The organism is Candidatus Kapaibacterium thiocyanatum (assembly GCA_001899175.1).
GTDB lineage: Bacteria > Bacteroidota > Ignavibacteria > Kapaibacteriales > Kapaibacteriaceae > Kapaibacterium > Kapaibacterium thiocyanatum.
This window is the reverse complement of the sequence record MKVH01000003.1, coordinates 20690-78360: the sequence shown is the minus strand read 5'-3', so window position 1 is coordinate 78360 and position 57671 is coordinate 20690. Positions and strand designations below refer to the sequence as shown.

At 58.9% G+C, this 57671-nt stretch carries 39 protein-coding genes and 2 pseudogenes (2 of these 41 running past the window's edge); 5 read left to right on the top strand and 36 right to left on the bottom strand.

Going from position 1 to position 57671, the window contains the following annotated elements; all coding sequences use genetic code 11:
• From BGO89_03935 to BGO89_03905, 7 genes are all read right to left on the bottom strand, one after another.
• A protein-coding gene (locus BGO89_03935; protein OJX60730.1) for a hypothetical protein crosses the window boundary here: on the bottom strand, positions 1-7 show its beginning. 2066 nt of this gene lie to the left of the window's left edge; only the first 7 of its 2073 coding nucleotides appear in the window; the start codon lies at positions 5-7; its stop codon lies off the left edge, out of view.
• A gap of 2 nt (positions 8-9) precedes the next feature.
• On the bottom strand, positions 10-399 hold the full coding sequence (locus tag BGO89_03930) for a hypothetical protein (protein OJX60729.1): 390 nt from the start codon (positions 397-399) through the stop codon (positions 10-12).
• Complete coding sequence (locus tag BGO89_03925) at positions 368-2497, bottom strand: hypothetical protein (GenBank protein OJX60728.1); 2130 nt, start codon at positions 2495-2497, stop codon at positions 368-370. Before BGO89_03925 ends, BGO89_03930 begins: the two co-directional genes overlap by 32 nt.
• A gap of 43 nt (positions 2498-2540) precedes the next feature.
• Positions 2541-3092, bottom strand: coding sequence for a hypothetical protein (locus tag BGO89_03920; protein ID OJX60727.1), 552 nt, complete (start codon positions 3090-3092; stop codon positions 2541-2543).
• 254 nt (positions 3093-3346) lie between these two features.
• Positions 3347-5125, bottom strand: coding sequence for a hypothetical protein (locus BGO89_03915; GenBank protein ID OJX60726.1), 1779 nt, complete (start codon positions 5123-5125; stop codon positions 3347-3349).
• A gap of 25 nt (positions 5126-5150) precedes the next feature.
• Positions 5151-6692: a glutamine-hydrolyzing GMP synthase gene (locus BGO89_03910; protein ID OJX60725.1), complete on the bottom strand. Its 1542-nt coding sequence runs from the start codon at positions 6690-6692 to the stop codon at positions 5151-5153.
• Positions 6693-6726: 34 nt separating this feature from the next.
• Positions 6727-7974 carry an MFS transporter gene (locus BGO89_03905; protein OJX60962.1) on the bottom strand — a complete coding sequence of 416 codons (1248 nt, stop codon included), beginning with the start codon at positions 7972-7974 and terminating at the stop codon, positions 6727-6729.
• A 61-nt stretch (positions 7975-8035) separates the two neighbouring features.
• On the opposite strand from BGO89_03905, the gene BGO89_03900 reads away from it, so the two are divergent.
• On the top strand, positions 8036-8923 hold the full coding sequence (locus tag BGO89_03900; protein ID OJX60724.1) for a hypothetical protein: 888 nt from the start codon (positions 8036-8038) through the stop codon (positions 8921-8923).
• Positions 8924-9680: 757 nt separating this feature from the next.
• Here BGO89_03900 and BGO89_03895 read toward each other — a convergent pair.
• Positions 9681-10997 carry a hypothetical protein gene (locus BGO89_03895; protein ID OJX60723.1) on the bottom strand — a complete coding sequence of 439 codons (1317 nt, stop codon included), beginning with the start codon at positions 10995-10997 and terminating at the stop codon, positions 9681-9683.
• 169 nt (positions 10998-11166) lie between these two features.
• On the bottom strand, positions 11167-12477 hold the full coding sequence (locus BGO89_03890; protein ID OJX60722.1) for a hypothetical protein: 1311 nt from the start codon (positions 12475-12477) through the stop codon (positions 11167-11169).
• 79 nt (positions 12478-12556) lie between these two features.
• Here BGO89_03890 and BGO89_03885 point away from each other — a divergent pair, with 79 nt between their 5' ends.
• Positions 12557-13534, top strand: a complete 978-nt coding sequence (locus BGO89_03885) for a hypothetical protein (GenBank protein ID OJX60721.1) — start codon at positions 12557-12559, stop codon at positions 13532-13534.
• A 28-nt stretch (positions 13535-13562) separates the two neighbouring features.
• Here the strand turns inward: BGO89_03885 and BGO89_03880 are convergent, their stop codons facing one another.
• The 20 genes and pseudogenes from BGO89_03880 to BGO89_03785 all read right to left on the bottom strand — a co-directional run bounded on the left by BGO89_03880 (position 13563) and on the right by BGO89_03785 (position 47100).
• On the bottom strand, positions 13563-14624 hold the full coding sequence (locus BGO89_03880) for a hypothetical protein (GenBank protein ID OJX60720.1): 1062 nt from the start codon (positions 14622-14624) through the stop codon (positions 13563-13565).
• Between the two features lie 14 nt (positions 14625-14638).
• On the bottom strand, positions 14639-15400 hold the full coding sequence (locus BGO89_03875; GenBank protein OJX60719.1) for a hypothetical protein: 762 nt from the start codon (positions 15398-15400) through the stop codon (positions 14639-14641).
• A 72-nt stretch (positions 15401-15472) separates the two neighbouring features.
• Positions 15473-16381, bottom strand: a complete 909-nt coding sequence (locus BGO89_03870) for a glycosyltransferase (protein ID OJX60961.1) — start codon at positions 16379-16381, stop codon at positions 15473-15475.
• A gap of 149 nt (positions 16382-16530) precedes the next feature.
• On the bottom strand, positions 16531-17331 hold the full coding sequence (locus BGO89_03865) for a hypothetical protein (GenBank protein OJX60718.1): 801 nt from the start codon (positions 17329-17331) through the stop codon (positions 16531-16533).
• Between the two features lie 72 nt (positions 17332-17403).
• Positions 17404-20388, bottom strand: a complete 2985-nt coding sequence (locus BGO89_03860; protein ID OJX60717.1) for a hypothetical protein — start codon at positions 20386-20388, stop codon at positions 17404-17406.
• 150 nt (positions 20389-20538) lie between these two features.
• Positions 20539-21708 carry a hypothetical protein gene (locus tag BGO89_03855; protein OJX60716.1) on the bottom strand — a complete coding sequence of 390 codons (1170 nt, stop codon included), beginning with the start codon at positions 21706-21708 and terminating at the stop codon, positions 20539-20541.
• A gap of 21 nt (positions 21709-21729) precedes the next feature.
• Positions 21730-23733, bottom strand: a complete 2004-nt coding sequence (locus BGO89_03850) for a hypothetical protein (GenBank protein ID OJX60715.1) — start codon at positions 23731-23733, stop codon at positions 21730-21732.
• 144 nt (positions 23734-23877) lie between these two features.
• Positions 23878-30837 carry a hypothetical protein gene (locus BGO89_03845; GenBank protein OJX60714.1) on the bottom strand — a complete coding sequence of 2320 codons (6960 nt, stop codon included), beginning with the start codon at positions 30835-30837 and terminating at the stop codon, positions 23878-23880.
• A gap of 120 nt (positions 30838-30957) precedes the next feature.
• Positions 30958-31713 (bottom strand): hypothetical protein, encoded by a 756-nt coding sequence (locus tag BGO89_03840; GenBank protein ID OJX60713.1) that lies wholly within the window; start codon positions 31711-31713, stop codon positions 30958-30960.
• Positions 31714-31864: 151 nt separating this feature from the next.
• The gene (locus tag BGO89_03835; protein OJX60960.1) at positions 31865-33847 is read right to left on the bottom strand and encodes a 2-oxoisovalerate dehydrogenase; all 1983 of its coding nucleotides are present in this window, start codon (positions 33845-33847) and stop codon (positions 31865-31867) included.
• A gap of 187 nt (positions 33848-34034) precedes the next feature.
• Complete coding sequence (locus BGO89_03830) at positions 34035-34994, bottom strand: branched chain amino acid aminotransferase (protein OJX60712.1); 960 nt, start codon at positions 34992-34994, stop codon at positions 34035-34037.
• 1 nt (position 34995) lies between these two features.
• Entirely contained in the window at positions 34996-36453 is a 1458-nt protein-coding gene (locus tag BGO89_03825) for an aspartyl/glutamyl-tRNA amidotransferase subunit B (protein ID OJX60711.1), read from the bottom strand.
• A gap of 93 nt (positions 36454-36546) precedes the next feature.
• Positions 36547-37959, bottom strand: a complete 1413-nt coding sequence (locus tag BGO89_03820) for a hypothetical protein (protein ID OJX60710.1) — start codon at positions 37957-37959, stop codon at positions 36547-36549.
• Between the two features lie 17 nt (positions 37960-37976).
• On the bottom strand, positions 37977-38918 hold the full coding sequence (locus BGO89_03815) for a serine dehydratase (protein ID OJX60709.1): 942 nt from the start codon (positions 38916-38918) through the stop codon (positions 37977-37979).
• Positions 38915-39676, bottom strand: a complete 762-nt coding sequence (locus BGO89_03810; protein ID OJX60708.1) for a hypothetical protein — start codon at positions 39674-39676, stop codon at positions 38915-38917. The genes BGO89_03815 and BGO89_03810 overlap by 4 nt, the downstream gene beginning before the upstream one ends.
• 157 nt (positions 39677-39833) lie before the next feature.
• Positions 39834-41789: pseudogene (locus tag BGO89_03805) on the bottom strand (methylmalonyl-CoA mutase).
• Between the two features lie 68 nt (positions 41790-41857).
• A complete protein-coding gene (locus BGO89_03800) occupies positions 41858-43201 on the bottom strand; it encodes a hypothetical protein (protein ID OJX60707.1) in 1344 nt (447 codons plus the stop codon).
• Between the two features lie 71 nt (positions 43202-43272).
• Positions 43273-45471 carry a copper-translocating P-type ATPase gene (locus BGO89_03795; GenBank protein OJX60706.1) on the bottom strand — a complete coding sequence of 733 codons (2199 nt, stop codon included), beginning with the start codon at positions 45469-45471 and terminating at the stop codon, positions 43273-43275.
• A complete protein-coding gene (locus BGO89_03790; GenBank protein ID OJX60705.1) occupies positions 45471-45698 on the bottom strand; it encodes a hypothetical protein in 228 nt (75 codons plus the stop codon). The genes BGO89_03795 and BGO89_03790 overlap by 1 nt, the downstream gene beginning before the upstream one ends.
• A 1-nt stretch (position 45699) precedes the next feature.
• Complete coding sequence (locus BGO89_03785; protein OJX60704.1) at positions 45700-47100, bottom strand: ArgK protein; 1401 nt, start codon at positions 47098-47100, stop codon at positions 45700-45702.
• A 758-nt stretch (positions 47101-47858) separates the two neighbouring features.
• Between BGO89_03785 and BGO89_03780 the strand changes: the two genes are divergently transcribed.
• Both BGO89_03780 and BGO89_03775 read left to right on the top strand, forming a co-directional pair.
• Positions 47859-48077, top strand: coding sequence for a hypothetical protein (locus BGO89_03780; GenBank protein OJX60703.1), 219 nt, complete (start codon positions 47859-47861; stop codon positions 48075-48077).
• A 103-nt stretch (positions 48078-48180) separates the two neighbouring features.
• Positions 48181-49605 carry a hypothetical protein gene (locus BGO89_03775; protein ID OJX60702.1) on the top strand — a complete coding sequence of 475 codons (1425 nt, stop codon included), beginning with the start codon at positions 48181-48183 and terminating at the stop codon, positions 49603-49605.
• A gap of 76 nt (positions 49606-49681) precedes the next feature.
• On the opposite strand, the gene BGO89_03770 is transcribed toward BGO89_03775, so the two are convergent.
• The 4 genes from BGO89_03770 to BGO89_03755 all read right to left on the bottom strand — a co-directional run bounded on the left by BGO89_03770 (position 49682) and on the right by BGO89_03755 (position 55143).
• A complete protein-coding gene (locus tag BGO89_03770) occupies positions 49682-50353 on the bottom strand; it encodes a hypothetical protein (GenBank protein ID OJX60701.1) in 672 nt (223 codons plus the stop codon).
• Positions 50354-50470: 117 nt separating this feature from the next.
• A complete protein-coding gene (locus BGO89_03765) occupies positions 50471-53668 on the bottom strand; it encodes a hypothetical protein (protein ID OJX60700.1) in 3198 nt (1065 codons plus the stop codon).
• A gap of 132 nt (positions 53669-53800) precedes the next feature.
• Positions 53801-54493, bottom strand: coding sequence for a hypothetical protein (locus tag BGO89_03760; GenBank protein ID OJX60699.1), 693 nt, complete (start codon positions 54491-54493; stop codon positions 53801-53803).
• Positions 54472-55143: a glutamine cyclotransferase gene (locus BGO89_03755; GenBank protein OJX60959.1), complete on the bottom strand. Its 672-nt coding sequence runs from the start codon at positions 55141-55143 to the stop codon at positions 54472-54474. Before BGO89_03755 ends, BGO89_03760 begins: the two co-directional genes overlap by 22 nt.
• Before the next feature lie 215 nt (positions 55144-55358).
• Here BGO89_03755 and BGO89_03750 point away from each other — a divergent pair, with 215 nt between their 5' ends.
• Positions 55359-56495, top strand: a complete 1137-nt coding sequence (locus BGO89_03750) for a hypothetical protein (GenBank protein OJX60698.1) — start codon at positions 55359-55361, stop codon at positions 56493-56495.
• A 118-nt stretch (positions 56496-56613) separates the two neighbouring features.
• Here the strand turns inward: BGO89_03750 and BGO89_03745 are convergent, their stop codons facing one another.
• The 3 genes and pseudogenes from BGO89_03745 to BGO89_03735 form a co-directional block, all read right to left on the bottom strand.
• Positions 56614-57309: a hypothetical protein gene (locus BGO89_03745; GenBank protein OJX60697.1), complete on the bottom strand. Its 696-nt coding sequence runs from the start codon at positions 57307-57309 to the stop codon at positions 56614-56616.
• A gap of 19 nt (positions 57310-57328) precedes the next feature.
• Positions 57329-57592, bottom strand: a complete 264-nt coding sequence (locus tag BGO89_03740; GenBank protein ID OJX60696.1) for a hypothetical protein — start codon at positions 57590-57592, stop codon at positions 57329-57331.
• A gap of 53 nt (positions 57593-57645) precedes the next feature.
• Positions 57646-57671 (bottom strand): annotated as a pseudogene (locus BGO89_03735) (hypothetical protein); it runs 247 nt beyond the window's last position.

Sequence of the window (57671 nt, the reverse complement as noted above, 5' to 3'; positions counted from 1 at the left end):
CGTCCATGATCACCTGGGAGACAGCACGGTGGGGGCCTTGGGCGGCGGAATCATACCCAGCCGTTCCGTGGCGATGCGGGTAATGCGTTCGGAGGATTGCAGACGGTAGACTTCCGTCCGCAGACTATGGTTGACGATACGTATCGAGTCCACCGACTTGCGCAACGTGTCCGTCTCCTTCAGGAGCCTGTTGATGGCGATCACATTGCTCACGTAGAGCACGGTGGCCACGGCACTCACGAAGATGAGCGCGAAGATGCTCCAGCGGTTCAGCAGCCGACGTCGTTTGACGAGGGTCGGTGATTCCTTAGCCGGCGGCGGTGCAGGCTGTACCGGTTGTTCTTCCGATTCCATCGTCTCTCCCGTATTACCGGACTTCGGCCCCGGCTTCGATGGCATCGCTCGACGGTGTGACCAGGGCCAGCGTACCGTCGGCATTGGAGGCCGCGAGGACCATGCCCTGCGACTCCATTCCCATCAGTTTGGCTGGCTTGAGATTCGCCACCACGACGATGATGCGTCCGACGAGCGCTTCCGGTTCGTAATGCTTGGCGATACCTGCAAGGATCTGACGCCGCTCCGTTCCGAGGTCCACCTGCAGCTTGAGCAGTTTGTCGGATTTGGGAATGCGTTCGGCGGTAAGGACACGCCCGGTACGCAGGTGCACCTTCTTGAAGTCGTCGATGGTGATCATCGATGGATCGGCCACGGCAGGCGTCGCCGATGCAGTCAGTGCCGAAGTCGCAGCGGATTCGGCGGGCTGTGCGGCGGACGTACCTCCGAGCAGTTCGATCTGGACCTTCACCACATCATCCTCGACACGTGTGAAGAGAATGGACGGTTCGGCCAGACGATGTCCGGCCGCGAGCGCAGGCGTCGCCGATGCCATCCAGATGTCCGTGCCCACCGTTCCCTGCCCGGGAGCGCCACTGTTGGCACCCACGCGAAGCAGATGCTGTATCGTCGTAGCCGTCACCGGCAGGATGGGGGCGAAGACGACGCCGAGGGTATGGACGACCTGCAGGCAGACGTTCATGGCCAGAGCGCAATCGGCAGCATCGCTCTTGACGCTCTTCCACGGCGCCTTGTCGTTGAAGTACTTGTTGGCGGCACGTGCGATGTTCATGGATTCCGTCGCCGCATCGCGGAAACGGAACTGGTCGTAGTTGGCGGCCACGGCCTTCAGCCCTTCGTCGATGGCCTTCATCAACGCATGTTCGTGTTCGCCGTAGACGACGCCTTCGGGGATCGGTGGTACCGCTCCGTCGAAATTCTTGTGTGCGAACTGCACGACGCGGTTCACGTAGTTGCCGAGGATGGAGGCCAGCTCGTTGTTGGCACGCGCCTGATAGTCCTTCCAGGTGAAGTCGCTGTCCTTCGTCTCCGGCATGTTCATCGTGAGCACGTAGCGCAGGATGTCGACATGCTGCGGCTCGGGGAAGTCCCGTTGGTACTGGACGAGGTCGATGGCCCAGTTACGGCTCTTGGAGAACTTCTGTCCTTCGAGGTTCAGGAACTCGTTGGCCGGCACCTGTTCGGGCAGGATGTACCGTTCGTCCGCACGGGTCGACAGCAGGATCGGGAAGATGATCGTATGGAAGACGATGTTGTCCTTGCCGAGGAAGGCCGTATACGTCGTGTCGGCATCGCACCACCAGCGTTTCCAGTCGTCGGGACGACCCTGATCCAGCGCCCATTGCTTCGTCGCGGAGATGTAGCCGAGGACGGCTTCGAACCATACGTAGATGACCTTGCCTACCGCCCCGCTCACGGGAACGGGAATGCCCCACTGCATGTCGCGCGTGGCGGCACGCTCGGCCAGCCCCTGCTTGAGCCATGAGCGACTCTGCTGCAGGACGTTGTCCTTCCACACTCCGGCATGCGCCTCGATGTACTGTTCGCACCACTGCTGGAATTCGTTGAGCTTGAAGTACCAGTGACGCGTCTTGCGGACGACGGGCGGATTGCCGCTCACGAGGGAACGGGGATTCTTGAGATCGAGCTGATTGTAGTAGGCACCGCAATTGTCGCATTGATCGCCACGGGCATGGTCGTAACCGCAGTTCGGGCAGATCCCCTCCACATAGCGGTCCGGAAGGAAGATGGAGGCCTGTTCGTCGTAGAACTGGTCCTCGTCCTTCTCCACCAGAAGACCCTTGTCGAGCCACAGCGCGAAGAACTCCCGCGCCGTCTCCCGATGGATCGGGTTCGACGTACGGTCGTAGATGTCGAAGGCGATGCCCGCATTCGCGAGCGCGGCCTTGTTCGCTTCGTGATACTTGTCGATGAGCTGCTGGGGCGTCAACCCTTCCTTCTCGGCTGCAATGGTGATGGCTACGCCATGTTCGTCGGAACCGCAGATGCAGAGCGTATCGCGTCCGCGCAGGCGGCAGTACCGGGCATAGATATCGGCAGGCAGCGTGGAACCGACGACGTTACCCAGATGGGTGATGCCGCTGGCATAGGGCAGGGCCGAGGTGATGAGGTATCGTTTCATAGGAAGGGCAAATTACCAATGTTTCCTGTCCGGCTTCCGTATGTCATTCGTACAGGACGATATCCGACGATACGCGGGCTGCGACGGCACCGTCCATCAGGCGACGTATCAGGGCCAGGGAGAATTCGAACGCCGTGCCCGCTCCCCTGCTCGTGATGATCGTACCGTCTTCCACGACGCGATCGAGAGAATAGGAATAGTGAGCCAGCGTGCTGGCGACGGACGGGTGGCTGGTAAGGGTCTGCGACTTCGGGAGCAGACCGTACTCGTGCAGCACCTGGGGTGCGGCACAGATGGCGCCGATGAGCCCCTTCTTCTTGTTGTGCTTCCGCGTGATGGCTTCGAGTGTGGGATTATCGATGAAGTTCTGCACGCCCTGGCTGCCACCGGGGAAGACGATGGCATCGAAGGTCTCGTCGTCGTTGATCTCCTCGATCGTGATGTCGGGCACGAGACGTACGCCTCGCGCGCAGATGACGACGTTGCCGTCGCCCGCCACGACCACCACACATCCTGCACGACGCAGCATGTCGATGATGATGACGGCTTCCATGTCTTCGGTACCGTTGGAAATGGGAACGAGAACCTTCATGATATGCCCTTGCTATGCTGTAATGATAGTCGAACGGAGCGGAGCGGCCTCATGTTCCGGATGCCGGAACAGGGCCAACATATCCATGCGCTGCCTGACGGATGGAATATGAAGGGGTAATGGATGGGAGTTGCTGCTGAGGCGTGATCTGCACAATACACATCCGCCATCACTAACAACAGAGGTAGTCAGATGACTACAGAACTCTACATGAGCCGAAAGTTACTGAAAACACCGTAGTCGTACAGGCTTGTTCTCTACTGTCGCCTTGCTAAGGCTTCAACTGCAGTAGTTATTGCCGTAAAAGAATCAATGACACGGTCCATGACAAAGTCAAGAGCCTTCCCGTACCCAGAATTAATACCCGCTGTATCAAAACCAAGAGATTCTAGAGTCTTCAGACAGGCATCTATGGCATCATGTGCATCGGCAATCCTCAGATTGTAATTCAGAAACAGCGGAGCCAAGGCAGGGTTGTTCTCGTGCCAATCAATGGGTTCGTCATCTGAGATCAAGGCATCAGGTGCCTCCTTATGAAAGTTCAAATCATTAATATTCAGCAGGACCTGCAGAAGTTTGAGGCTTTTAAGTCCTTTGATTTTGTCCTTTGGACATCCAGCACGTTCAAGAAGTAATTTGAGAGAACCATTCGGTATTCGTTGCCATATTTCGTGCAAGCTCTTGCAACGTGCCAAGAACGACTGTTGCGTCATATCTAGTGGAGCAACCTGAGCTAATCGACTAAGTTCTGGATATGCTCGCCAATGCTCTGCTTCTACCTGCCTACGATCGAATCCTGTCCATTCGAACGCAGATCTTTTAATACCAGCTACCTTACCGAGTACCGCTAGACCGTCACCTAATCGCAAAAGAATATCCAATAGCCGTTGGACCTTTGCAACCACGTGCTCTTCATCCATATTAATATGGGCTATATCTCCTGGACCCATTGCATACTTGTGCGCGTGAAGGATTTCGCGTTCTGGCTTCGGCTTATATAATTCACGCATTGGCACTCGAATCAGATTCCGTCCAACTCTCTTGCAGCCAGTGAAGCTCCATTGCCCTCCATAAGAAGGTCCACATTCCCAGTAATCATATACCTGATAAGGCATCGAATCATAATATGCGCTTTGCTCATACTTCTCCAGAAAACGGTCATCAAGATAGACTGGAGGATGTTGCTCGAATATTGAATCTGCGATCTGACTTGTCATGGGCGTTTGACAACCTGGCCAAAGAATACCATCTGCGCTCGGCTCAGGGCACTGTTCCGATGTCACGGCTTCAACCGAGGCATGTAGTTGAAGCAAGAGCCCACCGTTGTACTCACGGATATCCAATTCATACCAAGGTACGCCTTCCTCGGGTTTGAGGACTATATGGGACCTTCCTTCCATCAATGAGCGTATCAACGATGTATCTTCCAGCATAGCCTCGTAGTAGAATACCCTAATACCTCGAGCACCTCGCAACCACAGATATCGCCTAAGGTACTCGTTCGACATTCGCCAAGTAACGTCTCGTTTCAAATGGAAGTGATAGTCGCTCGAAATCTCACCGTCCACCACATCAAATTCAGGACGACGCAGGTCATCATAGACGATGCGCTGTTGATCATTACCAATACAACGGGGTGTCAATCCTAGAATCATCCAGACTTTTTCGGCGAGATTGTAGGTGTAGAATGAATTATCACCCCAAGCTGCTACGATGTAGTCATAGTTCGACATAGAGGGGACAAACTTGGCAACACAACCACGATTGTCGCTACCTGGAACCGAAAATTCGACAACACCATCATTGGCCTCATCAAGAACTTTGATCGGCCCACCTTTTGCTCCTGGAACCACTGCCATAAGGAGATGAAGATATTCGGTAGCCGATCCCTTGGAATTGGACTCATACCTACATGCAACCTCGACTCTTTGGCTCGGTGATAAGCCAACCGGTGTCAGCAAATCCCGCAGTCTTAATGGCAGTACATCAAGAGGAAGGGGGAATGCAGCAACGTAATTGAATGGCTTATGTTCCATACCAAGGAGACATCATTAGGTACTATCACTCCCACTCGATGGTGGCCGGCGGCTTCGACGAGATATCGTAGACCACGCGGTTGATGCCGCGCACTTCGTTGATGATACGACTGCTCATCCGGGCCAGTACGTCGTACGGCATGTGATACCAGTCGGCCGTCATGCCGTCGGTGCTGGTCACGGCACGCAGCCCGCAGACGAATTCGTAGGTGCGGATATCGCCCATGACGCCGACGGTCTGGACGGGCAGGAGAACGGCGAAGGCCTGCCAGATTTCGTTGTAGAGTCCTGCCCTGCGGATTTCCTCGAGATAGATTTCGTCAGCCTCGCGCAGGATGTCCAGCTTCTCCTTCGTGATGGCACCGGGAATGCGGATGGCAAGACCCGGACCGGGGAAGGGGTGACGCTCGATGAACCATTCGGGAATACCGAGTTCGCGGCCGACGGCACGGACCTCGTCCTTGAACAGTTCGCGGAACGGTTCGATGAGCTTGAGTTTCATGTAGTCGGGCAGGCCGCCTACGTTGTGGTGCGTCTTGATCGTCATCGACGGTCCCTTGACGCTGAGCGATTCGATGACGTCGGGATACAGCGTTCCCTGTGCCAGGAACTGCGCGTCGCTGAACTTCTTCGCTTCGACGTCGAACAGATCGATGAAGGCCGCACCGATGATCTTGCGCTTCTGCTCGGGATCCGTGATACCGCCAAGACTGGAGAGGAACATCTCGGAGCCGTCGACGACGTCGATGCTCATGTCGAAATGCTTCTTGAACAGCTCGTGGATCTGGGCGCTCTCGCCCTTGCGCATCAGGCCTGAATCGATATGGATGCAATGGACCCTGTCGCCGAGAGCCTTGTGCAGCAGGACGGCGACGACCGTACTGTCCACGCCACCGCTCAACGCACAGATCACACTGCCGTCACCCACCGTGGCGCGGATATCGGCGATGGTCGCCTCGATGAACGACGATGCGTTCCACGTGGCGGCACAACCGCAGATACCGAGGACGAAGTTGGCGAGAAGCGTCTTGCCTTCGGTGGTATGATGGACTTCGGGATGGAACTGCACGCCCCAGATGCGCCGCGACAGATCGCGTACGGCACAGATACCCGAATTCTCCGTATGACCGATCCGCTCGAAACCCTCCGGAATGCGCGTGAGGTGATCGCCGTGGCTCATCCATACTTGCGTCGTGGACGGCATGCCCTTGAACAGGTCCGATGTGTCGTCCACCTGCAACGTGGCACGTCCGTACTCACGCCGTGCCGCCTTGTCCACCGCACCACCGAGCTGATAGGCCAGGAGTTGCAGACCGTAGCAGATCCCCAGAACGGGAATGCCGAGGCCGAAGACGTCGAAGGACGGAATGGGTGCACCGTCGTCATAGACGCTCGACGGTCCCCCCGAAAGGATGATGCCCTTCGGAGACAGTTCTTCGAGCGCTTCACGCGTGATGGAGAAGGGGTGGATTTCGGCATAGACGCCGACCTCGCGCACCTTGCGGGCGATGATCTGCGTGTACTGCGAGCCGAAATCGAGGATGACGATGCGTTCGGAGTGGTTCATGACTGCAAAAATACGAAGGCGGCCGACCTCAGCATCAGGTCTCGACGAAGTCGAGGTCCTTGCCGTAGGACTCCTTGAGGAAGAACCAGCCCGTATATGCGAGAACGAGGACGACGGCTCCGACGACGAGGGCCGCCGTCTGCATGACGTCGTGCTCGGCCGCATAGAACCGGCGCAGGGCGCCGAAGGCGAGCAGCGTGGGCGCCAGGGCGCCACGAACCACGTTGGGCACGGTCGTGGCCACCGTCGCCCGCAGATTGGTGCCGAACTGCTCGGCGGCCGTGGTCACGAAGACGGCCCAGTACCCGACGCTGAAGCCGAGGAGGGCGCATTGCAGGTAGGTCAGCGCCGCCGACTTGGCCGGTGTGAACAGGTACCAGACGATGCAGGCGGTGGTGAGGAGCAGGAAGGCGAGGATGGTGCGACGGCGGCTCCGGATCCACTGGCTCACGAGGCCCGCTCCGAGATCGCCGATGGCGAGGCCGAGATAGGTCCACATGATGCACTGACCGGGAACGATCGTCGCCGTCGATCCCGATTCCTTCGTGAACTCCGGCGCGAACGTCACCAGGATACCTACGACGTACCAGATGGGAATGCCGATGGCGATGCAACTCAGATACGTTCCCAGACGCCCGTTCCTGAAGAGCATCAGGACGTTCCCCCGCTGGACCTCCTGCTTCTGGACGTCCCGGAACATGCCGGACTCGCTCACGCGTACGCGCAGGACGAGCAGGGCCAACCCCATCGCACCGCCGATGATGAAGGCCGTCTGCCAGTTGAAGATCTGATGGACGAAGTAGGCTGCCACGGCACCCATGATGCCCATCGACGCGACAACGGCCGTGCCGTAGCCCCGCAGATGCCGCGGCATGATCTCGCTGACGAGGGTGATGGCCACACCGAGCTCACCGGCAAGACCGATGCCGGCCAGGAAGCGCAGCAAGGCATAGACAGGCACGCTGCCTACGAAGGCATTGGCGATGTTCATCAGCGAATAGAGCAGGATGGAGCCGAGCAGCACGGACAGCCGCCCGCGTTTGTCGGCGAGTACACCGAACAGCAGCCCTCCGAGAAGCATGCCCACCATCTGCATGTTCAGGATGAGCTCGCTGGCGTCCTGCATGGCTTCGGGCCTGACGCCGATGGCCCGGAGCGAGTCCAGCCGCACGATACCGAACAGCAGCAGGTCGTAGATGTCGACGAAGTAACCGAGTCCCCCTACCACCACGGTAAGCCAGATGTTCGGCGAAATGGATTCTGAAGCTGAACGTCGTACCATGCCGCGAAGGTACGAACGGTTTACCCACACATTCATTCTTCCCGTAGCTTCGCATCCATCCATGCCCGCTTCCATCCGCACATCCATCATTCACTGGTACCGTCGTACGGCACGCGCCTTCCCCTGGCGTGGCGATCACGTCGATCCGTACATGGTCCTCGTGTCGGAATTCATGCTGCAACAGACCCAGGCCTCGCGCGTGGCGGAGAAGATGCCGATCTTCCTCGATCGCTTCCCTTCCATCCGGGGGCTGGCGGTTGCGGACAATGCCGCCATCATCCGCGCATGGCAGGGCATGGGCTATAACAGCAGGGCCCTGCGCCTGCGCGATGCCGCACGTGCCATCGTGGAACGACACGACGGCGTGGTGCCGCACGACGTGGACACCCTCCGCACGCTACCGGGTATCGGCCCCTACGCTTCCTCGGCCATCGCATGCTTCGCCTACGGCGTCCGTACGGTCGTCCTCGACGTGAACATCCGCCGCGTCTACTCGCGCACGGCCGAACGTCAGACCACGACGATCGACGTCCTGCCGGATGCCCGACTCCGCGACATCGCTGAAGCCTTCATTCCACATGACGATCCTGCCGAATGGCATCATGCCGTCATGGACCTCGGGGCCACGATCTGCACGGCGCGTTCGCCGCAATGCACCGCGTGCCCGCTGACGTCCATCTGTCCTTCGTCGAATACGATGGCGGAAGGTGTCCGTGCGAAGAAGAAGGAACCCTCGTTCCGGGGCTTGCCGAACCGCATATGGCGCGGCCGCGTCGTGGAGACCCTACGGTCCCCGGTTCACGCCGACGGCATGGGAATGCGCACGCTGTTCACGCGCATCACGACTACGCCGCCATCGGACGACGACATGCAATGGTTCGGTACGATCATCGATGCACTCAGGAAGGACGGGATGATCGTGGTGGAGGGAGATAATCTGCGGCTGTAAATAGTGATTTTTACTATAATATTGCGGTCATTAAAGAATACTCTTGTTTGTTTCTATACATTCCAATAGTCAAGGGGCATTAGTATGAGAGATCGCGAAGCAAAGAGAATCATGATAGAGTTTTGGCCTAAACGTACAAATAGATGGGGCCCACGTCCAAAGAATGGCTACTGGATCCGATGCACCCCAAAAGAGGACACTTACTGGTCCGACGGTACCTTGCTTATCGACATCCAGCAATAATAGCTTAATAACTCAACCGGACGGATTGTGGGCATACTTCTATGGCTTGACTGGTGCAGATGTAATTGCAGTCGAGGTTTGTGGATCCGAACAAAATCTCAATGACAAACGAGCAAGATATACAGCTGATCCATCGCTCATACTTACCGTCGATCAACGATGGCTCTGCACGACAACAACCTTACAGAATGGTAGCCAGAAACGGTGGTATGAAGCTACTGGAACCATTGATGACAAAGACGTTCATTCCTCTCAAAAGAAAAAACACCACATACCGGTTCGCTTCCTTCGTGTACTATTCGTCCTTCCTGAATCCACATATACAAAGTGGCTGAACAGGTATACACCCAAGGATCATGAGTTCTTCATTAAACAGAGTTCTTTAAAATCATACAAATCACAAAAGGCCCAAAACTTCCTGAAGGAAATGAGTACTCAGCCCGACCACTTCTATACAGGCAAAAAGCCACAATGAGTGTCGCCAGATCAGTGACGCAATGATATCACCTTATCCCTACAGCGTCACCTGCACGCCACCCGAGAAGATGTTGAAGCGGCTCACGGAATAGTCCAGTGAAAAGCGGACGGAACCGAAGGATCCCTGCTTGCCGATCTGACCTGCAAGACCGATCGTCCATTTGATGTTCGTGTCGCCGGCCTTGACCACGCTCGTCTGCGGATACGGGTCGGCGGCCTTGATCGCTTCCGGATCCACGGGCTGGCCATCGGGTGGACGTGGCACGAGGCCAAGGGCGATGAGGACTTCCTGCGGCAGACGATACGAGTACGTCGACGTCACGTCGATACGCTCGTAGTTCAGACCCGAATAGATGTCCATGAAATCGAAGAGCTGCTTGCTGACGTGAATGTTGGCATTCCATATCTGCGCATCGGCTTCGAGGCTCGATTCCGTGAAGCCGACGGTATTCGTGAGCGACGTGCCCTGATAGACGATCTGTGCCGCCGCTTCGATCGGAGGTTCCTCGAAGTACTGCGAGATCGAGTGCTTCAGACCGATGCCGTAGAACGAGAACTTGCCGACGTTGGGATCGAACTCGACGGGCGGTATGAAGCGTATGAGCAGTTCGGTGCCGAAGAGCGATCCGATTTCGAGCTGGGGTACGGCGGCGATGAGCGTACTCATGTTCACGCCCGGAGGAAGCGTCAGATACGGCGGAAGGGCAAGACCATTGAGCAGACCTGCAAGCGTCGAATCGACTCCCGGGCCGGCGGCGGCAACGAGGGCCTGGTAGTCCGGACGACCACGCAAGGCGGCGATGAGCGTGTCTGTAGGCGGAAGATAGACGCGAACGTCCGGTTGGTAACCGAACATCGTCGGCGCCGACGGTGGTAGCGGGAACTTGCCCTGCTTCTGCGTTTCGATCAGCATCTCGCGCATGAGCAACGTGGCCAGGCCAAGTGTATCCTCGAACGTCGGATTGATGATGAACTTTCTGTTGACGAGGTCGATCGTACCGTACTTGCCGACGTCGGACAACAGGCTCGATGACGGCGTACCGAGGTCCAGCGACGGCGTGTACGACTTCTGATCGTCACGGATGAAGCCGACCATGCCGTTGACGCTGACCTTGAAGTACGGTTTGTCCACCTTCTTCGGTACATGCGCCGAGTTGTAGAACCTGGCATTCGACGTCGCATTGATCGTCGTTACCATCGGCTGTATGTACGGTACGGCGTTGCTCTGGAACAGGTCCTTGACGAGCGAACGCGTCATACCGACGGCCAGACGTTGATTGGCCGTGGGCTGCGCCAATGACGGAAGGGCGGAAAGAACGAGAACGGCCATGGCCGCGGCAGTGCGTAGCTTCATGACAACAGCTTCCGTCGTACGATGATGTAAATGGGCAGGGCGATGATGACGACGATGGCGAACTTGGCCAGCGACCACATGAGCGTGAACACATGGGTGAACATCCACCAGAACAGGCTGATGGCGAAATAGGCGATAACGATGGCGATGATTGCTGCAAGGATCTTCTTCACGATGTCACCTCGTCGAGAATGGTTGCCAATGCCCGTGCGGATTCACGTCGTTCGTACTTCGATATCGCTTCCACGTCGGGATTGCCGATGGCCGTACCGGCCTTCCACCGCCCGTACATTCCGGCGATGATGGCGGCGATCCCTTCGACGTCGTCCTGCGGTGCCGACATTCCGGCACGGGTTTCCAGCACAAGACGTTCGATGGCGCTGTCGCGTGGCGACAATGCGATGATGGGCCGTCCCACACCGAGATATTCGTAGACCTTGCCGGGCACGATTTCACCACTTTCCTTCGCCTCGTCCACGATCAGCAGGAGAGCCTCCGACTTCATCAGATAGGCGATACTCTCCCGATGCGGAACGTAGGCGATGTTCTCCACCGACGTAGCAAACGCCGAGCCAGAGAGCATGGCCTGGACATCGTCACCGAAGCGACCCACGAATCGCAGATGAACGTCCTGCGGTCCGAGAATGCCCCGCGCCGTGAGCATGTCCAGAGCCTTCAGGAAGGCGCCTGGATTACGACGTCCGTACATGGAACCCGTATACGTGATCGTGAACCTGTCGTTGCGTTCATATGCGACGTCCGGCATGTCGTTGGAGTCGAAGCCGTTCGGCACATGATGGAACTTGCGGCGATCCAGCGACGGATACTTGCCGATGGCATCGTCGATGATGCCCTGCCATGCGCATTCCACCGCATCGGCACGCGTGAACACCGATCGCTCCAGCCTGCGGTCGATGGCAGCAGGCAGGAACCACCTGTCCGGTGTCGTCAGGAACCCCGTCCATGGATCCCGGAACCCCGCCACCCAGGGAAGACCCGTGCGACGTTTCAGCGCCCGCCCTATCAGGGCGCAGGTATACGGTGGCGACGACGTATACAGTGCATCGACACCGTACTGACGGCATAATCCCACACCGGCCTTGACGGCCGTGAGCAGCCATCCTGCACGTGCGTCGGGAATGAAGAACGTCGCCCTGATGAATTCCGCGACCTCGTTCTTCCAGCCGCTCCGCTGTCCTTCCGTCTTGTTCACGTTGACGTCGATGGCAGCACCCTTCGTTCCGATCAGCTTGCGATAGAGATCGTAGGGCTCGAGGATCGGTATACGATGTACGGGAACGTCCGCAGGAATTCTGGCCAGCAACGATTCGTCACGCGCCGGAAAATCACCGTTCTCCACCGTCATCACGACGGGCTTCCATCCCATGTCGGAAAGGTAGGTCACGTGCTTCAGGACGCGCTGTACGCCCGGCCCGCCTCCCGGCGGGAAGTGATAGGCTACGACCAGTACGGTCTTCATGCGGGCTTGCCGACACTATCGGCGATTGGGAAGGATCGTATCATGAAGGGGCAAAGTTACACACGTATCTTTGCACCCCATGAAGTATTCCATCATCGTGCCTGTCCACGACAGGCCTGACGAACTCGACGACCTGCTGTCCTGTCTTGCCGAACAAACGTTCCGCGATTTCGAAGTCATCGTCGTCGAAGACGGATCGACGACACGTTCGCACGATGTGTGCAAGGCCTACGGACAACGCCTGACGATCTCCCACTACGACAAGGACCGGTCCGGGCCCGGACCGAGCAGGAACTACGGGTGCCGCAGGGCGTCGGGAGATTACTTTATCTTCCTCGACTCGGACTGCACCGTGCCGAGGCATTACCTGGCCGCCATCGACGATGTCGTCACGAGGCGTCATCCCGATGCGTGGGGTGGACCTGATCGCATCCACGACTCCTTCACGGCCATGCAGAAGGCGATCGGGTATTCGACGACGGCGTTGCTCACGACGGGTGGCTACGGTACCAACGTCCGCATCGGTGGAACCTTCTACCCGCATGCCTTCAACATGGGCATGTCACGCACGGTCTTCAACGTCACCGAAGGCTTCTCGCGGATGCCGTCCGGCGCCGACGTCGATCTTCACATCCGTATGCGCAGGCATGGCTTCAAGGTCGAACTGATCACCGATGCCTGGGTCCATCACAAGAGGCACGGCGATCTCGTCACGTTCTTCGGACAGATGCACGAAGCGGGCATGGCCCGTATCGACACGACCGTACGACATCCCGGTTCGCTGAAGCTCGTGCATTTCTTTCCCGCGACCTTCACCGCCTATGTCGTCATCGTGGCGTTCTATACCCTGTTCGTTCCGTATGGCTGGATCGGTCTCTATCCTATCGGCGCCTATGCCCTCATCATCCTTCTCGAAGGGATGCTGCGCTTCCGATCGCCGTGGCTGGGTATCCTGTGCGTGGTGGCTTCGTTCGTACGGATGCTGGGCTATGGAACCGGCTTCATCCGCGGCCTGTTATGGCGCATCATGCTCGGCAAGCCCGAGCGCACCGTCTGACGTTCACCGGACGGAACCGGAGAAGTCCCTAGAGATAGGACATCACCGCGTCGAACACCGTGACGGGCGACAACAGGTCCATGCACTGGTATTCGTCGTGCGTGCAGCTCTGCTTGAAATAGCAGTGACAGGGCCGCTCCGGCTGGAGAAGGACGCCGCGGCCGTATAGTTCGAATTCGTTCGGATTGAAGATGTTGTTCAGCAGCACCACATGCTTGCGCAGACCGATGGCCGCATGCAGGGCCATGGTCACCGTCGTGACGACGACGTCGCAGGAATTCACGACGCCGAAGAACTGCTTCACCGGATAGGTCCCTCGGTACAGGGCCTTCGTGCGTTCAGCGATCTCGACGTTGCGTTCGTGTTCCGCAGGGCCGCCGAGCAGCACGATGCGCTGGCCTGCCTCATGCAGCATGTCGATCAGACCGATCCACGATTCGATCGGCCACTCGCGTGCTCTCCAGCGATCTCCGCAGCCCGTATTGAGTCCGACGACGCCACCAGGTCCGTCGGGAATGACGAAAGGCGAGGACGTCGGCACGTCCATGACGTATTCCTGGTGCTTCCACTCCATACCACAGATCTCGAGGATTTCCTGCGGATAGGACTTCGTATTGCTCTTGTTCACGTCGTCGAACAATCCCGTAAGGAACTTGTGTACGGCACGCTCATCGGCCGGAGCCGGGCGTCCGTCACGCCATACGAATCCCATACGCTCGGCAGTGGATATGCGCGAAGCGAGGGCGCAGGCATGGGGATCCTTGTCGAGGTTGATGACGACGTCGAAGGTCGTCGACTCGGCGACGAGGAGGTGTTCCGGTTTCAGCGTGAGCTTGCGATGGACGCGTGAAGGCAGGACGTCCGGCGACTCCGTCACCCACCACACTTCATGACCGGGATACCGTTCTTCCAGTGCATGTAGCAGCGGCGTCGTACGGATGACGTCACCCGTGGCGCCGAGCTTGATGATCAGGATGCGGCCCCTGACTTCCTCGTAGTATGCGCAGCCCGTACAATGCACGCCATGCAGCTTGTGCGGTATGCAGGGCACGTCACCCCTGAAGTGCAGACAATCCGGACGATACGCCATAGCGGCCGTATGACTCACAGACGTACCTGGACCATGAAGGTAAAGTTCAGATGGTAGAGAAGCCCTTCACCCGCCTCGTTCTGTCTGTTGGGCGTAAGGAGCTCACCGCGGCCGCCATCGGCCGTGGAACGCATATCGCGTCCGACCAGATTCATGACGCCGTACGCTACGCTCGTATTGAGGAATACGGGATAGTAGATTTCACCTTCGATGCCCAGACGTGCCATGCCGCCGAGACGGAAGGCGCCGTCCTTGCCGCTGAACACGTCGGTGTTCGAAATGGACTGCCCGGAATCCGGGGTGATCCTGGTCCACCGTGTGATGGTGTTCGGTGCTACATAGAGACCGCGCACTTCACCTGCGATGTAGGCGCGGGCGAAGGCGAGCGGGAATTCCACGAACGACCATTCGAATCCGAGATGGCCGGTGAACAGGTCCACATCGTGGCGCACCTGTACCGCGAAGGCCGGCGCATTCATGGACTGGGTACCGCTGTAGGAGAAATAGTCGAGACCGAACGGAATCCGGAAGGTCTTCTGCTTGTCGAGATCCGCATAGGCGCGGATACCCCAACCCATCTGCATACCGTCCAGCGCGCCACCGAGCGGAGCGTCCAGGGAGTCGCTGGTGCCTGTCAGACGATACACTGCGGGATTGTCGTTGGTGATCCAGTCCGTCGACATCCCTGCCGAGACGCGCCAGCGGACCTGGGCGCCGGCGGATGCGACGAGGCCGGTAAGGACGATGATGCCGAGAAGAAGATGTCGTAGCTGCACGGTTCAGGGTCTCGATTCGTTTGACGTACTTGGCCTATACTCCCAACGACAGCAGGAAGCCAGGAAGGTTACCTAGAGTCGTTCACGGATGCTGTATCGCTGGCTTTCCATATTGTTCTTGACGATCAGCTCTCCGATCAGACCGATCGAGATGAGCTGGACCCCGACGATGATCATGGCGATGCCGAACAGGGCCAGCGGACGCTGGCTGAGCGACGTCAGGCCGAGGAACCATTCGATGACGAGGTACAGATCCGTCACGAGTCCGATCAGGGCGAACAGCGAGCCTACCGTGCCGAAGAAGTGCAGCGGACGCTTGACGTACCTCGTGGTGAACATCACGGTCAGCAGGTCGAGGAACCCCTTGAGGAATCTGCTCGCACCGAACTTCGAATAGCCGAACTTCCGTGCATGGTGCTGTACGGGGATCTCCGTGACGCGGAATCCTTCCCAATGTGCGAGGGCAGGAATGTATCGATGCATTTCGCCATAGACCTGTACGGTCTCGACCACTTCACGTCGATACGCCTTGAGCCCGCAGTTGAAGTCGTGGAGCTTGATGCCGCTCATGAAGGACGTGACGGCATTGAACAGCTTGGAGGGGAAGGTCTTGTGCCATGGATCGTGGCGTTTGCGCTTCCATCCGGATACGAGATCGAATCCTTCTTCCAGCTTCGTGATCAATGCCGGTATTTCGCTCGGATCGTCCTGCAGGTCCGCATCCATCGTGATGACGATATCGCCCTTGACGTCTGCGAAGCCCACGCCGAGTGCGGCGCTCTTGCCGTTGTTGCGACGGAACCGGATGGCCCGGAAGCGGTTGTTCCTGCTGTGGATGGAACGGATGACGTCGTACGATCCGTCCGTCGAGCCATCGTCGATGAACAGCACGTCGTATCGTCCACGTGCCACGCGCTCCAGCACTGTTTCGAGCCGTTGAGCCAGTTCCCCAAGCGATTCTTCTTCGTTCAGCAGCGGGATGACGACGCTGACGCTGGCATTGGTAAGCTGATCGACGTTATGACGATGTTGACGCCCTTCCGGCCGTCGGCGATAGCGCCGCTTGTGCTGGGATTGTTCACTGGCGTTCTGTTCTCCGCTCATGGTTTCCTTTCGAAGCCACGGTCTCGTTATTGACGGATGAAGACGGTACGTTGGACGTTGCCCGTGCGGTCGGCTACGTGCAGTACGTAGGCGCCGGGTGCAAGGTAACGCGTATCGATCGTTCCACGGCCATCGGCCACGTCCGTTTCCAGAAGAATACGGCCCTGCTGGTCATGGATCGACGCATGGACACCACCCGTCAACGTCGTCGATACATCGAGCTGGTCGCCGCACGGAACGGGCCAGGTGCGAAGACGATCGTTCCCCGCATTCATTCTCTCCCCGGTGACACCGACGGTCGTGGTGTTGTACCATACGAGAACCTTGTAGCGGTTGATCGAGGGATTGTTGACCACGACGGGCTGGGTGGAATTCAACCGGGCCTTGATGATGTTGTCCGGGAAGTCCGTGTATCCGTCGATGAGGTACGCCGAGTCGATGACGGCAGGAATCGGCATGCTCCACGAGAACTCGAGGGAGCCGCCGGTCCAGTTCACGCGGACGTCGTAGGTCTCCTGGAAGCGCTCCAGGGGCTTCAACTGGCGGACGTCCTTGGGACTGAGCCACAGCGGCTCGGCCGTCGGGGCCACCGTCCACACGTAGAACACGTCCGAAGGCAGGGGCAGCGTGGGAATTTCGCGTTCGCCCAGGGCGGTGTCGAGACCGCTCGTGGCGTCGCGATGTGCAGCGATCGTGAACGGGAATTCACGGCTTCCCTGCGGTGTGATGTTCTTGACGCGCAGGGAGAACTCCACCATCTGGGCGGACATGGCAGCGGCGCTGCCGAGTCCGATCACGACCATCGAGAGGATTGCGAGGATATTCATGGTGCACTTGCGTTGACGAGAATAAAAAAAGGCAGCAGGAACCTGCTGCCTTTTTACTACTGCATTCACGGATCAGCGAACGATCGTTACCGTGTTGGTCACGACGTTGTTACCGTTCACGAGCTTGACGATATAGCGTCCGGGTACGAGAGCGGTACCGTTGAGGTCGACGCTGAACATACCGGCGAGCTTGGCTTCGTCGATGATCGTAGCGACTTCTTCACCGACCATGGTGTAGAGCTTGACGGTGACGTGGCCAGCGGCCGGTACCGTGAAGTTCACGAGACCCATGGACGTAACGGGGTTCGGCGTGACGTTGACGCTGAGACCGCCGGCTACGGCATCTTCGCTCATGAGGCGGATGGACGGCGTGCGAGCATCCGTGATCTCGATGGAGTTGTTGACGTTGGCGTTGATGCGGCCGAGAACCGTACCCGTGACAGCGTTCACAACCGTATAGTTGCGAGCGGAGTTGTTGACCGTGACGGTCATCGGGAACGTCACACCTTGCAGGTTGATGACCGGGCTGGCAGCTTCTTCGACATACGACTGGTTGCTGAAGCGAACATCGAAGAGTTCGTACGGCGGAACCGGCGGCAGTTCGAAGACGTTGCGTGCGGCAACCGTACCTTGTTCTGCGATGTAGAGATTCGTGTTCTTGTTGCTGTTGTCGCGAACCGTGACTTGCGTCGAGTTCGACGTTACGGCATCACGAACGGCCGAGAAGTTCACACCGCTCTTGCCTTGGCTCGTTGCGCGGATCTGGAGGAAGGCTTGACCACGGATCTTCATCCAGTAGCCGATACCAGGGGAGAGTTCGGAAACGGCTTGGTAACCGCGATCCGTCACGTACTGGTAGATATCGCCTTCGATCGTGGGAGCCGAAGCACCGACCGGGATCAGGTTGACGACTTCCGTGCTTACCGGCGTGGAGAGAGCACCGATCGTGTTCCAGCCATCATAGAGACGTGTGGGGAACATCTGATCGTCGATACGGCGGATGCGCGTACCGGCGATCGTGCGATCGATCTGATCGGAATACTTGATGAAGTAACCGACGCCAGGCTGGAGGCTCGTTTCGTTGGCCTGATAGCTGTTCTGAGCGAAGCGGATCGGAATGTTCAGGGCGTTCTTGTAGATGTCCTTGTAGTACGAGGACGACGGGTTGACAGGCAGCGAGAGAAGGTTCCAGCCCTTGTTGATGACCGGATAGGTGATCACCTTGGGAAGCGTGTACTCGATGATGAAGGCATTGATGTCCGCATCACGGATCGTGTACGAATACTTCGTGCCACCGATGCTCGTAGCCGTGCGCATGTTGACGTTGAAACGCGAACCTGCCAGCGTGTCACGGATGAAGAGATCCGACGACGGCGAGAAGTCATCCGTATCCCACGAAACGACGACGGGATAGTTCAGAGCGCTGCCGGCGTTGAAACGACACTTGTAGATAAGGGTCGTATCGGAGTAGATGTCACGGATGTCACGCGAAGAAGCCTGTGGACGCGTAGGCGAACCGGCCCACAGATCGCCGAGACCGTAGGGATAGATATCCACGCCCGACTTGTCCATCGGATACCAGCGGGCACCGAAGGCGTCGAGAGGCGTCGAGTAGATCGTTTCACCGAAGAGCGTATCGACGAAGTCCGTAGCGCGGTGACCGACACCCATGTAGAGGTAGGTGCGCTCGATAGGATTGTTCGAGTTGCGGACTTCGATGCGGATACCGCGTGCGGGCAGTTGGGGTTCACCATCGTAGTTCGTCGCATCCGAGAACACGTTCGGTTCGAACGGAGCGCGGAAGTAGATGAAGGTAACCTTCAGGCGAACCGGCGATACGTCCATCGTGGGCGACTTGAACGTGATGTAGCCCGTATAGATACCGGCAACTTCACCACCATCGCTGAGGGGCAGTTCGTTCGGATCGCAGATGATGCGGAAGTTCAGGTCACGACGGAGAACCGTCTGGTCGCCCATCGGCGTAACGCCGCTGATGGTACCGAGGATACCCTTGTCCAGCATCGGAACGACGCCTTCGCGGACAGGTTGAGCGAACGGATTGACTTCGCCAGGACCGCCCTTGAGGAAGGAACGGAACTTCAGCCAGGGTTGGTCGGACTGAACGAGCAGTTCCGTGAGGCGCGAGCCGGGAACGGCATTGATGACGTCGATGTCACGCGTACCGAGACCGTTTTCCGTGTCTTCGTACGTGGAACCGTAGTCGATCGTGATCGGGTGAACGACGTACCATTGAGCGTTGTTCGTATTGTCGACGGAGTCGACGATACGCTGCTGGCGGTTCGATACCGGAATGTTCGTGAAGGACAGGCGCGGAATTTCGTCCGTTACCTGCAGCCAGATCATACCAGGACGCGAGTAGCGGGGAACGTCACGGTTCTGCTCGATGTTGTTACCATCGATGTAGAAGTTGTCGACGCCACCGAGACCGGCATAGAGACCCGGTTGCGGATCATCGGGGAAGGGCAGTTCCTTACCGACCTGGAAGTCGTTGTAATACAGCGTGTCGTTCGTGAGGATGATCGGCGTCAGGGCGCTTACGGGGTCACCGGCCGGGTTGGCGATGACGTTGAAGCGGACGTAGAACATCTCGACGAAGGGACGCTGATCGCAAGGATCATTGACGTTGCCGGTTTGCGGCAGGGGCTTGGCCGAAATGGCATCGATCAGGACGCGCTTGCCACGGATACGGTTGGCTTCCGGTGCATTGATGACGGACTGGTAGGTCGTGTCATCGGCAATGTTCGTCGTGAACTCGAAATCCTTGGCCAGGCATGCCAGCGGCGTGCCCTGAAGACCACGATTCGGACCATTCTTTTCGACACCAACGAATTCGAGAGCACTGCGGTCATACTGCAGCTTCATCTTGAAGCTGAAGATGGGGAATGTCTCATGTGTAGCCGTGCTGCGCCAGCAGTTCTTGATGAACACCGGAACGAGTATCTGACGCTGGCCATTGGAGCCGCTGCGCGGAATCCAGATGCGCCCGTCAGGATAGTAGTCCGGGTTCCATCCGGCCGCAGCGCCGGTGAGAGACAAGGTCGGAAACTCAGGCCTCTGTGCTGAAGCCTGCTGGGACCCGAGCCCCGTCAACACCGCAATTAGAAGAGCAACACCCAACTTGGCGCTGCCCCCCCAGAGAGCATATCGACGATTCATACGATCTCCTCTGATGAGTAGATTAACTGATTATTTCAACACCATTTTCACACTTGGAAGCCCCTTGCGGACCATCTGCACGAAGAGCGGGCCGGCCGGGGCTGACTGCACTGGAATCTGGACCCGATTCTCCTTGACGTCCGTCACCTGTGCGATGACTTCTCCTAGCAAAGAGTATACCGTGATTGATTCCGGCTGCCGATGAAGGCACTGAACGATGATCGTTCCATCGCGAAGAGCGATGTAGTCAGTGGCTTCATCAACATCCGTATCGACCGTCGTGGTGTCCTGCTTCCTGGAGTGCAGCGAGATGTCCGCGCTACCCGTCGGCCTGATACATCCACATTCGAGTGACGACGTCATGTGTACCGAGAGCGTCTCCGTCGTGTCCTTGCTGTCTGTCAGGGAACGTACACTGTATCGGATCGTCACGGAATCGGCCAGTACGTTGACCTTCAGCATAACGCCCGAAGTATCCCGTTGGTTACCGCTCAGTTCGAGGTCCTTGACGTTGGCATCTTCCGACCATACGCTGACGATCTCGAAGACGTCGGGTCTGGACAAGGCCAGCTCGAGGCTCAGGAGGCTGTCCTTCATGCCCTTGCAGCGAAGAACGATCTCACCCTCGGCCGTGGAATCGTTTCCCTCCATCAGCAATGCCAGGTCGGTCGGGAAGGCACCGAGATCCGGACGACTCTTCGGTATCGCCACGGAGACGACCGAATCGGTCCTGTAGACCTCGACCTTGCGCTTGAACTCCTCGTTGAACTCTGGTGCGAAGGCCACCGTCAGGTTCGTCGACTGATTGCAGGTTCCGATGTAGTCCCCGGCTACGGCGAAGAGTGGCAGCTTGCCACGCGCCGGCCTGGTCAGCCCTGCAGCCGAAACCCATATCTCACCCTTCGTCACGAAGTTGAAATATGGACTATCGAAGAGATCCAGTTGCTCGGACAGCGTTCCGGACTTCAACCCTGTCGTGGGCCTCATCCGGGATGCGTCATATCCAAGTATGATATCAAAGGACAATAGACTGTCTGAAACATATACCTCGCCGATATCGGCCACGATCAGCCAACGCTGTTCCTGGCCGCACATGTCGATGATACGCTGGCTGGTCACCTTGAGCGTATCGGCAGCGAGTGCCGAGGCGATGCTGCTGGTCATCCCGAGGATGACCAGCAGCAATGTGAACCTCGTCATGTTTCTCTTCCGGACGTTCGATTAACGAACGACGGTAACCATGTGCGATGCCTGCACACCTTCACCATCCACGCGGACGATGTAGGCACCGGCAGCGACGTTCGAACCATCCCACGTTACCGACAGCGTACCTGCCGTAGCAGCGCCGTCGAAGATCGTGCTGACCAGCTTGCCGAAGGTATCGAATACGCGAACCGTATACGTACCGTTGACAGGCAGATTGATGGCGAACGACGTGGACGTGGACATCGGATTCGGATAGGCCGACAGCATGTTGTCGGTTTGTGCCGAACCGTTGTTCAGCGCCTGATCGGCACGTTGTTGCTCATTGAAGCGGATGCCCGAGAAGGCATAGGAAGCTTGTTCCTTGACCGTCACGTAGGCGACGGGCTTGCCTTGCTCGAAGGAACCGTTACCGATGACGACGGCTACGTTGTCGCCGTTGTCGACGGAAACCTTACCGTTTTCGCTGTTGACGGGCGTCAGTGCTTCGATGGGGCTGTTCGTGTTGAACTTCACACCGAAGGCATCGGAAACCGCACCGTTGACGAAGACGGGGATACGGACGAGACCATTACCGACCGGCGTAGCGGCACCGAAGGTGATGTCGGTTGCCGTGTTCATGTCGCCGACCTTGCCGAAGTGGGGACCAACGGTATCGTTGTCATAGATCCACGGCAGGTAGGGCAGACGGCCCGAGATATAGCGCATGATGAGTGCGGCATCGTACTCGGTCACTTCGTAATAGATCTGGGACAGGTTACTGACGTCCGGAGCACGTCCGTTCACGCCGTAGAGACCATCACCTTCGAACATCACGCGAAGGACCTGCTTGCCCGTGGTGGGCAGAACGACTTGACCAGGGAAGTACTGCTCGACGTCGATCGTGCGGCGCCAGATGACGATGTGCGGCGGCGTGGGATTCAGGATCGGATCGATCGAGTCGGCCGTGAACGCACGGTTGAGCTTCGTAAAGTAGAAGCGACCGGAGTGGTTCACATCGCCCTGATACGCTTGACGCTTCCAGACGGAATCGAGCAGGCGGCCGGTGGCGATGGAACGCATGATGACACGTGCATCGTTGGCCGTTACGCGGCGATTCTGGGGAAGGTTCTCGTGGCGCTGGTTGCGGGCAGCCGACGTATCGGCGTCACCGTAACCCCACATGTCGAACGTGAAGCGAACGATAGCCGTGAAGCGGATGACAGCGTCGCTACGACCGCCCGAAGGCTGCCAGATCGACGTGCTGTCCGTACGGACGTTCGCACCGAGAGCCGGAACATAGACGAGACCGTTCCAGAAGTCGGAAAGGAAGCCGGGGAAACCACCGTTACCCTTGATACCGACCGTGGCGTTGCGCGTTACGACCGTCGTGTTGGACGTATACGGATTGCCACCGACCTGACCGTAGGCGAATTCGATATCGCCCTGGTAGTTGTCGTCGGACGGAGCTTCGTACAGGCGAGCCTGGAAGTTACCGACCGAGGAGTTGATGGACTGGTCGTTGATGTTCAGATTCTTCCACTGGATGATCAGGCAGCGGCGAACCGGCTTGATCGTATCGCAGTTTTCGTCACGATCGACGTCGAATGCCCACGAGATCTCGGAAGGCATGTAACCACCGGCCACATCGATGGGCATGCGGTAGCGGTGATCGCCCCAGAAGGGAGCGACGACATTGTCGGGATACGATGCGGAATTCGTGAAGAGACCCACCGATTGCTTGGCGGGAACAAGCTTCGTGTTGTCGAAGGTCGCGAAACCGTTGACACTAACCCAAATACCTGTTTGCTCCTGACCGTTGTAGTTGAAGCGGAACGTCGCCGGGAAAGCAACGAACGCATAACCGTCATCAACGTCGTTGATGTTGGTCGGCGGTAGCACAAATGCCGTCGGCGGGAGTACGTTCTTGTTCAAGCGCGATACGGGGCAGACATCGAGGTCACGATAGGGACGACCTACCTCGAGCGTGGGCTGGCGAAACTGATTGAAGATCTGTTGCGCCATCCCGTCCACCGCACCCATCGCAATCGAACAGAGTACTACTGCCGAAGCAATGAATACCTGTCTTTTCATACTGGACTCCATGGGTTACAATTATGTTGCTTTTTCTTCGAGAGCCGGGAAGCAGGCCGGCATCTCGCGATGCCGGCCTCTTCGTGTTCGAGATTAGCGGACGAGAACGATCTGCTGCGTGACCGACTTCGTACCGTCAGCGATGCGGACGGTGTAGAGGCCGCTCGACAGAGCAACACCATTCGAGGTGCCATTCCATTCAATCGTGTGGCTGCCTGCCGAGAACATGTCGTTGGCCAGCGTGGCAACCTTCGTGCCGATGGCGTCATAGATCTCGACCGAGATCATCTTCGTGCCAGGCGTGCTGAACGAGATAGCCGTGGAGCTGCTGAACGGATTCGGTGCCGTCTGCGTGATGGCGAGATCGGTCGTGATCGTGCCTTCGTTGTCGACAGCCGTCGTGTAATCGTACACGATGATGAAGCCCTTCAGAGCGTCGCGGATGATGATGATCGTATCGCAGCCGTTGGCCACCTTGTGCTGGATGTCAGCAACCGAACGACCTTCACCGGTCTTCATGTTGAAGCTGAACTGAGCACCGTTCGATACGTCGTCACGGATGTAGTACGAACCCGGTTCGTCGGTCGTGCGATCAGGGATCTGATTGCGACACCACGAGATCTTGACCGGATAGTAAGCCGAGCTTTGACCCGTTTCGCCACCAGCCTGGAAGCGGGCGCGATAGATGGCTTCACCAGGTGTAGCCGAGTGCGGGAAGATGTTGCGCAGCGTACCGTTGCGGTTCGGAATCGTCCAGCGAGCGTCGAAGACGTCGATGTACGGAACCGGAGGCAGTTCGTATTCGCAATAGTTGGAGTCGAGGCGGCCATAGCTGCCGTCTTCGTCACCGCGCGTTGCGATTTCCGTCTTGTTCAGACCGAAGGTCAGGACCTGGAAGGCACCGAGGTTGTTTTCGACACGGACGTCAGCGGAGAAGCGCGTTTCAGCGGAAACGGCAACCTGGTAGACGAGCGTGTCTGCAAGGCCTTGCTTGTCCGTCACGACAACCTGGATGCGGATGCGGCCGTTGACCGGTACACCTTGCAGGTTCGTCGTGCTGATGCGAACGACTTGCGTATCTGCGATCGGGCTCGAGAGCGTAGCAGGCGTGAAGACCCAGTCACCAGGCGTATCCAGAACCGAGAACGAGAGTTGCTCGTTGGCGGCCTGCGTACGCTTGAGATCGATGTCCGTTACACGGATCGTGTCTTCGTAGGGCTTGCCGAAGTCGACGCACTTGATGATCGGCGACGAGAAGAGGTGCGGCTCGTGGTTGCGAGCGCGGATCGTGAGATTGATCGTGCGCTGATCCTTGAGGCCACCCTTGTCCGTCACGAGAACCGTTACCTGAACGACCGTATCCGGGTAGGGCGTATCCGTCACGCGCGGCGTGCCGTAGAGCAGACCGGATTCGCGATTGATCTTGAGCCACTTCGGCGTCGTCTTGTTCAGAGCGATCTTGCCGGATTCTTCGAAGTACGGGTCGATAGCGACGCTATCGCGCGTTTCATCCGTGTAGATGAGTTCGAAGTTCTGAGCTTGACCCCAGTTCGGATCGTAGACCTTGATGCGGCGAGCGGAATCGAGGAGATGGACGTTGTAGTCTTCATCCTCGAGAGCTTCGGGCAGGTCAGCCGTGATGATCTGCGGTTGCAGGTTCACGAAGACGCGACGCGTGTAGTAGTTGATGCCACCGTGACCGTCGTTGGCGACGATCGTGAGCAGCGTGTCCGTATTGAGATCGTCGTTGACCTGGCCAACCGGCGTGAGCAGGTTGATGGCTTCCTGGCGAGCGATACGGATGTTGATCTGACCGTTCGTCATGAAGTCTTCACCGAACTGGTCAGCTTGTGCGCCGTTGTTGTACTTGCGCATGTATTGCGTGGACATCCAGACAGGACGCGTGATCTGGACTTCATCGAGCGTCGTGTCGCCCGGTGTTTCACGGACGGCCGTCGAGAGGAAGCCATAGGCGGTCTTACCGTAGCGGAAGTCCCATGCACCGTAACGCTGTACGATCGCGCGGTTGTTGTCCACGGCAGCCCTGTCTTCGAATTCATCATCCGTGTTGACGTCGAGCATGAAGCGGAGCGAGTCCGTCAGGTTCGCGACATACTGGATGTTGACCGTGTCAGCCTGACGGCTGTTGTTGCCAAGCGGATTGTTATAGATTTCATCCGTGATGGCGTTGGGAGCGACGAGGCGACGACCGACACGCGAGTTCGAGACCAGCATGCGGAGCGTATCCAGGTACTCACCGTTCTTGTAGGTGTTCGTGTCGACGGTCGTGGGATCGAGAACGATCGTCGTGTCACCGGCAAGGAAGTTCGTGTACTGCGGACCACCCGTACGCGGCGGCTTGTGAGCCCAGAGGAAGCGCGGCATCGAATCGACCACGTAGATGCGGAAGCGATACGACGTCGTGTCCAGCCAGCCGTAGTTGACCGTATCCTGTTGCAGGAAGCGGGCATTCGTGTTGGCTTGATCGCGTTGGTCGAGCGGAAGCGAGTTGTTGTCGTACTCTTCGGCGTGGAAGTAGCTCGGATAGAGATACAGCCAGCGGCTGATGACGTCTTCGCTATAGCCAGCCTTGCGGAGCGTGTCGACGATTTCGAGCGACGGCGGGAAGTTCTTGGCCGTCACTTCGATCTCTTCGCCACCAGGAACGATGTACGGGTTGATCGGGCGGCCGCGAAGGATGCGGTATCCGACAGCGCCCCAGCTCGTGCTGTTGTCGTCACCGGCGTCGACGAGCGTGTCGCGCAGCCAGTACTTGAGAGCCGAGTTGTCGTCGCTGATCTTCCAGAAGTACGAAAGGTAGGCACCCTTCGTGGAGTCCATGATCACGCGCGGATCGTAGAAGCGGTTGATGTCGACGGCCGTGATCGAGAAGATCGAGTCACGTTCCGTGTAATCGAGAGATACGATCGGTTGACCGGTCGAGTCGGCCGGATAGGAAGCGGGTTCGTTGAACCAGCTGCCACGACCACCGCCGCGGGGCGATTGTGCTGCCGTGATCGGCGTGTAGAGACGGTTCTCCGTCACGAAGACGCGGTTGCGCATTTCGGGGTGGAGAAGGGGCGAGTTGGCAAGCGTATCGCCAGCACCGGTGAGAACCGGAGGATTCGACGTCGAACCGATGCGGAACGACAGAGCGCCGTTGATGGCAGGAATCACGCCTTCCTTCCACAGTACCGTACGGGAGACGACCGTTACTTCGTCACCTTCACGGACCGGAAGAGCACGGTAGCGTTCGCCACCGAAGTACGTTTCCTTGCCACCGTCGTTACCCGTATTGGAGAACGGCAGGCCCGGGCGGTTGCCGAGGCGGAAGCCATTGCCACCGAGTTCACCGAGAACGGTGGAACCTTCCCAACGACGGCCAGCCAGTGCGGAAGAATCTTCTGCAACGGCGTTGGCTGCGAGTACGGAGAGAAGCGTTGCACCCGTACCGTAGGAAGAGAGACCTTCGTACGAACGACGGATGTTCGGATCGCCACCGAAGCTGGAGTCCGGAACGAGTTCTACGCGAGCGCGGAACGTCGTGTCCGTGAGACCCTTCTGCTTCATGTTGACGCGGATGTAGTCACCGGTACGTTCGTTGATGACGAAGAATACCGATTCGTTGATCGCGCGGGGATCGTTGTTGCTGATTTCGGCCGTCTGATCGTAATCGGCACGAGCTTCGAGGAAGAGCGGATAGCCGATCGGATGATCGCCGATGAATTCCGTCTGGACCTTGCCGATGTAATCGAACGTTTCGGCATCGAACGGATCACGCGTCGTACGCTTTACGTACTTGTTGTTCGAAGGCTGCGTAGCATCTGCGAACAGACGGATGGCCGGAGGAATACCGACAGAGAAGTCTTCGATAGGCGACATGCGGCGGCGCGAGTAGTCGGCCGTCTTGATGTCCGTACCCTTGTCGAAGATGTCATAGACGCGGCCTTCCATGAGAAGCGTATCCGGGATCTGATAGATCGGAATCGGCTTGTACGTGAAGCGCCACGTGGATTCGAACGGACCTTGTTCCGTCACGTTGTTCGACGGAATGCGCATGAAGCGCAGGTGCGTCTTGCCATTGCCTGCGATGAAGAACGTTTCCTGCGTACGCTGGAACGTCTGGTTGCCCGACAGCGGAAGGATGGTGTTGACGTTGGCTTCCGTACGGCCCCAGTAGTTGCCGCGGAGCGTGTCGACGCCACCGAAACCGATACCCGTCGTGCCGGCGAGAACACCCTTGGTGTCCTGAGCGTCCGGAAGGCGGATGATGAAACGGGCGTTGTTATCGTAGATCGAGTTTGCGGCGTAGCTGTAGGAGGTCCACGGAAGCGGGCCTACGACTTCACCATAGAGTACTGCACCGGCGATGTCGCTGGATGCGAGGTTCTCGTCACCGAGGAAGGGACCCGTGATCGTGTCCGTCGTACGACCGATGTCGCTCGTAGCCGTGTTACCCGTGATGAGCGAACGCTGGAGAGCGAGCTTGAGATCGTAGTTGTCGGAGTAGATAGCGGCACCGGACCATGCGGTGTTGTTCTGGATGCGGACGCGATCGAAGGCGAACGTGTCGACACGGACACGGATGCTGTCCAGGATGTAGACGGCACCACCGAGACCCGTACCGTTTTCACGGATACCGGCACCCGGGTGCATGAGGTTGTTGGCATTGCCACGTTGCGTCACGCCGCTACCTTGACGGTTCGGGTTGGCGATGGCGATGTTATCGTAGAAGCGCGTGAGCATGCGTTCGTCCGGACGCGGCGAAGCGGTCTGGAACGTGAACACGTCGTTGCGGGGCGTATAACCGACGGCAACACCTTGGGCGTTGTCGATGATGTTGTCGAGATCCGTTACGACGAAGCGCTTGCGCGTGAGCGTATCGGGCGTCACGACGGCAACAGCACCACCGTTACCGTGCCATACCTTGTTGGCGCGGAATTCAACACCCTTGATGACGTTGAGGTCGGCGTTGATGCTGTAGAGACCACCACCACCGCGAACGATGGAAGCGACCGAGTCGTTGACTTCACCGACGCGGTTGTTGACGAAGTTGGCGCGGACATACCGAAGAACGCGTTGTTCGATCGGCAGACCCGTCGGCAGTTGAACGCTGACGGCACCACCGGAATAACCAGCCGTGTTGTTCGAGAATTCGACACCGTACGTGGAACCGTATACCCAGAGAGGTCCGCTGACGCCGCCGGCGCCGTGAACCATCATGTTACGTTCCGTATAGATGGCACCACCGTCCGCAACGGCCTTGTTGTCGCGGAACTTGATGTTGAAGCCATAGTTGCGGGCAACGATGACGCCGTCCGAACCACCGATGTACGGGGACAGGGGAGCGTTCGTCGTGGTTGCAACGTAGATGGCACCACCACGACCCGCCTCGTTGGAGAGGAAGTGCGTGGCAGGGTTGTTGTCGAGACCACCGCGGACGTGTACTTCACCGACCGTGCTTGCAGCGTACACGGCACCACCTTGCGAGTAGGTAGCCATGGACGTGATGGGGTTGGTCGTGTTGACGTCCGTGATGAACGGAACGATCGTCTTGTTGGAAGCGTAGCGACCTGCGAGATAGATGCTCGTGCTGTCACCACCGAGGTAGAGGGCGCCACCCATGGCACCGTGCGTACGCTGGTTGTTGACGAGTTCCGTCTGCTGGCGGTTTTCGGTGTAGTTACCGACGAATTCGATCGTGTCCTTGCCCTGGAAGTCGTTGACACCGAGGCCGACGAGGATCTTGTTACGACCGGCGATATAGACGGCACCACCGAAGGCTTCGTTCTTGTGCGAACGGTCGATCGTTCCATGAACCGTAGCCGGGCGGTTGACGTCCGTTACGACACGGATACCACCGATACGAACCGTATCGACATCCGAAAGAAGAACGCGGTTGTTGATGAAGCGCGTTTGACGAATACGGCCGAGGTACATGGCAAGACGGGCATCGTCGAGCGATTGACGCTCGGCATCCGTCAGAGCCGGTTCCGGACCATTCGTATAGAGAAGGTCGATGGCACGGAGATTCTGTTGAATCGGCTGTGCCGTCTTGCGATCCGTGAGATACGGATTGACTTGTGCGGGATAGATCGAAAGTGCGTTGATCGTAGCCTGGCTGACCGTCGGATAGACCTGAAGGGGCGTACCGACATACTGGTCGACCGGAGCCTGGAGTACCTGGAGAGCACCGCCACGGAAGCGGGCCATGTTGTTGCGGAAGTTACAGCCGACGATCCAGGTACGAACCGAGAACGTCGTGATGGCACCGCCACCACCGTTCGTGGCACGGAGCAGGTTGTCGTTTGCCGTCGTCTGCTGTGCACGCGTCATCGCCTGACCAGCGGAGTTCGCGAGGTAGATCGGCTCGTTGTCGACCGTCGTGTCCTTGCGGAAATTCAGGAAGTCGACATCGCGGAAGAATGCGGCGCGCGCACCCGGAAGAACGACGATGTGACCCCATTCGCGCGAGAAGTTGTTCACGTCACCAGCGATGAACGTGATACGTGCCGGGCGAACGTCGATGGGATTGCCGGCCTTCTGACGGAACCACGGATTCAGGCGGATCGCTGCCTGCGAACCACCGTACTCCAGACGAGCAGCCTTATACATGACGGCTTCGGCAGGAGTAAGGTTCTGCAGATTCGGATCCGATCCGAGATCCACGTGGAATACGACGCCATGCTTCGACGCATGGATCGTCGGCTCCGTGGCGATCGTGCTTGTCACGACGCCGGGAGCACCGAAGTAAGAAGGATCGTCATAGCCCGTATAGGGCGGGAGCAGCGGATTGACCGCATTCGCATTGTACGTGGCTGACGCTCGTCCGTCAGCAAGGATCCGGCCGCCAGTCGAGTCAATGAGTCGACCGTTCGGCAGGAACTCCACGCGGGTTCCGGGCTCGATCACCAGCGTACCACCAATTGTGTACGTGCCGCTGATGCGGTAGACGGTGTCGCGTACGAATACGCGCACCGCGCCCGGAGGGAGACTACCGCGCACCTCCACGTAGTCCTGAGCTCGGACCACGGAAAAGGCGGCGGTAAGCACAAGCAGTAGGCTGCTTAAACGAAACCAACGTTGCATACTACCTCCAGTTGTAAAAAATTATGCTTTACTCTATTCTGTTTCATCGTTGTTCGGTTGTTGGACGCTATGCGCCGGGATTCTCTAATCAATTGCCATGCCAAGCCGTGCCAGACCGCTTTTGGCAGCCGGCGCAAGCTCGGACATTTCATAGCGCTTGACGATCGTCCGGAAGATTTGCCCAGCCTTTTCTTTGTTCCCGGCCTTTTCGTAACTGAGCCCCGCATAGAGCCAGCAACGGTCTTCCAGACCCGACTTCGAACCGCGCTCGGCGGCCTGCTCGTAGAGAGCTGCGGCACCGGCATAGTCCTTCTCGGCTTCCTTGCACGCGCCAAGTCCTGTCAGAGCACCGACTTGCGTCACGATGGCGTCGCCGCCCTTCGCGCGCTCGAACTGCTCGGCGGCCTCGGAGTACTTTCCGAGATTCGAGAGGCTGTTGCCGGCCATCAATGCCGCCGTCGCCCCTGCCTCGGTTCCCGAATATTCGTCGCTGATCGCCAGCAGGCCCTTGACCGGCTCGCCACCCATGGGCGGCACCTTGTCGGCAGTCAGCGCCTTCTGGAACTCACCCTGTTCGAAGAATGTGCGGACCCTGGAAAGCGCAGCGTTCGCTTCGACGTTCTGGGTCTGCTTCTGCTGCCGATAAAAGTAAATGCCTCCGATCACCACGACCACGAGGCCGGCGATGACCGCAAGCATTTTCCAGTTACCCTGCATGCGATCGACTGCACCGACGGAACCCTGTACCGGGCCGCTCTGTGCCTTGTCGTTTACCTGTTCTACGATGTCTGTGCTCATGCACTCCTCTATATCAAACACATAAGCACACACGCCACCCATTCCGGTGCATGTGCGCTCCAGTCGGTTCCAAGCACGCAAATATATCACGTGCCGCAGGAAAAACAACTACGGCCTGCCGCTGCTAACTCATTATTTTTAATGGGTTATCAACGTTTTCCACCTGACAGTGTCAAGTTAGGCTGACAATTTTTCAGAAGGCCATCGTCCGGCGAACGGCGTCCACGACATCATCCACGGAGAGCAGAATGGCCTGTTCCAGACTCTTGGCGAACCCTACCGGCGTATCCTTCGATCCGACCCGCGCCACGGGGGCGTCGAGGTAGCGGAAGAGCTCTTCGCCCACCGCCGAAGCGATCTCGCCGCCGAAGCCACCCGTCTTCTTGTCCTCGTGTGCCACGACACACCGACCGGTGCGTCGGACCGATTCGAAGACCATTTCACGATCCCACGGTGCGAGCGAGCGAAGATCGATGACTTCCACGGAAACACCTTCGGCCTCCATACGCTGGGCAGCCTGCAGGCTCCAGTGTACGGCCGTGCCATAGGAGACGATGGTGACGTCCGTACCAGCCCTGCGGACCCTGGCCTTGCCGAACGGAATGATGAAGTCTTCGGGAGGCATGCTGGACGACGTAGGGCGGTAGTTGTAGAGGAACTTGGGTTCCAGATACATGGTGGTTCCGCGCGAACGGATGGCGTTACGCATGAGTCCCACGGCATCGTCTGCAAAAGCGGGACATACTACGCGCAGACCGGGCAACGTGGTAAATGTTCCCTCGAGGTTCTGCGAGTGATACAATCCGCCCTGGATGTATCCCCCCGAGGCCAGACGGATGACGACGGCCGGAGCGAACTGCCCGCGCGTACGCCAGTAGTCGTGCGTGCATTCGATCAACTGCTCCATGGCCGGCCAGAAGTAGTCCGCGAACTCGGCGCCTTCCACCACCACGCGGATGTCGTCGCGGTAGCGCGTCATGCCGTTGGCCGTACCCACGATGAAGTCCTCGGCGATGGGTGCATTGAAGACGCGGTCGTTGCCGAACTCGTCCAGCAGGCCCTTGCAGACATTGAAGATGCCCTGCTTCTTGTTCGAGGCCACATCCTGACCGAACAGGAAGGTGTTGGGGTTCCGGCGGAACTCCTCGATCATGGCCTGGTTGATGCCTTCGCGGAAGGTGATCTGCGTGGCGTTGGGATCGGAGACGAAGGATCGCTCGGAATCGTCGTCGTAGCCGACGACGGCCGGAGGAAGGACGAAGTCCTTGTACGATTCCGGTGCCGGATCGGGAAGGGCTTCCACGACGTCGGCAGCGGCGAAGATCGCCGTCTTGTTCGCTTCCTCGATCCCGGCCAGCTGGGCTTCCGTTGCGATACCGCCTGCAATCAGCGTCGCACGGAAACGCGGCAGCGGGTCGCGCTGCTTCATGCTGTCGATGTCTTCCTTCGTACGGTAGAGCTCGTGATTGTCGGAGTTGGAGTGCGAACCGATGCGGTCGCAGTCCGCGTGGACCATTGCCGGCCCCTTGCCGCTCAGGACATATTCGCGGGCCTTGAGCAGCGTGTTGTAGGATTCGATGGGATCACGGCCGTCGCATTCGAAGATCTTGAGGTTCAGGAAGCCCGAGAAGTTCTGGGACACGATGGGATTGGTCGTCTGCTCGCGCAGGGGAACGGAGATGCCGTACTTGTTGTTCTGGATGACGAAGATCACGGGCAGCTTCTCGCGGTCGGCGCCATTCACGGCTTCGTAGTAGTAGCCTTCCGACGTCGTCGAATCTCCCGTGGACACGTAGACGACTTCGTCGCCCTTGTACTTCCTGATCGAACGCGCCGTACCGACGGCCTGCTGCGAGTGATTGCCGGTGCAGGACGACGAGTTCTGCAGACCGATGGAAATCTTGGCGAAGTGGTTGCTCATGTGGCGGCCACCACCGGCGACGTCGGCATCCTTGCTCAAGCCGTTGGCGATGATCTCTTCCACGGTGACGCCGGCAGCCAGGCTCGTCAGCATGTCACGGTAATAGGGGAAGAGGAAGTCCTTGGCCGGACGGAACACCTTGCCCAGGGCGAGCTGGATACCGTCGTGACCGGCGAAGGGAGCGTGATAGGACCAGCCCTTGGCCATCTTGAGATACAGCGCCGCCTTTTCGTCCAGACGGCGTCCGAGGTGCATCGTACGGTACCAGTCGATCAACGTGGCCTTGTCGAAGCCCTTCACGTTGAACAGCGGTGCGAGAGGTTTGGCTTCGGCGGCCTTCGCATTGCCGTTGCCGTTGGACGTCGGTTTCGTACTGGCAGGCGCCTTGCCCGCCACCTTTTTTGCCGATGACTTCGCCATGATGTTCTCCTGTTGTCTTCGTTTATTTCTTTTTTGTCGTTCGCATTCGTTTGGGTTCCGTTCCCGGCACGAAGGTCAGCCATCCGTGCGGGTCTTCTCCGTCGACCGTGATCCTCGCAAACTGCTTCTGGATGGCCCGCGTCACCGGCCCTACCCTCCCGCGTCCGACCGCGATGCGGTCCACCGACCGTACGGGCGTTATCTCCACGGCCGTTCCCGTAAGGAACATCTCTTCGCAGGTGTAGAGCATTGCCCGGGGGATGTTCTGCTCCCGCACCGGTATGCCCAGTGTACGGGCCAGTGTGAAGACGGTATCGCGCGTGATGCCCGGAAGCAGCGACGAGGCCGACGGAGGTGTGATCAGCTCGCCGTTCACCACGACGAAGACGTTCTCGCCGCTTCCCTCGGCGATGTTGCCGTAGGTGTCGAGGCAGATGCCTTCCGCATAGCCGTTCTCCACGGCTTCCATCTTCACCAGTTGCGAATTCATGTAGTTGCCGCCCGCCTTCGACATGGACGGCATCGAGTTCGGCGTGAGCCTGTCCCATGACGAAATGCAGACATCCACACCCTGGTCGGCGGCCTCGTCTCCGAGGTAGGCGCCCCATTCCCAGGCGGTGACGTAGACTTCGAGCGGACAGCGCAGGCTGTAGACGCCCATGTCGCCGAAGCCGCGCAACGCCACGGGCCGTATGTAGCACGATGCCAGCTCGTTCTTGCTGACGATATCGATCGCAGCCTGATTCAGTTCGTCCACCGAATGCGGCAGTACGGTCCTGTAGATTTTCAATGAATGATGCAGCCGCTGCATGTGCTCGGGCAGACGGAAGATGGCCGTGCCCTTGCGGGTATCGTAGGCACGGATGCCTTCGAACCATGACGTACCGTAATGAACGACATGCGACAGAACGTGAATGGATGCTTTCTCAAACGGAATGAGTTCTCCGTCCTTCCAGATGTACCGTGTTTTCTTGATCGCCATTCTATCCTCCTGTAGCGTCGAGTGCCTCTTTCATCATGGTGTTCACGAGCGCGGGATTAGCCGTACCTCCGGATGCCTTGAGAACCTGGCCCACAAAGAATCCGAGAAGGTTCGTCCTGCCCTCCCTGTATTTCGTCACGTTGTCCGGGTTGTCCTGCAATACCTGGCGTACCAGTCCCTGCAGGACGTTCGTATCCGATACCTGGCGAAGACCCTTCTCCTCGATGATGGCATCGGCCGTACGGCCGCTGTCCAGCATGTCGGGGAAGATGTCCTTCGCGATCTTGTTGCTGATGGTGCCGTCGGCCACGACGTCGACCAGCGACGCCAGTTGCGACGTGCTGCAGCCTATGCCGAGGATGCCCACCTTGCGTTCGCCCATGATGCGCATGAGCTCCGTCATCGTCCAGTTGCTGACGGCCTTGTACGTCTCCGCGTCCCGCTTCTTCAGCAAGGAACACGTTTCCTCGTAGAAACGGGCGACGTCGACGTCATCGACCAGGATGCCTGCATCATAGGCGGGCAGACCGTAGTCCGCTATGAAACGACGCTTCTTCGCCAGCCCCAGCTCGGGAAGCCCTGCACGCAGCGCTTCGCGCCAGGCATCGTCCACGACGACGTGAACGAGGTCCGGCTCCGGGAAATAGCGGTAATCGTGGGCCATTTCCTTGGTACGCATGACCTTGGTTTCCTGGCGTCCGGCATCCCACATGCGGGTCTCCTGGACGACCTTACCGCCGTCCTCGATCAGGGCGATCTGACGTGCAACCTCGAATTCTATGGCCTTCTCGACGTTGCGGAAGCTGTTGAGGTTCTTCACCTCGGTCTTCGTTCCGAACTTCTCCTGGCCCACTGGCCGTACGGAGACGTTGGCATCGCAACGCAGCGAACCTTCTTCCATGTTGCCGTCGCAGATATCCAGATAGATCAGGATCTGACGGAGCTGGTTGAGGTACTGATAGGCTTCGTGGGCCGTGCGGATGTCCGGCTCGCTCACGATTTCGATGAGGGGCACACCGCTGCGGTTGAGGTCGACCAGCGTATCTATGTCAAGGTCATGTATGGACTTACCGGAATCTTCCTCCATGTGGATGCGTGTGATCCCGATGTTCCGGATACCGTCGTCGGTCTCGATTTCCACGTGCCCGCCATGGCAGATCGGATCCTCGTACTGGGAGATCTGATATCCCTTCGGCAGATCGGCGTAGAAGTAGTTCTTGCGCGAGAACGACGACCGTTCCCGGATGGAACAGTTCGTGGCCAGGCCCATGACGACGGCGAATTCCACCAGATTCCTGTTCAGGACCGGCAGGGCGCCGGGGTGGCCAAGACAGATGGGGCATACGTTGACGTTCGGCTGTGCCCCGAACGTCGTGGGACACGAGCAGAATGCCTTCGTTGCCGTTTTGAGCTGGGCATGGATTTCCAGCCCGATGACTGCCTCGTACGTTGTCGCCATACCGTTGATCGTGCCTTTTGCAGGGATTACCAAGGACGGCAAAAGTACGAAGAACGGCGTGAAGGGTGGCTACGCGGATGCGTTCGTGACCGATCAGTCGGTGACCTTCTTCAGTGCAGCACGCTCGCGTGCGAGCCGTATGCGGAGGGTCCGTTCACCGGGATAATCGCTGAACCCGGCAGCTTTCTGGAACCATGCAGTGGCTTCGGACGCCTTTCCGCGGCGTGCCTGCACCATTCCGAGGCGATAGCAGCAGTACGCTTCGAGCCATTGCTCCTTTTCGGGTTTTCCGATGGCCATGCGGAGACATTCCTCGGCCTGGCCGTAGTTCTGGAGTTCCGTATAGGCCGCTCCCTGGAGATACCAGGCATAGGCATCGTTCTTCTGCGAAAGGAAGCCCCCGGGAAGAGCACGCAGGGAATCCGCCAGAACGTTCGTACGCATCCATGCGCCAGCTGCGATGGCATTCGATACCCTCTGGATCGGATCGTTCTGAAGATTGTCGATGGCCTCGATCTGCTTCACGGCATCGTCCTTCAACCTGGGCGAAGGGGCCTTGTCCCTGACCTGTGCCGCCCATACCCGGGCCTGCGCATAACGCTCCCGGATCATATCGGCATAGGCGAGGCGCATCCGGACGGAATACCGGACCTGCTCCGCGTCGTATTCGAGGATAGGCATTTCCAGAAGCCGACGATAGATCGCTTCGGCCTTGTCGGGCTGTTTGAGCTGATACAGCCGTACGTCCGCCAGTTCGCGCTGGAGGTACCAGTTGTCCGGGAATTCGCGTGCCAGTATGTCGAGATGCGAGGCCGCACGCACCGGCATGTCCTCGGCCTGGTAGAAATCCGCCAGCCACCGGCGCGCCTCCCATCTGGCATAGGTTCCCTTGGCGGCGGCCTCCTCGAGCATGCGCAGGCCACCGGCACGATCGCCTTCGGCGCCGGCTGCCTTCAGCAGAGGGCGTATGGACTCGGGAGCCTGGGAAATGAGGTACCGGAACAGGCCCAGACCCATCTTCGCATCGTGGTTGTCGGGATCGAGTTCCAGAGCGTCCACCAGCAGGGTATAGCCCTTCTTGCCGTCCCATACGGCCTTCATGTTCTCGCCGCGGGAGAAGTAGGTGAGGCCCTTGAACCCGATGATACCGCCCATGTAGAACATGGCCTTGGTATCGTTCTCGTTCTGTTCGAGCAACTGGTCGCAGACTTTCTCGACCTTCGCGGCGTGATAGAGGAAGCCGCCGAACGCGGTGTCATTCTTCGTGCCCTTGAAGGACATTCTGTAGTAGTAGACCATCGCCTTCACGAAGTGGCCGCGCGGATCGTTCGGCGCCATGACGATCACTTCGTTGCTGACGGTCTCCGCTTTGCGGAAATCCAGGTCGTAGAGGTGACGCAGTGCAGCATCCGTGCGTTCGTGCACGAGCTTCCAGTCGATCGCTGCAGCAGCCGCGCCGGTGCTCACCGTCATGAGCATCGCCATCATGATCACGAGAACCTTCATGGTCCACCCGTTCCAGATCAGAAATGCATCGCCTTGCGGATGTCGACGTTGCCGCCCGTCGTGACGATTCCGATCCGTTTCCCCCGTGCGAGAGCCGGGTTCTCGAGGAGTATTCCCAACGTGACGGTAGCACTGGGTTCCACGACCATCTTCATGCGTTCCATCACGAGATATTGCGCCTCACGTATCGATTCTTCCGTCGCCGTCAGGATCCTCACATCCGTACTGCGGAGCACGTCGAACGTCCGTTCACCGAGCGCCGTACGTAGTCCATCGGCAATTGTTGCGGTGGCGGGCGGAGGTTGGAGGATCCCCGTCGCGAGGGAGCGTCGTGCGTCGTCCGCCGACGCGGGCTCGGCACCGATGAGCTCGATGTCCGCACGCATGGCACGGGCCGTGATGGCCGTTCCGCTCATGAGTCCGCCGCCACCGACCGGCGCCATGATGATGTCGAGATCGGGAACGTCTTCGAGGAGTTCCAGTGCCGCTGTGCCCTGACCGGCGATGACGCGGTCATCGTTGTACGGATGGATGGCATGCGCTCCGGTGCGTTCCACGACGTCGGCCAGGGCGGCTTCGCGTGCGGCCAGCGTGGGCTCGCACTCCACGATCGTGGCACCGTACCCGCGCACGGCGGCCTTCTTGACGTCGGGGGCGTTGGTGGGCATGACGATCCACGACGGGATGCCGCGATGCCGTGCCGACCATGCAACGGCCTGGGCGTGATTACCCGACGAATGCGTGGCGACGCCCCGCGCGGCCATGGCATCGTCCAGTATACGGACGGCATTGCATGCACCACGGGCCTTGAAGGCTCCTACTTTCTGGAAGTGTTCGCACTTGATGAAGAGTGCTCCGCCGAAGCGGTCGTCGAAGTATCGCGACGTGGCGACCGGCGTCCGATGGATGAACGGCCTGATGCGGTCGTGGGCGGCCAGGACATCCTGGAACGTGATCATGTCTTGGGCTTGAGCTTGATGAAATCCATGTGGGCATAGCCGCGGATGCGTTTGCATACTTCGTATCCCTCGCGGCTGCCGTCGTCGTTCGTATTGCCTTCGATCGTTTCCATGTATTCGGGATGGAACATCGTCACCACGCCCGTATGGACCCAGTCGTTGGCATTCTTCGTGTTACGGACGACGAAGAGGGTACCGGGACCGAGCGTGTCGTCGCGTTCCTTCTCACCGACGAAGAGTTCGGCTTCCCTGGCCTGTTCGACGAGTTTGTCGCACGAAACCGAACCGCGCAGGGGCATGGGATTGGGCTTGATGCCTTCCGAGGCCTGTTCCATGAGGTAGGTCACGAAGGCTGCACACCATGGCCAGTCCTTGCCCTGTTTTCCAACGGTATACAGTCGTACCCACGGCCCGCAGTTCTGGCCGCCGACTTCGCGCGGATGTTCCTTGAGGTGTTGCCGGGCCGCCGACACCACACGTTGGCTATAGGTTTCGGCCGTGGTCGCAAGCGGCTTGCATGCCCGCATCACCGGTGCGATCAACGCCGTATAGGTCTGCTCGTCGATCACGCCCGTAGGATGGATCCTGGCCTTCGTCTGGAAACGGCGCACCGCAGCCTCCGTGGCAGGACCGAATTCGCCATCGACCTTCACCGAACAGTTATGCAGGCACAGCCATTCCTGCATGAGTTTTACTTCCTTGCCCGATGCCTTGCGCTGTACGGGAAGAACGACGCTGTATTCCGACGGAATTCTCATGGCAATTGCCCGTATGGATGATGCTGTACACCCCTCACTCAGCTACTGCCTCTCACCCTCCTCTAACTTACGCACAAGTCGAATCCGGAGAACCATGCTTTTCGTGCCCATGCCCGGGTACGAAGCGCCGACCGGATCCGGCCTCCGCCGCGACACATCACATGCTGCGGCGATACTGTCCACCGACCTGATAGAGTGCGTGCGTGAGCTGTCCGAGCGAACAGGTCTTGGCAGCTTCCATCAATGCGGCGAAGATATTCTCGTTGTGGACGGCCGTGTTCTTGAGGGCGCGGAGCGCTTCGGGACCGTCGCCTTCGTTGCGGCGCTGGAAGGCATGGACGTTGTCGATCTGCTGCTCCTTCTCGTCCTTCGTCGACCTGATCACTTCCTGCGGAATGACAGTCGGAGATCCCTTCGAGCTGAGGAACGTATTGACGCCGATGATGGGATACTCACCGGTATGCTTGAGCGTTTCGTAGTAGAGGGATTCTTCCTGGATCTTGTTGCGCTGATACATGTTCTCCATCGCTCCGAGCACACCACCGCGATCGCTGATGCGCCTGAATTCCGTCAGCACGGCTTCCTCCACGAGATCCGTCAGCTCCTCGATGATGAACGATCCCTGTATCGGATTCTCGTTCTTCGCCAGACCGAGCTCACGGTTGATGATGAGCTGGATGGCGACGGCCCTGCGCACGCTTTCTTCCGTCGGCGTCGTGATTGCCTCGTCGTAGGCATTGGTGTGGAGGGAGTTGCAGTTGTCGTAGATGGCGTACAATGCCTGCAGCGTGGTGCGGATGTCATTGAAGTCGATCTCCTGTGCGTGGAGCGATCGGCCCGACGTCTGGATATGATACTTCAGCATCTGCGACCGTTCGTTGCCACCGTACTTGTGCTTCATGGCCTTGGCCCAGATACGACGGGCGACGCGACCGATGACGCTGTATTCCGGATCGACGCCATTCGAGAAGAAGAAGGAGAGATTCGGCGCGAAATCGTCGATGTGCATTCCGCGAGAGAGATAGTATTCGACGAACGTGAAGCCGTTCGCCATCGTGAAGGCAAGCTGCGTGATGGGATTGGCTCCCGCCTCGGCGATATGGTATCCGGAAATGGATACCGAATAGAAGTTGCGGACCTTGCGATCGATGAAATACTGCTGCACGTCGCCCATCATCCGCAGTGCGAACTCCGTGGAGAAAATGCACGTGTTCTGCGCCTGGTCTTCCTTCAGGATGTCCGCCTGGACCGTGCCACGGACGCTCTGCAGGGCCCGGGCCTTGCAGTCTTCGTAGACGTCGGCGGGAAGCACCTGGTCACCCGTCACACCGAGCAGCATGAGGCCCAGACCGGTATTGCCCTCGGGCAGCTCCATGCTGCCATCGCCATGACGGTAGACCGGACGTGCCTGGCCCTTCTCGCGATAGATGGCATCGATACGCGCATTCACGTCATCGACGAGTCCGTTCGCGACGATGTACTTCTCGCATTCCTGGTCGATCGCCGCATTCATGAAGAAGGCCAGGAGCATCGGTGCAGGACCGTTGATGGTCATGGACACCGACGTCGTGGGGGCGCACAGGTCGAATCCGGAATAGAGCTTCTTGGCATCGTCGAGCGTGGCGATGCTCACGCCCGAGTTGCCGATCTTTCCGTAGATGTCGGGACGATGATCGGGGTCCTCCCCATAGAGCGTCACGCTGTCGAAGGCAGTGGACAGCCGAGCTGCCGGCATGCCGAACGAGAGATAATGGAACCGGCGGTTCGTGCGCTCCGGTCCGCCTTCCCCGGCGAACATGCGCGTGGGATCTTCGTTCGTACGCTTGAAGGGATAGACACCGGCCGTATAGGGGAACTCTCCGGGAAAGTTCTCCTGCATGCACCAGCGAACGATCTCACCCCAATCGGAGAACCGGGGTACGGCGATCTTGGGCACACGGGTGTGGGAAAGGGACTCGGTGTAGTTGTTCACCTTGATCTCCTTGCCACGCACCGAATAGGTGTAGTAGTCGCCCTGATAGGAAGCCTTCGTGTCCTCCCACCGTTCGATCATCGTGCGCACCTCATGGTTCAACTGCGCCTCGATTTCCCGATAGCGCTGCTCCATGTCCTCCACGGTGAATGCGCGAGCCTGGGCCACGCGCTGTTCCTTTGTGCTCATGTCCTTTGTCTTTCGGGATATCAGTTATGACTGACGACGTAGGCCGTGGCCGTGCTGTCTGCAAGACGCCCGCCGGACCACAGCGTGTAGATCTTTCCTGCTTCGAACTTCACGCCGCTGACGGAGAACCGGACGCTGTCCGTTCCGTGTTCACGGAACTTGAGTTCGATGGTACCAGGAGGTACCTTGAGGAAGGCCTTGCCCGTCGTCTCGCTGCGGCTGACTCCACGGAAGGCGATGTTATCCATGCCCGGCAGGGGATAGTCATTACCCGGACCGAGGGGCGTGAGGACGTCGAGGGCCGGAGCATCGGGACCGAGATTGATGTACCGTACGAGGGCCTGCTGATCGTCGGGAATCGTCTCGTCTTCGAGGAGCATCGGCCTCACGTCGGCCGGTATCGCCGTTCCTGCCGCGATGATCGTATACGTGTGGCGGTTGTTGACGACGACGTTCTGGTTGAGGACCGGTACGCTACCTGCCGTCACCGTCACCAGATGCGAACCTCCGGCAAGATCGAAGTACGACGTCGAACCGGAGTAGGCGACGTTGCTGGCCTTGACGTTGCCATCGATCGCGAGGCTGACGGCAGGACCGCCAACGACGGCATGCATGGCCATGACACGCGCCTCGAGAACGCGTTCGACCAGATCGATACGCTGCGTACCGGCATCGCTGTCGACGAAGGCACTCAGTCCGAAGGGATAGGCATCGGTCGTGACGCGTGTACCGTGGGCGACGATCGTATAGGTGACGCCGGGCTGAAGATCGAGCGTGTCGAACGTGATCAGCGTCGTCGTATCACCCGGCTTCATGATCTCGAAACGATACTTGCCTGCCTTCAGATCCTTCGGTTGCGTGACCTGGGCGGGAAGGCTGGGACCGAGCAGGATGTCGGGACGGCCTGCGATATACATGGCCATCTGGTCCTGGTCCGTCGTGGCGTTGACGAAGCGGATGCGGCTGTTGACGCTTCCCACTCCGCGACGCAGATCTTCCTGCAACGTAGCGGAGAATGCCGCGGCTGGCGGGAAGTCGAACAGCGTGTATTCGACGTCCGCACTGATCGTCACCTGCGATTCGATCAGAGGACGCGTCGTCCCCTGGACGTAGATGCCGAGCTTCCTGATTCCAGCCGCGACGTTCTGATAGCCGGAGCTTTCCTTGAACGTGATGTTCGAGGCAACGACCTGACCGTCCACGCGGAAGTCCACGGGTGCCGCATCGTAGGCGAGATGCAGAAGACGCACCTTCGTCATGTTCGGTGCCGGATTGTTCCCGTTGTCACCACCGCAGGCGACGACCAGCAATACCGATCCAAGAATGAGTGCCGTGCGCAGAAGCGACGTCCGTAATGCCTTCATGGAAGCCCCGTTTCGTTGTAGTGACGTATTGGTAGACGTGCAAACTCGCACCGCACCACGTTTCTGCCAAATCAGACCTTTCTGGCGCGCAACGAATTGGTCACCACGCTCACCGACGAGAACGCCATGGCGGCGGCGGCGATCATCGGACTGAGCAGGCCCAGGGCAGCCATCGGTATGCCCACGACATTGTAGGCGAAGGCCCAGAAGAGGTTCTGGCGGATGATGCCGACCGTACGGTGCGAGACGCCGATCATGGAGGGTACGAGCCTCACGTCGCCTCGTAGCAGCGTGACCGATGCCGAGGCCATGGCCGCATCCGTTCCCGTTCCCATGGCGATACCGACATCCGCCCGGGCGAGAGCCGGCGCGTCGTTGATGCCGTCGCCGACCATCGCCACGATGCGTCCCTGTTCCTGGAGACGGGCGATGGCATCGGCCTTACCCTCGGGTCGCACACCGGCGATGACGTCGTCGATACCCAGCTTCGTGGCCACCGCACGGGCGGCCCGTTCATGATCGCCGCTGAGCATCACGACGTGGACGTTCCGGTCCCTGAGCGTCCTGACGGTTTCCACGGCATGTTCCTTGACGCTGTCCGTCACGGCGATCACCGCTACCGGCAGTCCGTCGATACCGACGCAGATCGTCGTACTGCCCTGTGCGGCCATGCGGTCGCGCATTCCGGCGAACCAGTCATTCCAGATGGAATATTCGCGCATCAGCGCTTCGTTACCGGCCACGACCATAGAACCGTCCACGATTCCCACGGCGCCGAAGCCGGCGCGGGCATCGAAGGTCTCGACGGCCAACCGGACCACGTCGGGTACGGAGACCACGACTGCCTGGGCCAGAGGGTGTTCGGAGGAGCGTTCCAGTGCCGCTACCAGTCCTTTCACACGTCCGACGTCGACGCCATCGGCCCACTGCCATTCGGAAACCACGGGACGTCCTTCCGTCAGGGTACCGGTCTTGTCGAAGACGACCGTATCCACCCGCGCGGCCAGCTCGAGAGCGGATGCATCCCGTACGAGGATTCCGCGTCGTGCCGCCGACCCGGTAGCGGCGATCACGGCCGTAGGTGTGGCCAGACCGAGCGCACAGGGGCAGGCGATGATGAGCACTGCGATGCCGTTGATCATGGCCACAGATACTTCCTGACCGAGGATCAGCCACACGACGAAGGTGACGACGGCGATCGCCACGACGATCGGGACGAAGACACCTGCGATACGGTCGGCAAGAGCCTGTATGGCCGGCTTGCTGGCCTGTGCTTCCTCCACCGACCGTGCGATAGCGGCGACGAACATGTCGGCGCCGACGGCCGTGGCCTTGATGAGGACACTACCCGACGTGTTGAGCGTTCCACCCGCTACCGACGATCCCGCTGTCTTGTCGACCGGCAGGCTCTCGCCGGTGATCATCGATTCGTCGATCGACGTCGTGCCTTCGACGACTTCGCCATCGACGGGAATCCGTTCGCCGGGCCGTACGCGCAGGATGTCGCCGGTGCCCACATCGGCGATCGGCACCGTGACGTCCTGGCCGTCGCGCACCAGCAGTGCCGTGGACGGTTGGAGCGTCATCAGCTCGCGGATCGCTTCCGTCGTCCGCCGCTTCGCACGTGCTTCGAGCACACGGCCGAGGAGGATGAGGGCGACGATCGTGGAGGCCGTATCGAAGTACAGATGTGATTCGTGGGCATGCCCCAGGGCATGGGGAAACAGGACGGCGGCAGCGCTATAGAGGTATGCCGCACCGGTACCGACGGCCACGAGCGTATTCATGTCGGCGGTACCGTGTTTGACGAGTCGCCATGCGATCGAGAAGAATCTGCGGCCCGGGCCGGCGACCAGGATCGTTACCAGGATCAGCGCTACGGTATTGATGATGTCCATGTTCCCGCCGAACGCGTCCAGGAAGGGAGGCCACATGGCGCCCATCGTCAGAAGGAATACGGGTACGGCAAGGGCCAGTGCCCGGCGCAAATCCTGCACCAGGCGGCGATATTCTTCTGTTTGATGATCGGTGGGCGCCGACGTCGTGGAGTCCGTCTTCGGAAGGATGACTTCATAGCCCTGTTCGTGCAGGACCGAAGCCATCGTGTCGGTGGTGACGGTCGTCGGGTCGTAGGTGATGGTAACGTTATCGGTGGCCAGGTTGGCTCTGGCGCTTTCCACGCCGGGTGTATGCTGCAGCGATCGCTCGATGCGGGCGACGCACGACGCACAGGTCATGCCCTGTACGGGAAGCGTCACTGTGGTAGACATTACAGTGCCACAGCATGTGTGATCGTTGTTGAGACAAGTGCGTATCCGGCATTCCCGATCGCTTCAGCGAAGCGATCGGTATTCACGATGGCTTCATCGTACGTGACGGTGGCCTTGCCGATGTCGACGGCATCGACGGTCACTCCGTCGATCTTCGCCAGGGCTCGTTCTATGGACCTGATGCAATGCTGGCAGGTCATTCCTTCGATGATCAGTGTGGTCGTCATCTCAAGTTCCTTTCATTTCGTCAATCGCACCACGCAGTCGCCAGAGCCGACGAGCGAGATCGGCCTGTTGCCCGGCATATCGGTCGTATCGCTGGTTCTCTTCAACGATTTCGGCCAGATAGCGCGTGCGATCGGGTGGGATGATGTAGATCTTTTCGCTCATTTCGTCGGTGACGGTATACGTCGACGCCCAGTCGAGACCGCACTTGTGCACCAGTGCGTCGATGAGGGAGCGATAGAGCGTATTCGCACCGGGATCGTTGAATTGCGAAGCGATCGTACCGTAGACCGGCATTTCGTCCGGCTTGCGGTTGAACAACTGTCTGCTCCGCTGATATTGCTTCTTCACGTCACGCAGGGCATCCAGTGCACCGCGCTTGTCGAACTTGTTCAGTGCGATGATGTCTGCATAGTCGATCATGTCGATCTTCTCGAGCTGGCTCGCGGCACCGTATTCCGGCGTCATCACGTACATCGACACATCGGCGACGTCCGTGATCTGCGAATCGCTCTGGCCGATACCGGCCGTTTCCACGATGATGAGATCGAAGCCTGCATAGGACAGGACGTCGATGGCATCGGTGACGTTCTTGTTCATCGCGACGTTGGCCTCGCGGGTAGCGAACGAACGCATGTAGACGCGGCCATTGCTCACGGCGTTCATCCGGATACGGTCGCCGAGCAGAGCCCCACCCGTCTTCCGTTTCGACGGATCGACCGAGACGACGGCGATCGTCTTGTCGGTGAAATCCTCGAGGAAGCGTCGTACGATTTCATCGGTGAGCGACGACTTGCCCGCGCCACCCGTACCCGTGATGCCGAGAACCGGCGCGCGCTTCGTACCCTTGACGAAGGCGACCTTGTCGTAGGCACCGCGCTCGGCGAAGGAGATGGCCTGGGCCAGCGCCAGAGGATTCCGTGCCGAGACAGCATCCTCGAGATCGTCACCGAAGACATCGGGCGGAATGTAGTCCGACCGCTCCACCAGATCATTGATCATCCCCTGCAGGCCGAGGGAACGACCGTCGTCCGGAGAGTACAACCTCGTGATGCCATAGCCATGCAGGTGTTCGATTTCCGTCGGCAGAATCGTACCTCCTCCGCCACCGAAGATGCGGATATGTCCTGCGCCCCGTTCCTTCAGCAGATCGTACATGTACTGGAAGTACTCGACGTGGCCACCCTGATACGACGTCATGGCTATCGCCTGAGCATCTTCCTGGATGGCACAGTCGACCACTTCGGCGACGGATCTGTTATGTCCGAGATGGATGACTTCAGCACCGGTGGCCTGGATGATCCGTCTCATCACGTTGATGGCTGCGTCGTGGCCATCGAACAATGACGCCGCCGTCACGATCCGGATCTTGTGCTTGAGTTTGTACGGTTGCGGAGCCTGCATGGTTGTTCTCCAGATGATCAAGTCTGCAAAGCTACGGATGGGGGGTAGAACAGCGGTCGTCTACAGGTTTGACGGGCGATAGTGGATTTGGACGCTGGATGACAGGACGATGCAGGACAAACAGGATCGCCGGCGATTTGAATACTGCTGCATACAGGTTCCGTTCCATTATGGAACCGACGAAGGCGACAAGGACCCGCACGATCATAAGCCTGATTACGTGATACCGGAGCAGGAAACACTACTGTAGGATGTACCCAGCCCGCGCATGCGGGAATGGATCTCCGTCCCGAGGTCGCATACCGTTGACGAGGACCCAGCCCGCGCATGTGGGAATGAACCGCGCCACGTCGGCGACTATACGGGCGGATGCTACCGTGCACGCAGGGATAATCCGCCTACCTTCCGACACAAGAGCATGAAGCAGCCGTATTACGGGCGCATGCGGAAATGAACCCGAGGATGCCGCCACTGCCTACGGATATGCACCAGTGGATCATCCTGTCGCCTGCACACGTGGAAATGAACCGGTCCTCTCGGCAACCGATGACAAATACGGTGTCCGTCACCCGCGCACGCGGGGATGAACCGGCGACGCGCACGAAAGAGGAGGAGGCGAAACTCCGTCACCCGCGCACGCGGGGATGAACCGAACGGCTCATCGACGTCACCGCGCAACTGAATCTGTCACCTGCGCACGCGGGGATGAACCGACGTCATTGATCGTGAGCTGCCCACCACGCTCGTACCACCCGCCCATGGGGGGGGGGGGGGATGGACCGAGGAAACCGGCCTTCGCCGGTCGTACCGTATCATGGTCTCATGCACGCGAGGATGAACCTGCACTGGAGGAACACCGGAAGCAGGCCATACGTATCACCCCCGTAGGCGTGAGCGAGCCGTACAACTGGAGGTTCAGTGCGATCGTCTTGTATCATCCGCACACGCAGGAATGGGCCACAGGTGCATGCCCGTAACCCTCCGGACGGAGCGGCATGCCCCATCGTGGCGCGGATGGTACGGACGGGATCATTACGACATTTCTACCCCGGATACCGGTCCGTGTGCATTTTTGCACCCATGACCGCCGAACTCCTTCTCCTCGGTGGCGCCGAGGAAATCGGTGCCAATTCCTGCTACCTCAATCTCGACGGTACGGGAATCATCATCGATGCCGGCCTTCATCCGAAGGACCGGACGGCGGCAGCGTTCCCGGATATCGATGCACTCGCATCACGGCCGACCGACGCCCTGCTGATCACGCATGCCCACACGGATCATCTTGGAGCCCTGCCATACGTCATGCGACGTCTTCCGCATCTCCGTACCGTGATGACGCATGCGACCCGCGATCTCAGCCATATCATGCTGCACAACGGAGCGAAGCTGCTCAAGACGGACATCCGCACATGGTTTTCCGACCAGGCCCTGGAATTCTACAAACGCGATACCATCGAGCTTCTGCGCCATGCCTTCGAAGCCGTGCCCTACGATGAACCCTTCCTGCTGCGTGGATACGATGGACGCTCGGATGTAGCCATCACCTATCATTGGTCCGGACATATTCTCGGATCGGCGAGCATCACCCTCGAATGCGGTGGCCTGCGCATCATGCATACGGGCGACATCCAGTTCGACGACCAGACCATCATCCCGAAAGCACGGGTACCGCGGAAGCATGTAGACGTACTGATCACGGAGGCGACGAATGCCGCCGTCGATCGTCCGAACGACTACAAGGGCGAAGCCAAGCGTCTGGCCGCCTTCATCAACCGCATCACCAACGCCAACGGCTCCGTCCTCATTCCTTCATTCGCACTCGGCAAGACGCAGGAGACTCTCGGAATCCTTCATTCGTTGATGCAGAAAGGATCGATTCCGCGCATTCCGATCTTCACCGTCGGCATGGGTGTACGAATCAACAAGATCTACGACCAGTACTGCTATAGCGATCCCATGCGTGTTCCCGGCTTCGAGGTGTCGGACATTCCGCAGGAGCGTATCCACTTCGATACGCTGTTCAACGGACCCTACATGAAGCACCCTTCCATCGTCGTGGCACCGAGCGGAATGATGAACAAGGGAACCGTTTCCTTCGCCCTGGCAACGGCCTTCATGCGGAAGCCGAATTTCGGAATCGCCTTCATCGGATATCAGGATCCCGAGTCGCCCGGATACGAACTCCTTCACTCCCAACCGGACAAGGCATTCACGTTCGCCGGCAAGGAAACCCGACGCAGTTGCCAGATCGAACGTCTGCGCTTCTCCGCACACGCCTCTCTCGACGGTCTGCTCGGATTGATCACCGACGTCAGGCCCTCGACCCTCGTCATCATGCATGGCGAGCCTGACGCATGTGACATGCTTGCGCTCTGCACACGCGAACGCCTGCCCGGAACACGCGTCGTCATTCCGCGTCAGGCCCGTCCATACATGCTCGGTGAAACAGGACCGATATCTACGCCGCCATTCGGCGGTATGGATCCCGATGCCCTCTGGTCATGATCGTCCACATCGCCGACCGTCCGTCCGACGGCATTCGAACGACATCGCGTCCGGTGGGGGACCCTGCCTCGTGTATCTACTTCACGACCTGCAACCTTGCCCTCTGCCTGAGACCCGTTCGTGATGTGACGGTAACGACATAGATCCCGGCAGGTATACCGTTGAGGGGCAACGTCGCCACAGTCGCCATACCGTCAAGCGACATCGCGGCCACGGCCAGCCCCGTCAGTGTTTCCATACGTAGATCGACGGCATCATCCACCGTCCATCCTACGTGAACCTGATCGCGCGCCGGATTCGGATAGAGCGTCGCCGACATCACCGGCCCGTTTCCATACACGAGGCCGTCGTTGGCCTTTGTGTGAGGAGCGACAGGAATGAAGCCTGCACTCATGACCCTTCGCCACGGACGTTCGGAATCCCGTACGATCAGTCTGTATCTGTCATCGACTCTCTGATGGTCCGGAATCTTCCATACCGTAGTACCTTTCTTCGACGGTACGGCTCTCGCGATGGTCGATGTCGAGCTCGTCCCACCATCCCAGAGCAGGACGTCGACGACACCATCGAAGAGTGTCGTATTCCACCGTATATCCACAACCTGACCTGGCCGCCATGGCCGATCCGTCCATCCACCTGAGGGTTCGATCTGCGCCACTGCGGCGACGTTCCACAACGACAGCATTCCCGATATCACGAGAATACTCATGATGTGCAATGCCGTTCTGCATCCCATCGTGTTCGACATGATGTTCTCCTGTTCCGTGAAAGGGATTGTCTTCCTTATGTGAAGAACATGTGTACATCGATGACCGTATCGCCTACGGTCTCCGACTTCGTCATGTGATAACCATGCCCCGGGATATCAGCGTATGACGGCCCGACGCGGGTAGAGCCGGGCCAGGACTTCATATGAAGCATCGCCGCCATGGAGCGTGAATGCGGCACCGCGGTCCGAACGCACTCCCCACACCGTTCCGATGTTCTCCAGAAACGTGGCACTGCCCAGATGATCGTCCTGGTCGTCCTGCGGCAACAACGTCCGTATGAACTCCGCACCGATCGTGATCAGATCGCCGATGTTGTTCTCCCAACTGATGCCTTTGGCGGGATTGCCCTTGTAGGACTCCGCGCGTTTCTTGACGACATCGAGCAAATCCCGAACCCTGTTGACCAGACATTTGTCGTTGCTCTTGCAGTCCTCGTCGTATGTCTGGATATGCATGAAGGCATGGTCGCGCAGATCCATCCAGAACGGCTGGAACAACAGGGTCTTGCCCCCCATGTCCATCGGCGAGTCCTTGTCGCTCTGCGAGTACGTACATGCGGACTCACCCTGTCGTGCATCACACTCGGGAAGCCGTTTGAAGGATGGCCCGGTTTCGTATGCCTTGTCCACTCCGAGTACGCCACCGTAAACGGCATGATATGGTTCACCGTACATTTCGAAGGGCCACAGATCCCAGTCACCGTCGTACTTCAATCCGACCCGTTGCAGGAACAATCCGTAGCCGGGCGCTTCCACGGTCGAAAGAACGAAGCTGTTGTCGGTGGCCAGAGGTAATCCGCGTAGCGACCGGACGTTCGTACCGCACGTGAGAAGAACACTGCCGAGATGAAGTGCCTGCTTCCGTGGTATCGTCGATGGATCGCAGATACGGAATTCGACGATGTCGGCAGGACGTCCATCAGCCGGATGAAACTGAATATGCTGTCCGGACGATGAGACGACGGTGAAGTCCAGTCCCTTCATCATCGGATCGTTCACGAGAACGTTGCCATACGATTCGGCGATCATCGCACCGGCATGGATCGCACGGATGTCGACGGCCGTCGTATAGCGCACCTTCACCGGCGTACCGAGACGCGGGATGTATTCGAGCTGACGTCCACCGATCGGTTCATCGGGAAGGAGATCATGATAGATCAACGGATCGAGCCAGCGTTCCACGAAGCGGGCATCGCCCCGGTTCGTCCCGTTCGTGACGAGCATGCGGACGCCGATGCCGTCGATCCCGAACTGCTGTCCGAAACATGCGCGGATCCTTATCTCCGGATCTCCACCGGCCGTGTTTCCGCATGGAGTCGTGGTGAATCGCGCCATGTCCCTGCCGATCGCCATCGTATAGCGCACCGATCCGTTCGAACGTTCTTCATTGCCCGGCCGTACGTAACCTGGAACGTCGGACCAGAACTGCCAGTATTCGCCTCTGCGCCATGATGCGCGAATGGTGATCCGTACGTTATCACCACACTGCAGGCCGTACGTGGAGAACACCGTTCCACCATTCGTACATGCCGATGAGGCGATGTATTGCCATTGCGGACCACTGGCCGTCTGCGCACGCCGCTCGAGGTCGACGACGGTCTCCGGATGCGGTGACCTTCCAACGACGATGTCCGTTGCGGCATCCGATGCGAGCATCACCTTGTCGATACGCAGGCGTATGGCACTCCGCCGACAATGGAAGACGATGCGATTCTCGGGATCGAGCAGCCATCCCGTGACGCAGGACTGCTGTTTCGGTACGTCGTACCATACCGTCGCCCCTGCGGCGGCATCCGTATGCCCCGTGATTTCCCAGCAGGCGCCGGCCTGAATACATACCGTACGCTGTACCTTGATACCTTCCGTGTGTTCCCGTACCGTCGTGAACTTCACTCCGTCACGCACATCGAACAGAGGATTCGCGTCCATGTCCTGAACCTCGGCCTTCAGACGAAAGATCCGTGCATACGGCTGTGGTTGCGGTGTGAACCGCGGCAACACCGGCTGTTGCGTCGTACCATTGGCCGGTATCATCATGACCGGACTGGTCGACGTCATCGACGCGACCGGTGTCTCCCAATGGGAGAATACGTATTTCCTGTCGGGAACGGCATGAACGATCAGCGGCATCGCCACCGTCGCACAATCGATGACGGTTCGCATACCCGGACCAACGGTGCGGAGCACGGTTCCTTTCCCATCGCGAACGACGACTCTGCCTCCCATGCTGCCCTTCATGACGACGACCTTCGATGGGATACGCTCCACGACGACGGTTACCGGTATCGTAGCGGCAAGCATATCACACGTCACCGGTATGTCGACCATCGCATCACGACGTCCATCGATGTCGACGAGCAGGCCGCTTTCCCATCGGACGAATCTCCACCGTTCTCCCATCACAACAGGCATCGCAAGATGTAGCGGCTCTCCTTCGATCGCGAGACGTTCCTGCGACAGTACGACGTCGTGGACATGGGCCGGTAGTTCGGAACCATCGACGGACCGGACGTTCATCACGACGCGCCCTGCCTGCCGAACGGGGAGAACGACGGCCCTGTCCACCACCGTGCTTCCTGTGATCTCCGACAGACGGCACGCAACTTTCACGGCACAACCCGATGGCCATCGAGGTTGCGGAACGATGAGGACATCCATCCCATCTTCCGATACACGGATTCCCGCCGGAAGCCGTTCCGTCGTATCTCCTCCCGTCATGCGTTCCACCGATATCAGGCCAGGCAGCAGATCACGATACGGCATCATGTCGCCGTCGAACGCCAGGCGTATCGAGTCCGTACATCGAAGCGCCCGCATGGTATCCATGCTGCACCGTCGAAGACGCGGAGCATCGAACCGCGTCGTGAAGACGGTGGAGAGAGAATCCATGAAGATCGCTCCTGCGTCGACATGTTGCCGCAGTCCACGAACGATACATCGATACTTCGTGCCGGCATGCAAGGGATGGCGTGGCGTGAATCTCAGCGTGTAGTGGTCGTCGAGATGATAGACGCCCTTCACGATATCGTTCTGCCGTCGTGCGGTATCGTCCATGGCATGGAGCGGATACAGTGAGATAACCGGTTGATCGAACCGGTATCCGGAGGCCTCGGCATCGGGATAGCGGAAAGAGATACTCCCCGAATCGATCGGCAGTGGAGACCTGATGACGATCGATGTATTCAGCGAGATGTTCCCTGCGCCATCGGCCGGATATTCCACGAGTAGCGACTGCGGTTGTGCACGGCTATGGCCTGTAACGAACAGGAACAGTAGTAGGACGGTGAAGTCCATGCGAAGGGATGAGATCCGCATGGCGGCCTCCTGAACGATGGTGGAACAACGTGCCACGTCCGTGGCGTCGTTCCGTTCGTGCTCTCGACGGCGAGGAATGTGACGACTGGCACGTTACATCCGAACGGCCATTCAGCGCGCGTCGATGTTGCGCTGGAAGATCGTCTCCATCGTGTCCAGATTCAGGGTACAGAGCCATCCTCGTCCCTCACGATCATTGTAGACGCAGCCTGCGTCGACGATGATCTTCCTGTCTTCGTCGATACGCCAGCGTATTTCCTGCTGCGTCTGCGGCGTATGGCCGCAGACCAGGCGGCGTCCGTGCAAGGGATAGTACTTGATGATCTCTTCCCGTGCGAAGAGCATGCTGTGATAGTCGGTGAAAGGATCGAGGGCGATGGTATTCAGCGAGGCATGGACGAGGACGAAGTCCGGTTCGAGATGGATCAGCGGCATACGATCGATCATGTCACAGTATTCGACCGGAATGTCGCGATGTCGTTCGACGCCGAAGCTCCTCAACGTGGCATCACCGCCGTTGCGCAGACACGAAGCCTCCCACAGTCCGGAGAACCGCGCCCGCACGATCATGTCGTCGTGGTTGCCGCGAAGGATCACGACGTTGTATCCGTCCTGCTGCAACGATGCGAGGTAGTCCAGCACGCCCTTGCTGTCGGGTCCTCTGTCCACGTAATCGCCCATCATGACCAGGAGATCATGCTTACCCAATCCAAGACGTACTTCCACCATCTCACGAAGGGTGAGCAGGCAGCCGTGCACATCACCGATAGCGTAGCGATGGCTCACTGAACCATGATCTCGTATACATGAGGCCAGTTCTTGCCGGTGACGTAGAGAGCCTTCGATGCGCCGTCATAGGCAATGCCATTGAGAACGTCGACGTCCGCCGTACGCTCCGCCGCGGGCAACAGCCCGGCAAGATCGACGACGCCACGTACTTCGCCGGAGGCCGGATCGATGCGCACGATGCGATCCGTCTGCCACACGTTGGCCCATACCTCTCCGTCGATCCATTCCAGTTCGTTGAGATTGGAGATGGGCGAACCGTTGAGGGTCACGGAAACCGTACGCACGACCTGGAACGAGGAAGGGTCGAGAACGGTGAGCATGTTGGTACCGTTGCTCATGATGAGGTTCGTTCCGTCGTTGGTGATTCCCCATCCTTCACCGGAATACCTGAACGTCCCTTCCTTCTTCAGGGTCGCCGCATCGTAGATGAACCCCATCTGGTTCAGCCACGTCAGCATGTAGGCCTTGCCGCCGAGGACCGTCGCGCCTTCGCCGAAGTAGATGGATTCCAGACGCTCGATGCGCTGTACCGCTCCGTCCGTCATCCGTACATGACGGATGGACGACTGGCCGTTCTGTCCCGTCGATTCCAGGAACATGCCTCCCTTGTACACCACGAGCCCCTGCGTGAATGCCTTCCTGTCGTGCGGAAGCGTCCTCACGATCCGGTACGAGTACTCGCGGACGGAAGGTGGGGGAGGTGTCGCCGCCGGTTTCGGCTGCTCTTCCGACGGACGCGGGTGATCGGTAGTACAGGCTGCCATCGCTGTTAGACAGACGAAAAGGAAGACGTATCGAACCATGGGACGCTATTCGAATGAATGGGCATGCAACCTACGAATGTTCATGCGTAGTTTTGGGGTCAACGATCAGCGATATCATGCCTCCTTTTCTGCCTCTCCGTCCATTCGTTCCGGTCGCCACTGCCGTTATCCTCGCGATATGGGTCGTTGGCTGTTCGCATGAGCCTACGCCCGAGGAAGTTCAGGCGACGAGGACGGCGGACTCCATCCGCGTCGCCACGAAGGCCCGCGCGCACCGCATCGACTCCATCGAACACCGCTTCCCACGGATCGGCTACCGCCGTATGGTCATCGAGACGACGTCGATGCTGGACAGCATCCGGCGAACCTTCGCCAAGGCACCCGAGACCATGCGCAATTACCGGGCGCTCACGACGGTGAACCGCAAGGACCTGCACTACTTCCGCGTCGGCGATACGCTGATGCTGCCGGATTCCATCGTCGACGACCTCCGCGCCTATTCCGTCTTTCCGCAATACTATCGCGATGGCGATACGATCGGCAAGATCGTCTTCATCAGCAACAAGTGGCAGGCCTATGCATGCTACGAGCGTGGAGAGCTGGTACGGTTCGCAGCCGCCAATACGGGAGAGGAGCGCAAGCCCACATTCCCGGGACGCTATGCGGTGAACTGGAAGTCACGGCTCCGTCTGTCGTCGCTCGATTCGAACTGGCGCCTTCCGTTCACGGTGAACTTCCACCAGTATGCGGGCAGCGCCTTCCATCAGTTCGACATGCCCGGCAGGCCCGTGTCGCATTCCTGCGTACGCCAGTTCCTGACCGATGCCGAGTGGCTGTTCAAGTGGGTGAAACAGGGCAAGCTCGATACCAACCGACGCCCCATTCCGTTCACAGGCACGACGGTCATCATCCTCGACCTGTTCGATTTCACACGCCGCCGTGGTGGAGCGTGGTGGGATGTTTCGTCCAACAAGGACGTCGTGATCGCCCTCCCGAAGGATGCCATGCATGTCGAGGAAGCGTTGATTCCGATCTCGCAGATTCCGAAGGACGTACGTGGCGCCCTGCCCGACCGCAAGCGATACGTCGAAGCCGAACAGATACTGCGCGACCGCGGTGTGATCCGCGAAGCGATCGCCCTGCGCGAGTCGATCAACTACAACAAGCTGCGGCAGGAGAAGCGCAGGCGTGCAGCGCACGAGGCCGCACGCAGGAAGGCCGAAACGGAGAAGACGAATCCATCGTCCGAGTGAGAGTCCGCCCCCATACCTCCATGACCACATAACAAAAGGGATGATGGCAGTGCCATCATCCCTTTTCTACTTAACGGAGACACCATCCTGAGATGTCCTCTTTCATCTTCTCACCCGATCATCGGGCCATGAACATCACGCCGATCTCGACATTGTGGAGAGGGAAGTAGTCGGGGCCGACGCGCGGTACCATATCGTAGGCAGCCGTCGTGTATCCCAGACCGAAGCGATAGAGGAAACGCTGTCCGGCACCGATCTGCTCCGGTGTGTTGTCGGTGTCGTAGATGAGGGCATAGTTACCCGCATCGCCGATGACAGGCAGCTCCGACATTTCCTGCTCGTCGAGAATCTGGCCGTCGCGTACCGTTTCCTTTTCGAGGAGGGTCAAATGGCCTGCGGCGTAGATCGGTATCGTTCCATTGACGATTTCGGCATAGGCTTCCATCGGCGGAACCGACGTATAGCGGATGGCGTAGCGGCTCGCCCCGTAGTTGATGTCGGCGATACCCCATACGAAGTACTTGCCGTCGGCGCGTTCCCAGATCATGACGAGTTGGGCGCTCGGAGGTACGGGACCCAGGACGCGGGGGTCGCCATTGTAGATCGGACCGCTGACGGTGATCTCGGGAGCACCGCCGGGAGTTCCAGGATCGTTGGTATCGACCGGATCCTTGTCCGACGTGTCGACCGGGGGACGCGTATCCGTCGTGTCGACCGGGTCGACGGGATCGCCGGGCAGAATGATATGGTCGCAGGCCATGAGCATGGTGCTGACCACGGCAATGCTCATCCAGAGCATCAGTGTACGTTTCATCGCAGGATTTCCTGTGAGTTCATTGAATTACCTGGTTATGTGTGTCGTACATGCTTCCGACAACGCGCGCGGATGTCGGCTTCATGATCGGAGGCATTTCGAGCTGACCTCCTGTCCGGAACGAGTTCCGGACGAAGGTGGCTCGGGATTCGGTACTACGTCGGACATAGCCGCGAGGATACACCGACGCATCCTTCGGACCATCGTCAGATGGTGTTGGTCGTGTCGCGAGGTCCGCGAGGACCATGATGATCCGTCGTATCGCGTGGTCCGTGGGGACCATGACCTGTCGTATCCCAGGGATCACGAGGACCATGATTCGTCGTATCCCAGGGATCACGCGGGCCGTGATTCGTCGTATC

Coding starts and splice junctions, on each gene's coding strand:
- BGO89_03790 (OJX60705.1), bottom strand. CDS start 45,698: ATGACGACCACACTGATCATCGAAGGAATGACCTGCCAGCATTGCATC.
- BGO89_03820 (OJX60710.1), bottom strand. CDS start 37,959: ATGAAGGTTCTCGTGATCATGATGGCGATGCTCATGACGGTGAGCACC.
- BGO89_03830 (OJX60712.1), bottom strand. CDS start 34,994: ATGGCGATCAAGAAAACACGGTACATCTGGAAGGACGGAGAACTCATT.
- BGO89_03800 (OJX60707.1), bottom strand. CDS start 43,201: ATGAAGGCATTACGGACGTCGCTTCTGCGCACGGCACTCATTCTTGGA.
- BGO89_03855 (OJX60716.1), bottom strand. CDS start 21,708: ATGACGAGGTTCACATTGCTGCTGGTCATCCTCGGGATGACCAGCAGC.
- BGO89_03795 (OJX60706.1), bottom strand. CDS start 45,471: ATGTCTACCACAGTGACGCTTCCCGTACAGGGCATGACCTGTGCGTCG.
- BGO89_03895 (OJX60723.1), bottom strand. CDS start 10,997: ATGAAGCTACGCACTGCCGCGGCCATGGCCGTTCTCGTTCTTTCCGCC.
- BGO89_03775 (OJX60702.1), top strand. CDS start 48,181: ATGACCGCCGAACTCCTTCTCCTCGGTGGCGCCGAGGAAATCGGTGCC.
- BGO89_03905 (OJX60962.1), bottom strand. CDS start 7,974: ATGGTACGACGTTCAGCTTCAGAATCCATTTCGCCGAACATCTGGCTT.
- BGO89_03815 (OJX60709.1), bottom strand. CDS start 38,918: ATGATCACGTTCCAGGATGTCCTGGCCGCCCACGACCGCATCAGGCCG.
- BGO89_03770 (OJX60701.1), bottom strand. CDS start 50,353: ATGTCGAACACGATGGGATGCAGAACGGCATTGCACATCATGAGTATT.
- BGO89_03785 (OJX60704.1), bottom strand. CDS start 47,100: ATGCAGGCTCCGCAACCGTACAAACTCAAGCACAAGATCCGGATCGTG.
- BGO89_03825 (OJX60711.1), bottom strand. CDS start 36,453: ATGGCGACAACGTACGAGGCAGTCATCGGGCTGGAAATCCATGCCCAG.
- BGO89_03765 (OJX60700.1), bottom strand. CDS start 53,668: ATGGACTTCACCGTCCTACTACTGTTCCTGTTCGTTACAGGCCATAGC.
- BGO89_03865 (OJX60718.1), bottom strand. CDS start 17,331: ATGAATATCCTCGCAATCCTCTCGATGGTCGTGATCGGACTCGGCAGC.
- BGO89_03780 (OJX60703.1), top strand. CDS start 47,859: ATGGGGGGGGGGGGGGATGGACCGAGGAAACCGGCCTTCGCCGGTCGT.
- BGO89_03750 (OJX60698.1), top strand. CDS start 55,359: ATGCCTCCTTTTCTGCCTCTCCGTCCATTCGTTCCGGTCGCCACTGCC.
- BGO89_03810 (OJX60708.1), bottom strand. CDS start 39,676: ATGAGAATTCCGTCGGAATACAGCGTCGTTCTTCCCGTACAGCGCAAG.
- BGO89_03915 (OJX60726.1), bottom strand. CDS start 5,125: ATGGAACATAAGCCATTCAATTACGTTGCTGCATTCCCCCTTCCTCTT.
- BGO89_03850 (OJX60715.1), bottom strand. CDS start 23,733: ATGGGTGCGGTGGACGGGATGGCGCAACAGATCTTCAATCAGTTTCGC.
- BGO89_03925 (OJX60728.1), bottom strand. CDS start 2,497: ATGAAACGATACCTCATCACCTCGGCCCTGCCCTATGCCAGCGGCATC.
- BGO89_03890 (OJX60722.1), bottom strand. CDS start 12,477: ATGAAGACCGTACTGGTCGTAGCCTATCACTTCCCGCCGGGAGGCGGG.
- BGO89_03910 (OJX60725.1), bottom strand. CDS start 6,692: ATGAACCACTCCGAACGCATCGTCATCCTCGATTTCGGCTCGCAGTAC.
- BGO89_03930 (OJX60729.1), bottom strand. CDS start 399: ATGCCATCGAAGCCGGGGCCGAAGTCCGGTAATACGGGAGAGACGATG.
- BGO89_03885 (OJX60721.1), top strand. CDS start 12,557: ATGAAGTATTCCATCATCGTGCCTGTCCACGACAGGCCTGACGAACTC.
- BGO89_03740 (OJX60696.1), bottom strand. CDS start 57,592: ATGGTCCCCACGGACCACGCGATACGACGGATCATCATGGTCCTCGCG.
- BGO89_03900 (OJX60724.1), top strand. CDS start 8,036: ATGCCCGCTTCCATCCGCACATCCATCATTCACTGGTACCGTCGTACG.
- BGO89_03835 (OJX60960.1), bottom strand. CDS start 33,847: ATGCACCTCGGACGCCGTCTGGACGAAAAGGCGGCGCTGTATCTCAAG.
- BGO89_03880 (OJX60720.1), bottom strand. CDS start 14,624: ATGGCGTATCGTCCGGATTGTCTGCACTTCAGGGGTGACGTGCCCTGC.
- BGO89_03840 (OJX60713.1), bottom strand. CDS start 31,713: ATGGGTGGCGTGTGTGCTTATGTGTTTGATATAGAGGAGTGCATGAGC.
- BGO89_03745 (OJX60697.1), bottom strand. CDS start 57,309: ATGAAACGTACACTGATGCTCTGGATGAGCATTGCCGTGGTCAGCACC.